Consider the following 57671-nt stretch of genomic DNA (forward strand, 5'->3'; position numbering starts at 1 on the left):
TATTGAGTGATAAGGCGACTATTAATGCTAAACCACAATTAGAAATTTTTGCCGATGATGTAAAATGCTCTCACGGTTGCACCATTGGTCAACTTGATGAAACAGCAATGTTCTACATGCAACAACGCGGAATCCCTAAGAAAGAAGCAAAAGCGTTATTAATGTACGCGTTCTCCAATGCGGTTATCGAAAGCATCAAAATACCAGAATTAAAACAACGAATCACCAAAATTATCGCTACCAAACTGGGCGTGAAAATGGGATTTGATTTGTAGTTTAATTAAAACCTGATATACAGAACCCGACAGATTTTAGAAACCTGTCGAGTTTATTTTTAGGAACTAATCCTACTATACATTGCAAATGAAATGCAATGATCACCAAAATAAAATAGCAAGTTGGTGAAGTAATCTTTTTTCGGTAAAAACCTCAAAAAGGATTTTCATTTCTATCGGGGTTAAACATATATTCTTTTGAAATCCAATCAGCAAAAAATTGTCGTAAAGCCTTGTTATATATATTTATAGACTTTTAATGATTCAAATTTTTCCAAAAAAAATTCATTTGCCCGAAATAATAAAAATCCAAAAAACATATAATTTTCAATTGTCACTGTTTTATAGTCTATGAACTCAAATTAGACTACATTTGAGTACAATTAACATTTGTTTATTTAGACAAGTTTAGATTGATTTACTATTTCCCTAAAATAAATTATGGCGAAAATGAAATCAGCACTTCCAAAAAATACTCCTTTAATACTTTCAAAAAAGCAAAAGGTAGCGCCAAATCAAAATTCTGACAAAGATGATTCACAATCTGAATTAAACTCTAAGCAAGAACTAGGCAATGAATCTCATGAATTTCCTATAGTTGCAATTGGTGCATCAGCAGGCGGTCTTGAGGCGGTTACAGAATTGCTGCAGAATCTTTCGCCTACTACAGGCATGGCTTTTATATATGTGCAGCACTTAAGTCCAGATCACAAAAGTATTTTACCTTCTTTACTATCTAAAGTAACCCAAATGGTGGTACAAGATATTGATGATATGGAAAAAATGATTCCTAATAATGTTTATGTAATTCCATACAATAAAGAGATTAAAGTAGTAGATGGGCATATCAAATTAATTCCAAGACCCGAAAAAAGAAAATCAAATTTATCAATTGATTTACTCTTTTCATCATTGGCAGAAACGCATAAAGAAAATGTTATTGGAGTTGTGCTATCAGGAAATGCTCATGATGGAACCGCTGGTTTAAAAGAAATAAAACAAGTTGGAGGCATAACTTTTGCTCAAGATGATTCGGCTAAGTTTGCTAGTATGCCTCACTCGGCTATTGCTTCTGGAGTTGTTGATTTTATTTTATCACCAAAAGAAATTGGCTTGGAAATAAACCGAATTAGTAAACATCCTTTGGCTACTCTAAGACCCATAAAAAATATACCTGAATCAGAAATAGAAAATAATGATCCCGCTTTACAACATATACTACAAGTACTTCACAAGAGCAAAAATGTAGATTTTAGTCATTACAAGATGAATACGATCAAGAGAAGGATAACTCGCAGAATGCTGATTCACAATATAAAAACATTAAAAGAATATGCGGAATTGCTTCTCTATCAAACTTCTGAAATTGATTTACTTTACCACGATTTACTTATAAATGTAACTGCTTTTTTTAGAGATGCCGATGCTTTTTTACTTTTAAAAAATACAATTTTACCCAAAATAATAAAGAATAAAACTGCTGGTGATAGTGTAAGAATATGGATTGCAGCTTGTGCAACAGGCGAAGAAGTATATTCTATAGCTATGTTATTATTAGAAATTCAAGACCACACAAAAAATAACATTCCTCTTCAAATATTTGCATCAGACTTAAGTATAGAAGCCATTAATTTAGCGCGTATTGGTGAATATTCTGCCCATCAATTGGCAAATGTTTCTCCAGAAAGATTGCAACGATTTTTTACTAAAACTAAAGATAAATATCGCGTTTGTAAATCCTTGCGTGATGTTTGTGTTTTTGCACAACACAATATTTTGCTTGATCCACCATTTTCTAAAATGGACTTAATTAGTTGCCGCAATGTGCTTATTTATTTAGACACAATTGCGCAGAAAAAAGCCATTTCCACTTTTCATTATGCACTAAATGATGGGGGTTGTCTAATGCTAGGAAAGTCAGAAACGATTGGGTCTTCTGGACATTTGTTTGGAGTTACAAATAAAAAATATAAATTTTATTGTCGAAAAAATTATTCAAGATTAAATACCATTTCCAATTTAAACTCAAGAACAGCAAACAGTATTATGCCCAATAAAAATAGCAGTCTGGCTCGAATCCTTAAAAAAACGAACAGCCCGGCAAATGGAACTATTGGTTTAGCTTTCGATACTGTATTGCTCGAAAATTATGTTCCTGCAAGTGTAATAGTTAATTACGACTTAGACATCCTTCAATTTAGAGGAAGTACATCGCTTTATTTGCAACACTCTTCAGGCAAAGCCAGTTTTAATATTTTGAAAATGGCACATCCAGAAATAACATTTGAGTTGCGAAATGCCATTCATAATGCCATTAAAACCGAACAAACGGTTGTAAAAATAGGTATTGAAATGAATCGTGATAAAAATGAAAATGCATATAGAATCGTTAATTTAGAAGTTACACCCATTACCATTGAAGGCGAAGAACCTTTATTGGTTGTGGTGTTTACGGGTCAACAAGTTTCAGAAGTTGAAGAAGATCCCATAAAATCCTCCCAAAATATTTCTGTTGCCAAAGACCGACGCATTAAAAAACTAGAAGAAGAATTAGTCGCCGCAAGAGCCGATATGGGATCCATAATTCTTGACCAAGAATCTAGTAACGAAGAATTGCAAAGCTTAAATGAAGAAATTGTTTCTAGCAACGAAGAGCTACAAAGTTTAAATGAGGAACTAGAAACATCTAAAGAAGAGATAGAATCTACAAACGAAGAACTTACAACAAGTAATCAAGAATTGCACGCTCGTAACCAACAAATAGAAGAATTATATTCTTATTCTGAGGCGATTATATCAACCATTCACGAACCCATGCTTATTCTTGATAAAGATATGAAGATTCGTTCTGCTAATGAATCTTTTTGCAAAACCTTTCGTGTTTCTGAGCAAGAAAGTATTGGAAAATCACTTTATAAATTAAATGATAATCAATGGAGTTTTCCTGAATTACGAAAACTTCTTGAAGATATTGTTCCCAATAATGTTCGGTTTCATGATTTTGAGATTGATCATATTTTTTCAAATATAGGACATAAAATATTATTGTTAAATGCACATAGAGTGAGTCAACCAAGTCAAAATGAAGAATTGATTGTACTCACTATTATTGACATTACAGCGGTTAGAAAACTAGCTTTAGAGGTTCAAGAAAAAGAGATGAAAATTCTCGAAGTTCAAGCTGAATCCGAAAAAAAAGCCATGAAAATTGTGGAAGATAGCAATAAACGCTATGATATGATGCTTATGCAATCGCCATTTGCCTTTGCGATTCTCAAAGGAAAAGATATGAAAATTATACTTGCCAACGATAGTGTAAAAAAAGTTTGGGGTAAAGGAAATGACGTAGAAGGAAAATCATTTTTTGATGTTTTGCCAGAAATTGCATCTACCGAATTTCCTAGTTTATTAAATGAAGTATTTACCACAGGAAAACCATTTAATGGATATGAACATCGTGTATCGCTTTTACGAAAAGGAAAAATGGAAGATGGATATTTCAATTTTGTATATCAGCCTTATTTAGAAGCTGACAAAACCATTTCGGGCGTTACAATAATTGCTAATGAAGTTACTAAGCAGGTACATTTGAAAGACCAATTAATAGAAGCTATTGCCAATGCAGAGCATAAAACAAAACTTGCTGAGGACGCACTTAAAGCCAAACAACAATTTTTGTCTAACATGAGTCACGAGATTCGAACACCAATGAATGCTATTATTGGATTTACAAATGTGCTACTAAAATCAGAATTAAACAGCCAACAAAAAGAATGTGTTAACGCCGTTAAAACCTCTGGGAATTCTTTAATTGTAATTATTAACGACATTCTTGATCTTGCCAAAGTGAATGCGGGAAAAATGAATTTTGAAGAAAATCCACTCAATTTAAACCAAACAATCTGCGAAATTTTTCACTTATTTGTAGTGAAATGCGAGAAAAAAAATATAGAATTGGTGAAAAATATTGACAGCGCTATTCCAAAAATAGTTTTGGGTGACGACATTAGATTGCGACAAATATTTTTGAATTTAATAAGCAACGCCATTAAGTTTACAGAGAAAGGAACAATCACTTTAGACATAAAAATTCTTGACCAGAATGCTGAAAAAACCACTATAGAATTTGCGCTTACCGATACTGGGATTGGTATTCCAGAAAACAAACTCGACACTATTTTTGATAATTTTGAGCAAGCATTTGATGCAACATCAAGATTGTATGGAGGAACAGGATTAGGACTTGCCATTGTTAAACAACTAGTAGAACTTCAAGGCGGAAAACTGTTTGTAAAAAGTAAATTAGGAAAAGGCTCTACTTTTGGATTTTCTATGAGTTTTAAAAATACCACTCTCGAAATGCCAGTTGAATCGGCAATTAGATTAAATAAAAACAATAACCTTAACAATGTAAAAGTATTGGTTGCAGAGGATATGCCACTCAATCAACTTTTAATAAAAATCATATTAGAAGATTTTGGACTAGAATGTGATATTGCAGACAACGGGAAAATTGCTATAGATAAACTTCAGAATAACAGGTATGATATTGTATTAATGGACATTCAAATGCCAGAAATGAATGGCTTTGAAGCAACCGAATTTATTAGAAAAAAAATGAAGTCCAAAATTCCAATTATTGCTCTAACGGCAGATGTTACTACTATCGACATCAAAAAGTCATTGGAAATAGGTATGAATGATTACATCTCAAAACCAATAGACGAAAAATTATTATACAATAAAATTAATGAATTATTGATGCGATAAGTCGCTCAATAGTTGAAATGTCAATGCCATAAAAATCAGAAATTGGAGACTTTGTGAATCTGTATTCTTCTTTGAAAAACATACCACTTACACCAATGTATTCTTGAATACCTTCTAAAGTGACTTTATTATTTAGAATGTTTTGCCGATTAATAGCCGACAATGTTAAATATTTTTTCAAGAACAAAAATTAATACTAACTAGTATTGTTTCCCTTACTTATGAGGGAAACAATTTTTGAACGCTTGATTTTATTGGGGTTTACGCAACTTAAAAATAGGATCAAAAAGTAATTCATTGCAGTTAGTAAAAAAATAATTAGTACATTACTCTAGGTAAAAGTTTTTTTATTTGATTTTTCCCAAACTCCCCACAATCCCTTTCAACATTCCATTGAAATCAAATTCAGGTTCTTCTTTTAATCCCATTCGCACAATAACTAAATCAAGTGACGGAATAATCGCCACCATTTGCCCTTGAAAACCGCTACAGTGATACATGTCTCTTGGTACATCTGGGAAATGTCCACCGGCATTAAGCCAAAAATGACCGCCATATCTTCCCTCAGATCTATTGGTAGGAGTTGTGGTGTATTTTACCCAACTTTCGTTGAAAATTTGTTCTCCGTTCCAGTTTCCTTTATGTAAATACAGTAACCCAAACTTAGCCCAATCCCTGGTAGTTGCCCAACCGTAGGACGAGCCCACATAATTACCTGCCATATCGGTTTCGATAACCATAGAATTCATTCCTATTTTATCGATCAAATCCGTGTACCAAAAATCTAAGTACTCCTGATGTGTTTTGAACTGCTTGCGGAGAATACCGGAAAGCAAATTTGTTGTTCCAGAAGAATAATTCCACCGCATATTGGGTTTATATTCTGCCGGTTTTTCTAATTGCGCGCGGGTCATATCTTCGGCTTGAAAAAGCATTTCGGTAGCATCACAAATAGTGTTGTAATCTTCAACCCATTGTAAACCAGAATTCATGTGCAGCAAATCACTTGTGGTTATCAATTTTCGCTTGTCATTCGCCCATTCAGGAATAGGAGCTGGAGCATCAATATCAAATTTTCTTTGCTTTTCTAAAACTCCAAATACCGCACTCGTGATACTTTTGGTCATCGACCAGCCTAAAATTCTACTGTTTTTATCAAAACCCGTTTCATATTTCTCTGCAATGATTTTGTCTTTATAAATTACTAAAAGCGAACGTGTTCTTTTTTTGATTTGCCCTTTTACATCAAAAGCATTGGCTACAGCCGCATTCAATTTGGTATAATCAACGTTAGCAAAAATGGTATCTTTAGGTTCTTTGTTCCCGTACGGAAAAGGTAAATTGTTGTTCAATTTTGTTCTTTTGGGAACCAAATACGGTTTTGAAACATCAAAATCATCATTGATTAATGTAGCGCCCAACCCTTTGCGGTAAATGGCTTTTCGTTCTTTTAAACCATAAACCGAAGCCGATGCATACTTTTCTGCAGCATTGATGGTGTTTTTGGCTAAATCAATCATATCGATGTCATTGTCCCCTTTTTCAATTATTTCCTGTGAACGATTGTCTAAAAAATGACCAGACGCCATACTTTTGGCTGAAAAGCCCGAAATTAAATCCAGTTTTGGATACGTTGTGAATCCAACATACAGTATTCCAATCAAAATTACGAGGGCAACAAACTTGAATAATTTTTTCATAGCGATTTAATTTGAAGCAATTTAATAAAAAGGAATCACATTTTTAAACTAATTATGGGATGAGAAAATGAGGTTTAATTAACAACTGTTTGCTGAAAATTAATTCGATTTTCACTACTTTTGTATTTAGAAAAATTCTAAATAATAGAGTCCAACTCATATATTCGTTTTCTAGAAAATAAAAAAACAACTACATGTTAGACATTAATAAAATTAGAGACGACTTTCCTATTCTTTCCCAGAAAGTAAATGGAAAACCGCTAGTTTATTTTGACAACGGAGCGACCACACAAAAACCACAGGTGGTGATTGATGCCATTTCAAAATACTATCAAGAAATCAATGCAAATATTCATCGTGGCGTGCATACGTTGAGCCAATTAGCAACAGATGCCTATGAGGAATCTCGCAAGAAAATTCAAAACCACATCAATGCTAAATTTGCTCATGAAGTATTATTTACATCGGGCACCACACACGGAATAAATGCTATAACCAATGGTTTTGCCTCTATTTTGAAACCTGGCGATGAAATTTTAGTATCGGCATTAGAGCACCACAGCAACATTGTACCTTGGCAAATGCTAGCCGAGAGAACTGGCGCTGTTCTAAGAGTGATTCCAATGAATGACGATGGTGAGTTGATCATGTCCGAATATGACAAATTACTTTCTGATAAAACTAAAATTGTAACGGTCAATCATATTTCAAACGCATTAGGAACTATCAATCCCGTAAAATACATGATTGATAAAGCGCATGCCTTTGGTGCGGCCGTTTTGATAGATGGTGCGCAAGCCGTTCCGCATTTAAAACCAGATATGCAGGCTTTAGATTGTGATTTCTACGTTTTTTCAGGACATAAATTATGTGGGCCAACGGGTACCGGAATTTTATACGGGAAAGAAGAATGGTTGAACAAATTACCTCCATATCAAGGTGGAGGAGAAATGATCAAGGACGTTAGTTTTGAGAAAACAACCTATGCAGAATTACCGCATAAATTTGAAGCAGGAACGCCCAATATTGCTGGCGGAATTGCACTAGGAACCGCCGTTGATTACATGAATGAAGTGGGTTTTGACAACATTCAGCAGCAAGAAAACGAATTGCTTGCCTATGGAACAGCACGTTTATTAGAAATTGAAGGTTTAAAGATTTATGGCACTGCCGCAGAAAAAACTTCCGTAATTTCGTTTAATATTGAAGGAATTCATCCGTATGATATTGGCACCATCATTGATAAACTTGGAATTGCGGTGCGCACGGGTCATCATTGTGCCCAACCCATCATGACTTTCTTTGATATTCCTGGGACTATCAGGGCGTCGTTTGCTTTCTATAACACCAAGGAAGAAATCGATCTAATGGTAGCCGCAGTCAAAAAAGCACAAATAATGTTATCTTAAAATTTTATTCTTATGAAAATACTATCTATTTTGTTCCTTACTATCTTTTTAGGCAACGGCTGCGATAGTGCCAAAGCGCAAGATATGGAAAACGCTATTATTGAATACACAGCCAATACCAGAGGATTTTATCAAAAAATAATAGTAAAAAACAAGACCGTCACTATATCCAAAGATCGAGATGGACAGGGTCAAGCGACGCCCATAAAAATCAATGAGGCTGACTGGAAAGAAATAGTAACTTATTTTGATAAGGTAGAAATAGAACAATTGTCAAAATTTAAAGCCCCAAGTGAAAAAAGGTTTCATGATGGCGCGGCAATTGCCAATTTGAAAGTTACATACAAAGGTAAAACCTATGAAACTACAGATTTTGATCATGGCTTTCCGCCAAAGGAAATACAGCAATTTGTTGCTAAAATAAATTCATTTGTTACAGAAGAATAATACCGAAATTAATGCAGCCTGCTATGAAAATTAAAGAAATACAAGACGAAATAGTTGATGAATTTTCCATGTTTGACGACTGGATGGAGCGATACGAATACATTATTGAATTAGGTAAAAAACTGCCAATTATAAAGGACGAATTCAAAACCGAAAACAATATCATCAAAGGATGCCAATCGAAAGTGTGGTTGCAAGGAGAACAAACAGATGACAAAATTGTTTTCACAGCGGATAGCGATGCGATTTTAACCAAAGGAATTATTGCGATTTTAATTCGGACTTTCTCCAATCAAAAAGCTTCGGACATACTAGAAGCAGAAATGGATTTTATTGACCAAATAGGATTAAAAGAACATCTATCGCCTACCCGTGCCAACGGACTGGTTTCGATGATCAAAAATATAAAAATGTACGCCTTGGCATTCGACGCGAAGAACTGATTTCTTAAATCGTTTTGAACCATATAAGGAATATAAGGTCATATAAGTTAATGTAATATAACCAAATAAATTATGACTAAAACATATCTTAAAGATTTAGTGTATCAAGTTAATGGTTGTGCGATTGAAGTACACAAGCATCTTGGACCAGGACTCCTAGAAAGTGTTTATCATAGTTGTTTAAAAAAAGAATTGTCAATTTGGCATATTGATTTTAAAACTGAACTAATAATACCAGTTCATTATAAAGGCTTGGAAGTTGAAACAGGATTACGATGTGATTTGTTAATCGAAAATTGCTTAGTTGTTGAACTGAAAGCGCTTGAAAAAATTTTACCCATACATGAAGCTCAAGTTTTAACCTATATGAAGCTATTGGAAATTCCTATTGGCTTAATACTAAATTTCAATGTAATACATATTTTTAAAGAAGGACAAAAAACCTATGTCAATGAAAGATATAGATATCTAGAAGATTAAACGAATAACTTAAATGACCTTATATTCCTTATATGGTTCAAAAAAATTAATAAAAAATAAATTGTTAATAAAATGACACAAGAAATAGACACCAATGAACTAGGAGAATCAATTGTAAAAATATTAAAAACCATTTACGATCCAGAAATTCCTGTAGATATTTACGAATTAGGATTGATTTACGATGTAATGGTTAATACCGATTATGAAGTAAAAATCCTGATGACCTTAACTTCACCCAACTGCCCGGTAGCTGAAAGTTTACCACGAGAAGTCGAAGACAAAGTAAAATCGATTGCGAGTGTAAAAGATGCTGAAGTAGAAATCACTTTTGATCCGCCTTGGAGTAAAGATTTGATGAGCGAAGAAGCAAAATTAGAATTGGGAATGTTGTAAAATTTGTTTCAGGTTTAAAGTTTAAGGTTGAGCAACTTTAAACTTTAAACCTTTTAAACGTATTCAAATGGAAGAAATCATAAATAAAGTTGCGAATAGTGTTTTGGAAGTTTTCGATCTCGAGGATTATTATCCCTCAGGACTACGAGCACAAATAGATATTTCGCAGTGGCTTTTAGAGGGTTTTTTATTACGCGAGAAAGACTTTCGAGAGGCGCTTAAAAATCACGATTGGTCGCAATACCAAGATCAATATGTAGCGATTCATTGCAGTACCGATGCGATTGTTCCAACCTGGGCATCTATTCTAGTTGCGATACAATTAGCGCCATTTGTAAAGAAAATCATCAATGGAACATTAGAAGATCTTGAAGCGTCTTTATACCAAGAACTTTTGCCCAAAATAGACTTCTCCATGTACCAAAACAAACCGGTAATTATAAAAGGCTGCTCTAGGAAAGCTGTTCCTATGAGAGCTTATGTTTTGGCTGCACAGTACTTACACCCATTTGCCAAAAGTATTATGTATGGCGAAGCGTGCTCTGCAGTGCCATTGTACAAATCGACTAAGAAAGACTAATTTATTGTAATTATTTTATACTTTAGTTGTGGATTTTAAAATGAAAATCATGAATAAAATAGCCTTTTCTTTCGTATTGCTTTTTACCATACTTTCTGCTGCTGCACAAGAAACAGCAACAGACACCGTAAAATATTGGACCAAAAAAGGTAACATTTCGTTACTTTTCAATCAATCAGCTTACAACAAACAATGGTTGGGTGGTGGAACATCAAATGTTGCAGGGAATTTTGGACTAAATTACGACTTCAATTATAAAAAAGATGACGTTGTTTGGGATAATAAACTGATTCTAGCCTACGGTTTAACCAAAATAAAAGGAGATGAAAAAATAGCTAAAACTGATGACCGGCTCGAGCTGAATTCGCTTTACGGAAAGAAAGCCAACGGACAATGGTATTATTCTATGTTTTTTAATTTCAAAACACAAATGGATACCGGTTTAGATAAAAATATGACCAAAATATCCCATTTTTTCTCACCCGCTTATTTTCAATTAGGACCCGGAATGCTTTGGAAAAAAAATGATAACCTAAGTGTGAATTTTTCACCAGCAACAGCAAAACTGATCGTTGTTCATCCTCATTTTACAGAATTAAGTCCCTCTTTTGGCGTAAAGCAAGGCGATGCAACACGATTTGAGTTTGGAGCTAGTATTTCGGCATACTATAAATTTAATATCATGACCAACGTATCTATAGAAAATCGGTTAAATTTATATTCTAATTATTTAGACAAACCACAAAATGTTGATATCGATTACCAGATGAATATTATTATGAAAATCAATAAATACATGTCAGCTAATGTAGCGGTGCAAGCCATTTATGATGACAATTCAATACAAGCCGTTCAAGTTCGAGAAGTTTTTGGATTAGGAGTTAACTACGGATTTTAATAATAGTTCTATTGTACAAGAAATCCCTTTTGCAATAGTTTTCAAAAGGGATTTCGTGTGATGTAGCATCTTTAAATTGACCCATTTTGGCCCTCAGCGTAACAAACATTACAAATTGTTTTTTAAATTAAGAAGACGAATGGCAAATAACTACAACACGACTTGCATAATATTTAATTATTTGTTTATTGTTTTGGTTACAGTTTGCAAAATTCACTAACGATTACCTCAAATCAGCGCGGTTGGGTACAAAATCCTCTTGACATTCTCTATCAAAAATTTACGATAACTGCACAGTGATCATTTACTTTTAATCGGTTCTCCCGTAAAAACGGGACAAGCTGTTCAGCATGAGTTTTATTGTTCGTGCTGCGCACGCAACGAAACTTTATCTGTTATGTGGTGTAGCTTTCATTGTGATTTTTTTCAAATACTAACTTTTTATATTTTAGAAAACGTATTCCAAAAATAGAAAAGACAGACTTCTCGATTATACTGAATTTAGAATTAGCAAAATTGTTTAAGTATTCTGAAATATCATTTTGCATATCTTCAATTTTTGTTTTTGAATTTCCTTTATAATAATCAAACCATTCATTATGGATTTCTATATTATGATCATTTCTGATGCTATAACCCCAGTCAATATTTATAGAATCTTCTGATTCTTCATTAATCGTATCATTCGGGAAAGAGATTTCTATATTTAATGAATTACTACTCTTAAAAGCTATTTTATAATATTCGTCTTTTACAGGAATTGCTTTAAAACCGAGTTTAACTGCGATTTCAAATAAATCTATAAATTTCATTTCATCGTGATTTTTTTTTGCTCTAGGACATAATGTTCTGGCACTAAAGCGGGTTTGGGTTTAAATTATGCCCTATTTTCGTATTTGCCAAATCATCCCAAATATAAAACCAATTTTAAGTTTAGCCTAATGCTGAAATTGCTTGTAGCTGGTATTAATAGCTGGCTTTATTTCTGTTTAAACAACCATTCGATTAATTCATTATTGTCCACAATGCTCCAAGAATGCGGATGCTTACTATTGTCTGGTTTTCTATATCCTTTATTTTGTGTAATTATCAGTTCTGCTTTAGTATTTCCTAATCTGTTCAACTCATTTATCATTGCCGAACATTCAGTAACATTCATCCCAGTAAAATCCTCTGCATTTTCTTTCAACCACCAATTAATATCAGGTTCAGCATAAATTCTCAAAGGAAGTTCTATTAGATTTTTAATATTAGTTTGAGTTGTGTCATTAAATGAATAAGGTGATATTCTATGATAATTTTTTAATGCGGTTTTTGGCGAACCTCCCATTTCTTTTTCCAATTTCTCAATCGTATAAACTCTTTCCTCATCTGGGCTTTTGTTTACGGATAATCTTATCTCTCTTTTACTTGAATTATAAAGGCGTTCAAAGTCAAGCGGTGGGTCAATCGCAAAAATTGCGGTTGGTTTTATCGTCGGATTTTCTGCATATTTAACTGCACAACTTCCGCCAATTGAAAATCCACCAACATAAAATTTTTGGTCAACAAGTTTATGTTTTGAAGTCACGTCTATTAAAATTCTATTAAATGATTGTTGGCTTAAACTATCCACGCCAAAAGAGAATACTCCATCTTGAAAAGTTGGTATAATCGTCAAAATTCCATTCAAAGCTAATTTTTTCGGCAGTTCAGTTTGCCGTAAAACATTTTCGGCTGTTTGTCCAAGTCCTGGTATTAAAAACATGTATCCCTTCCACGGTAAATTGGGTGGATAAATTATAGTATAATGGTTTTTTGTTGTGTCAGCTTTCTCAAGGTAAACCTTTTCAACTTTTAGATTATTTAATTTCTGTCCAATACAACCAAATGAAAGTAGAGAAAAAGTCATTACTATTAGTGTAAATTTCATAATCGTGTCAGTTCTTTGTTTACGCAAGTTTTGGGTTTGCTGCTAACGTTAGTCTATGAAAAAACTTCCGTTTTATTATGCTCAAATATAGCAAATAAGTCCCGATAACCAGCTACGATATATAGTGGCCTTTGTTGAATATATTGATCACACTAAGCTCGATTTTACATAAAAACGCTCAAGATTCCAGGTAGTTCGAGTTTTAATAGAAGGTGTTTCTAAAGCTTTATGTATACGGGTATCTCAACGGAGTTAGAAGCGGTTGAAATCTAGAAATGGAATCCGTGTTGCAATTGATTTAAAAATGATGTGAAAACAAAACTCAATTAAGGATTTCTAAAATAACTTCCATTATGTTTTGGCTTGAAATCGGCTTTACCATATAACCTGACAATGCGCTAATGCTTTTAGCTTTTAAAACATCTTTTTCATCCACAGATGAACTCACCATATAAATTACTACTTTTTTAGGCATCATGGGCTTGATAAGCAGGTATTCCTCCAAAAACTCCCACCCATCCATAACTGGCATGTTTATATCTAAAAATAGAACGTCAGGAATGTTTTCCTTGTTTCCCATCTCATCCTTTAGAAAATTAATTGCTTTCAACCCATTTGAAAACACGATAATCTTATTCACTAGGTCAGTCTTTTTCAGCAAAAGTGATGTAGTAAACTGATAGATATCATCATCATCTACGATGCAAAAAGTTTCAATCTTTTTCATAAATGTTTTTTAAGAAATATTCACAAGTCTGATTCAATTTATTTTACAAAATTAACACATTTTTTTAAATTAAAGAATTATTGACATTGAAGTAGATAATAAATTTTGTTCCTTGATCTACTTTACTTTCAGCATAAATAATACCTCCCATTGTTTCGACTTGATTTTTAGTGATGAACAAGCCTGTACCTTTCGCATCAGGATGGTCATGGAATGTTTTATTTAGCCCAAAAAGTTTTGCTCCGTGCTTCTCTAGATTAATGCCTATTCCGTTGTCTTGGCATGTCAATGTAATCATTCCATCTTCATCGATGTACGATTTAAATATAATTTGCGGTGCTCTTTTAGGCGATCTATAATTAATCGCATTAGTCAATAAGTTTAAAAAAATGCTTTCAAGGTAAACTTTTGGATAATTAATTTTCTCACAAGCATCGAAATCGTAAGCAATAGTGGAATCCGTTTCCTTAATCTGCATTTCCAGATTGATGATATGCTTTGATACAATATCTTGAAAGAAAAGTTCTTCTTTCGGTATTTCAGTGTTTTGGCGTATTCGCACAACATTCGTCAAATCCGTTACTGTACTAGAAAGATTTTCGAAAGCGATATCGATTTTTTCAATAAACATGTTTCGCGTAGCATCATCGGTCTCGTCTTTTAGCAGATTTAACAAAGCGGCTAAATTAGCAACTGGTGATCTTAAATTATGTGAGACGATATACGTAAAATCTTCTAATATCTTCCTCTTTTTCTCTATCCGATCTGCCAAAAGCTCAAGATTATCAATATTACTTTTAAGTTCCAACTCATACAGTTTCTGTTGCGTAATGTTTCTGGTTATTGTTAAGACATCCTCAGGCATTTCACCCGCTAGATTATCAAGTGGTATTATTGACAGTTGAAAATAGTTATTTTGATTGCTATTAGTATGCGTTTCAAATTCAAACGTTTCGGTTTTATTTGTTTTGAAAACAGATTCTACGTGGCGAATGAATGATTCATTTATCTGGTTATCACCTTCCCCTTGAACGTCCCGCATATTCTTACCAATAATATTTTCAGATCCCAAATCCCGAACTTTACTAATCGATTCATTGATAAATTGATAGGTTAAATTTTTATCAATACGTGTAATGATATCCGGATTACTATTTACCAGCGTCTTAAATTGGTTCTCACTAATCGATAACTTTTGGTAGGCAATGGCTAAGTCTTTCGTTTGTTCTTCGATGATTAGCTGCAAATCTGCGGGCGATCGATATTGCAATGCTTTTGGAAGAAAACGGTAAAGCACAAAAACAGTAATCCAAGATATCAATGCGGTCATGCTTAAGACTACTGCATTTAGCCGGTATACCGGAAACCAAAATATAATAGCGTCTACAAAATGCGTAGTGCCGCAAAAAAAGATAAAGAGCATAAAGCATATGAACACCCTATTAAATATTCTTTCTTTCCTATTTTTAACAAATTTATACAAGAGTATCGGGATAGAAAGGTAGGCTAATCCAGTGGCGATATTTGCCATAATGTAAAGCCAACCAAGCGTCTCTGACCATTGCCCGCATATCCATCGAGGCATAAAGCCATCAGAACTGAAAATATTTTCTACGATTTCAAAAATTTCATCCATATTACTTATATATTTTTTTGTGCTATCAGCACTCTATTCTCGACGCATTTATTGCATAACTTACCATTTCCTAAATAATAGTTTTGTGGCTTGCCAATACCGTTAGTTTTTCTAAAAACCTCTAAACAAACACTATTGGGTTACTATAGAAAGTAAATATATATGATTTAAACTACAATAAAAATTCTTTTTTGGGAAAGTCACTTTATGAAATTAAAAAAAGCAGAGCGTAAAAACGTTATAAATAAATGACATTGACGCATCAGGAATTCATCAGGCGTTTTGCGCTGCATATTTTGCCCAAGAATTTTACTTCGTCAGTTTGCCCATTGGGCTCGTGTGTTAAAATCCTTCAATATGGTTTTTCGAGCAGCATTACGTAAAATCGAGATGGGCTATGGAAACCCGAAAAAAACCTTACCCTTTTGCAGAAGAAACTCAATGTAAAAGTGATAGAAAAAGTAGAGAAGAACACCTTTCTACCTAAATGTCCGTGTTATATCCTCCGCGGCGGAAAGCCGGGTAATTTACATCGAATAGCGGTTATTGATCGGCGTGGTCTACCTCCCGAAGCCTCGGAATGGTATTTTGGCGGTAGCCAAAGTATAATCTACTGTGAAATTTAATTTTATGGATAAAGTCACGTGTGCCTAATCCCGAAACTTCGGCAAAGGAAAACACGTAAAAGCCATCTTGATTTTACCGCACAAAAAAAGAGGACACTAAATCCTCTTAATATTCTCTCTCTAAACTTTACGATAACTCCATAGTTCCTGCCAGTGAACGGTTCAGTTCAACACGGGCTTTATTGTTCGTGCTGCGCATGCAACAAAGCCTAGATTTGGGAGAAGGTTTTATTGAATACCCATTTTACCTTGTGTGCAATCAAAGTACAGACTGTTTTTTAAAAATATTTTGTTTCCTAACATTCCTGTCATTCCAGAAAATTTCATCATTGCATATTGTGCTTGCGAATATCCTTCTACATAGGTAACATTTTTTAAGGGAATTACTGCAGAACTGAATTTTATAGTTTGTTTACAATTTGCAGTGTAAGTAGTTAAGACCCTTTCCCAGGATTGCGACTTTTCAATTGTCGTTTTACCATTTACTAATTTCAAATCTTGCCAAACTTCTTTATTGGTTAATAGTTCAAAAGCGCTTGTACCAGAGTCCAATAGAAAATCTTCATGCTTGTCTTTTAAAATTCCACTAACTATAATTTTTCTTTTTTTGAATTCAAAATCGATCAAATTGTCTTGAAATTCAGCTGGCGCTTTCGAAAGGTTTAATGAAATAAAACTTTCTTTGAAATTAATAAGTGTTTTTCTATTTTCCAATACATCTGCGCCGATGGTTCCAACTATTTTAATCGAATCATTTGTTACGTCATTTCCCATTTCAAAAATTTTGAAATGATCCGAACCTATTTTTGTATTTCCAAGTGTAAAAGCGGTTTTTGCAACATTCGAATTTGTTGCGATAGAAGAAATATTCTTGATTGCTTTAGAATAAAAAACGGTGTAAGGAGAACCAGTGTCAAACTGCAAATAGTATGTTATGTCATTACCCTCAAAATGTATTGGAAGCAACACTACATTTTTTTCGCTCCCATACCACTTCAATGGAACAACACCGCTTTCGTTTTCGATGGTTAAATAATTTTCTTCCGGAGTGAATTTTTGATCAAAATAAATGTATCCACCTATTGAAGATAAAACAAATAGTACTAAAAAAGCCAAAACAATTTTCTTTGCAATTTTCATAAGTTATTTTTTTTGGCAAATGTCTACTTATGAAACCGATTTCCTGTCGAAAACAATATGACAATTATACGTCAATCCACTGACGGCTATTATAAAAAATTAATTTTTAGTTTTTTAGGTAAATCTTGCTTTTGGTTTAAACTTACGCCGTTTGCAATTACGAGTGCTAATTGAAGGCCAATAGTTACCAATAATGGGAGTAAAAAAATTGGAAAGCTAAGACTTAAACCTTTTTGTATAAACGGACTTGCTATTAAAGCTACACTTAAAGCTACCGCAATTAGTATTTGAACACTCACAATACTCTTTCCTAATTCTTTATTTATACTGTCCTTTGTTTTGAAGGTCAAAAATAAAGGCACTAAAACTCCACCATATGGAATTAGAATCCCACACAAACTGCTAAAATTAATCAGTTTTACTCTATCAACATTGGTGCTTTCGTCGGTCGGCTGTAGTTTATCTGGGGCAATTTCAAATATATTGGCAAGGGCTAGCAGCGTACAACCTTTTGGTATATTTCCAGCTTCAATACGTTGAATGGTTCTTAAGGACAGACCGGTTTGTTCTGCAAGTTCACTTTGTGTTAAGTTGTTTTGTTCTCGTAATTGTTGAATTTTAGATTTCACTAAATTTTATTTGGGGTTTCTGTTAAACTTTCTGCTAGCGTTCCCGCTACTACAGCGGGTTTGGGAATAAATTAATCCCAGTTTTTCGGATTTGCCAATCGAGCGATAACGAACAGGCGAAGTAAATCATTTCAAATACAAAACCAATTTCAAATTAAGCCTAATACCCAAATTGCTTGTTGCTGGTGTTGGCGGATCGGTTACTTTATTTTTTTCAATTTCACTAAATATCTAAATCCAGTTGAAAAACCCATAGATTGAGTCCTATATGACCCAGAATTTTGATTAATTTTTGAAATTCCAGCATCACCATTAAATTCTAAAAAAATCACAAAATTATCGTTTAGGATAAGTTTGTCGATTCCAATCGCATATAAAAAAGTTACTTCATTATTTTTTATTATAAGAGGTTCATTTATTTTTTCAAATGCAATTAATTCATTTACAGTTCCCTTATAAATATTCTCATTATCTAGTTTGTTGTAACCAAATCCTAAATCTGCATAAATCCCAAAATCATTACCAAGACTTCCAGCTCTTCTGTAATTCAGATTAAAAGATTTTGAATTAAAATTATATTCAGCATCAGAAAATTTATCACTTTTCGAACCTCTTTGACTATTTAAAAATTCAAAATGAATACCATTTGTTGTGTTTGTATGAGGGTTATTAAAATAATAAATAATTGAAATCCCTTCATTAATATTCCATAATGCATTTCCAATAACAGCCCTTCCTTCGGTAATTCTAGAATTTACCATGTTAGTAAATCCATAACCAACATTCGCCCCAAATTCTATTTGTTGAGAAAATCCAATTTGAGTAATTATTAAACAAATTGGTATTAATTTTATTTTCATTTCTAATCTTTTTATTTTTTAAATATTTATAAATCTTTATTAGTATATTTTTATTTAATTATTGAAACAATTCTTTTCGTAGTCAATAATAAATTCAACTAATTTTTCTATATTTTTAATTTTGATTTCATCTTTAGTGAGTTTATCGAATTAAATTTTACAGTCAGTAAATTTTGCCAACATTTCTTTTTGGGTTATTAGTCTACTAAATCCATTTGCGTTTAATTCAATCAATTTTTCTTGATTTGGATTTTTCACTAATAGTACGCTAAAAATTTGAAAATAGGGACTTTGTCTAGTTTCTACTTTTATTAATCTTCGATACAATTTGACTTTGTTTGAATAATATCTTTCTGCAAAAAAGTTATTATTAACATTGTCATATGTTATGATTTTATTATTCTCCATTTTAATTTTGAAAGATTTTAAATCCTTTGGATAATAATCTTTTGATATACCATTATTTAAAACTGTTATTTTTTCTTGAATTGATAATATTTTATTGCCTTTGAAAATCATATTTCCTTTGATTAAAATTTGCACACTTAAACTGTCATTTTGATTAGTGGTTATTTGTCCATAATAAGTTTGAGAAAAGCATAAAGAAAATTGTAAAAAGAATATAGTAGAGAATAGTAATTTCATGATTTTTTGGTGTTTCTATTTTTTGTGTCTTTTATTTGTTTCATATTTTTTGACGATTTTGAGCTTTACTGTCCGCTAATGTCAGTCTGTGAACAAACTTCCGTATTATTATCCTCAAATATATCAATAAGTCCCGATAACTAGGTATGATTTAAGATGCCTTTGTTGAGTATATTGCTCTCTCTAAACTTGATTTTGCTGCAAAACGCTCAAGACTGAAAGCCCTCTTGACATTCTCTCTCAAAACTATACGAAAACTCCATAGTTCCTGCCAGTGACCAGTTCTCCCGTAAAAACGGAACGGGCTGTTTATCCGGAGTTTCATTGTTCGTGATGCGTACGCAACGAAAACCTTATCTGTTAGGCAACTTTTATTTTTTGAATGTTTCGATTATCTTTTTTACATCGCTTCGCAAAATTTCTAATGTTGTTTGTTTATCAACTAAAATTTTTTCTTTTTGTGGTTTATCTGTAAATTGATACCAATATGGATCTTCTTTCAAAAGATAAAAATTAGTTGGCAACTCTTTGATTTTAATAAATTCAGAATCTCCATCTAATGTTACAATTTTCTCTGCATAATCATTCCCTGTATTCGCCTTAAAAATACTTTTTAAAGCTTTTCTGTTGGGATTTGGTAAACTATGGATTTCCTCATATAAAAAACCAACTTTTGATTTTTCAGAAAAGCAAATTGCAGTTACATATTCTTTATTACTAATCCTAACTATTATGAATGTTGATAACCACTCAAATCCTGCATTTTTCATTTCTTCTTCTAAGACTTCTGCAACTTCATATTTATTAACCCAAGCGGTCGTTAATTTATGATTCGGTATATATTTAACGAAAGAATCATAATAATTTTCAGATGTGATTTTTTGAGAATAGAGAGGTAGAGCAATTAAGGAAAATAATAAGAAAATTTTTTTTTTTCATTTCGTTTTTAAATTATTGTTGATTTAAATGATGTACAATGTTTGGTCGCTTGGCGATGTGGCTGACTATGAAATCCTAATCTTTCGGTTAATGACTAATCTTCAAAATACAAAACCAATTTCAAATTAAGCCTAATACCCAAATTGCTTGTAGCGTGTTATGAAATGTTTTTTTATTTAGATAATAGTTCAGCTTTAAAATTTAGTAAATCTTTCTTAATTAAAAAATATCCTCTTGAAATTAGATAACTATAATCATTAAGGGATTTAAAAAGAATTTGTAATTCATAATCGATGTATTCATCGTTTGCAAAATACACCCAATTCTCTTTTAAGTATTTATCAAAATTTTCTTTAATCAATTCCGTTAGCTCTGATTTGTAAAGTTCATTTTCTAAAATAATTGAAATCTCTTTTTTTAGTTCCGTTTCCAATTTTTTGAGACTATTGAAATTGGATTTTATTTGCTCGAATGGTGTAACATTACTAACAAATTCTGTTGCATTTAGCAAATTAAGATATAATTCCGATTTTTGGTCGTGTTCTTTATCATTTTTAAAAAATGCAATGTATTGTGATTTTAGCTCTGTTTCTAATCCTTTTTCTTTCGCTAAATAATAAAAATGAGAATAAATACTGATATCATTATTAGTTATTTCAACTTTCAAATTTTCTTTTTCTTTTTCGATTTTTGGAATTAATAAGCTAGTTTCTTTTGCTTTAAATTTTTGACCGTCGTAATCAAATGTTTTTATAAAAAAAACTTTACTCTCAATATTTAACAAAGTGTTTTTGTCATTTTCTAGCGCAATAAAATCATAAATCATATCTATCTTTTCTTTATTAAAAAACATTTCTACATTTTGATTTGTATTTGAAGATTCTACACCTTTTATTTCGAAATAATTTGGGTTTTTATTGTCATAGTAACCATTGTAAACTTTGTTAAAAGTATTTTTTTCATAGTTTTGAATATATTCAGTTTTAAAATCCTCAATTTGTAGGGACAATAATTTATCTGAATTTTCAACGAATGAAAACAATTTATTTGTTAAGTTTTGTTGAAGTGTTTCTATGGAAAGAAACAATGAGTTTGCCGATTCTTGATTTGAATTTTCTTTAGTAATATTTAATCTTTCAAGATTTGAAATTCTCTCATCTGTACTCGGATGAGAAGCCCATTGGTCTTTTATAATTAGTTTAGATTTATTAAATTTACTTAAATCCAAAGAAGAAACTAATGGTAAATCATTCTTAAATATCAATTCGCTTTCGTTTGCTAAAAAGATTAAAACAAAATTTTGTTCTTTGTAAATATTTTGACTTTTAATGTTTTCCGATAATTTGTTTTCATAAAAGTTAATCACTGAATTATAAGAGTGGTCTGCTAAATCCATTCTTAACAATGATTCTTTTAGAGGTAAAAAACCTGCAACATTTGCAGCAACTTCATCAGCGTGAAATTCCATTTCTCTTGAAAGTGCTAGATAGTTGATATTTATGTAATCATACATTTTTTTTAAAATCCATTGTATTGCTTCAATAATTCTTAATGCAATCACAACAAAAATTGAAAAATAACCACTTACATTTGCCCATTTTTGAATCATTTTATCAAATGACTCATTATCAAAAAGCATATTAAAGATTATTTGATTTACATTATAAACGTAACTTCCACCTTTCATACTTTTTTGTGAAAAATGACCAAATTCGTGAGCCATAATTGCTTTAAATTCTTGTTCAGTAATTGTGTTTACAAGCCCTAAACCAATCTGTAAGTTTTTCTTAATTAGAAAAAACATACTCCAAAAACTTGAATCATAAAATACACTTGCGTTTACATCTGTGGATAAATATATTTTTTTGGGAAAATCTGTTTCAACTTCCTTAACGATATCACTTATAAATCTAAACAACTTAGGTTCAGTTTGTTCTGTAATTTCGGTCAAGTGACTTCTGTCAATTTTGTGTTTTTTGAAAATAAATTTGAACAGAAACGCAAGTATAAAAAACCCTAAACTTGCTAAACCAATACCTAAACCAAGAGTAATTGCCATTGGTTTTGCTGCAATAATATAAAATCCTCCTACAACACTTAATATTGTTAAACCTATTGCTAAAAATAAAAGCACAATGTAAACTATTAAAAATAAAGCAATTGAAATAATTGCTTTTGTTGTCATTTTTTTAAAATTATTCGAAACTTCAATATTCATTTTTTTATTTTTTCTTATTTTCTATTTTTTTGGTAAAAATTGCATATCTTATTTCTGCTTTGAGATGGCTGGAAGTTCGTAACCGCACAAATTTAGGCTTAACGAAAACTTGATGCGAAACGATAATTCCACTAAATTCCAGCTAACTCAAAACGGCTGTTGTGCGATCGCTTTTTTATTTATAATCTATTTTCCAGTTTAAATTCTCCAATTCTTCTTTCGAATATTTCTTCAAGATTAAATTCTGTGTAGTTTTTAATCTTTCAAAATTTTCATTCGGGTTTATATATTCTATCGAGTCAAAATACATAACAGTTATAATTTTTTCGGCAGGATGTTTGTCTACTATTTCAGAATCTTGTTTACCAAGCCCGATTCCTATGTCTGAGGAATGATTTTTCTTTAAGTAATAATTAAAACTTTCGTTTTTAGAGTTTATAAATGTTCTACAATATAAACCTTTTTCAGAAGTATTATAAATAGTAATATGATGTTCACCCTGATGGCAACACCCGATAAATAAAAAAAACAAATTAAAGTCAAATATTTCATCTCAGTTTTTAAACTTTTTGTACTTCTAAATCAAGTTCTGTTTCGCTCAAATGGAAAATTATTTTACCATTGACTTCTACTATAATTATTTTCAAAATATTGTATCCATCAGATTGGTTACCAACATTAATTACATAATCATTTTTGTTTAATTTCCATTTAGAATTATTTGTCATATTTGTTAGCATAGAAAACAACTTTGAATTGTCAGTTGTTGTTAGTTTGAAGTCTGAATTCTCTTTAAATTCAAACAATGCAGTATTAAAACTTTTTACGATATCTTTTAGGTTCGGATTGTCAATTTTTTTCAAAACGTTAATCACTTTCCATTTTCCAATTATACTTTTTTGAGTGATTTCTTGAGAAACTATGTTATTAGAAAACATTAAAATTGATAAGATAAAAAAATAATTTTTCATTATTCTATATTTTGGTTTTGTTTAATTAGTTTTGGTTTGTACGTTTTATAGTAAAGTGCCGCACAACGTCAGTCTGTGAAAAAACTTCCGTTTTACTATGCTCAAATATAACAAAAAACTTATATTAAAAGAAGATTTTTCGTATTTTTAAGGATACAGCACATCACAAGTATTTCTCGTAAACAAGTGCGTTTTTCCTGTTTAGAAGATACTATCAGTCCGGATAACCAGGTACGATTTAAGATGCCTTTGTTGCGTATGTTAATCTCTCTAAGCTCGATTTTGCTTTAAAAACGCTCAAGACTGAAAGCACTCTTGTGATTCTCTCTCAAAACTTTACAATAAATGCGTAGTTCCTGCCAGTGACCAGTTCTGCCATAAAAACGGGACAGGCTGTTCAACTGGTGTTTCATTGTTCGTGCTGCGTAAGTAACAAATCTCTAGCTGTTGTGTGACGTAGATTACTGTTATTTTAATAAGTACTTTTACTCTTTCAAAAACAAATTCGGCTTTTTTGTCTATTACAATCATATCAAAATCATTTATAGGAACATCCGAAAATGCAGTTATGATTCAAGTTTGGATGGCTTTAATTACCATTCTCATTCTAAAAACATTAAAAGCACAATCAAAATTTGATTGGTATTTGTCCAATTTAGTCTCTTTTATATGATTGAATCTTTTCGTTAAAATTGCCTTGCAAAAATGGTTAGATAAACCATTTGAAGAACACATATAACCTCCTCCAGAAAACATGCAATAGGTTCTATTTTAAAAAATTGCCATTTCAATGTATAAACTCAATAAATGGTCGAATTTTATATGTCTTAATTTTATTTAGCACAGTATTGAGAATTAATAACAAAATAATGCTATATTCACAAGTTATTAACCAAAAATAAACCAATATGACATTTAAACTTTTTAGATTCGTACTCGTAACCGCTATTGTATTCACCTCGTGTAGCAGAGATGAAAATGAAAATCAAACCGTAAAGGTAAATGCTTTGCAAAAAGAACCGTTGACCCCAACACAAATTAACGCCACAATTAATCAAGTTTTGTCTTCAAACAAACAGTTTCATTGGAGTGAAATGTCTAGTCAAATGATTTGGAGTGCCGCTTTACAAGGACAAAACTTAATCACAGTTGGTTTTGGAAATTCTGAAACTGATTACGATAGAAGTAAATCATCTAACAATCAAAAAATGCAAGACGATTTACTGCAACTTATTTCTAAATATGAAGGTAAAGAAATTAAGGACATTTTAGTTTCTTCGGATGCATTTTTAAATCTGATGGATGTTGTGATCACCAAACAAGAAACCGTTCTTGCCTTAAGACAAACTAAATTTGTTAGATACGTTGAGCCTGCTGATTACCGCTTTCTAGGTGAAACTCCAAAAAATCAAAACGAGAAATCAAGCTCCAGCACAAGCTCCGGTTGCGGGTTTGAAGCTTCTACTTTAAACACCACCGATTTTACTACTGTCACTCCTAATGCAAGAGTGCCTTGGGCATTTTACCAACATAATATTCCATCGGCTTGGAATGTCAGCACCGGAAGAGGAATTACAATAGGCGTTATAGATACTGGTACTTCACCAAACCAAACTTTACTAGGCTCTAGTTTTAACAACGGTTTATCAACTGGTCGTACTATTCAAAAATTTGGAACATTTGTAGATTCTATTTGGCCATGGAGCACAGCAACAGATGGTTCTAGTGATTTATGTGGGCACGGAACCAGCATGTCATCAGTAGCTACTGCGCCAAGAAATGACAAAGGATTACCTGTTGGGGTTGCTTATAATGCTAACTTAGTAACCTATAGAGCGGCAGAAAACGTATTACTAGAAGGCTACCACGAGCAAAATGGTGTTAAAGATGCCTTTACTGGTTTAGGAAACAATCCAAATGTAAAAATTATTTCTATGTCTATGGGATACATATTTTCGGTAGGGAAAATTTCTGATGCTGTAAAATACGCTCACAGCCGAGGCAAATTGATATTTTGCGCCGGAGGAACTTCTACAACATTCACCACTTTTGTTGGAGTTATTTTCCCTGCTTGGATGCCCGAAGCAGTGGCTGTAACTGGAGTTAAAGAAGGTACTACTTATCAAAAATGTGATGTTTGCCACACTGGAGATAAAATTGATTTCACCATTGCCATGCAAAGAGCCACAGGAGGAAACACAGTTCCTGTTACAAGTTACTACGACAATCAATCTGATTATGTGGGTGGTTCATCAGTAGCTACTGCCACTACTGCAGGAATTGCAGCATTAGTTTGGGCCAAAAATCCAACTTGGACAAGAGATCAAGTACTCACAAAAATGAAACAATCCTCAAGATATTACCCAACTAAAAATCCTGATTTTGGTCACGGAAACATTGATGCTTTAAAAGCCGTTCAATAAACTGTAAAAAAGCAAAACCACTTAATGCTAAAAAGATTAAGTGGTTTTTTTATGTTCAATAATTTTGAATTTATAACAAAGTCGTAAGAGTAGTTTGTATGTCTTTCATACGTACTGGAATTATTTCGGCGGTTACAATTTTAATAACTCCATTTTTATCCAAAATTAAGCTTGTTGGATATGCATCAATTTTAAGTTTTTCTATCTGTTTACCTGAATTAGTAATATGTTTATAATCAAACTTGTGCTTTTTTAAAAATACCTCAACCGCTGCCAAGTCATCAAAGGTAATGATGATAAAGTTGACCTTATCTGTTAGCCGTTGTTTTTATTTTATTTCATCAATTGAAACTTTCAATATATCTCCATTATAATGAACTTTTTCATTTTCATAATCTTCTTTTAAGAAAGCATTTAATTTTTTTTCAGGTTTTAAATATTCTCCAAAAAATTAATGTTTAAGAAATCATCTTGTGTTAATAATGTTTTTGAAATTTCAAAATCTGTATTTGGAAATTTTTTAACGTAATGTAATTCGTCATAAATTTGACCTTGAAGGTATATAGTTTCATTTTCGCTGATTTTTAGGTAAAATCCTGAACCGAAATCATATGTTTCTTGTCTTTTTATTACTTTACTTGTTTTAATTCTAAGAATTTGTGCTTTTCCATTTTCTATTTCATTTTCAATCTTTTTGTTCCAATTTGTTTCACCGTTTCTTTTCATTAAGAAAAATGAAACCAAAATGGAAATAATTAATACAGGAATTAAAATTATTAGTTGCGTTTCTGAAGAAACTTTTGCGATAAACTTATCAAATCCTAATAACGGTAAGATTAATATTAAAATCACAATAAGCCATTTTTTTGCAAAATTTTCAAAATGTTGCCAAATAGAATTTTTTCTTTTTTTCAGTAATTCAATTTCCTCAATATTATAAGGCCTTTCACTTTTTAGTATCATAATATTTGTGATTTTGTTTAAAATAACGGCTAACTCGTATATACATCTAACAAAATCAAACCTATCACCCAAATATTGGGTTGCTTTGTCTGACAAGTGTCAGTTTTATTTGTTTCAAATATATTAATTTTTTCTTACAAATAGTCTATGAACTAATACTAGCCAGTACACCACCAAGCCCCGCATGAAGGATGGCAGTGGAAATCCTTTTATGTAGCGAAGCGAAATATAAAGATTGAAACGAACAGCCTGACGCAGCTGTAACGCCGAGGAAGCTGGGACATGCCCAAAAAAAATCCCTCTTGAAATGTCAAAAGGGATGCTGTATTTTATGTGTAAAAGAACATTATTCGTTTTCTTCTTCGTCTTTTTCTTCTTTCTCTACCGCGTCTTTGTAATCCGGATACAAGAATTTGTTGTAGGGGAAACGTGTGATGTGAATTTGCCTTACGGCTTCGTACACGCGTTCTCTAAACTCTTCGAAATTTTCTTTGTGCGTAGCCGAAATAAACAATGCATTTTCTTCGCCCACTCGGCTCATCCAAGTCGCTTTCCACTCTTCTAGCGTGTAATGTCTTGGCGTTTTTTCGGTCATTAAATCGTCTTCATCAATCGTCAAATGCTGGTACGCATCGATTTTATTAAACACCATGATTACCGGTTTGTCATTGGCCTTGATGTCTAATAAAGTTTGGTTTACCGAGGCGATATGATCTTCAAACTCTGGGTGCGAAATATCTACTACGTGCAAAAGCAAATCGGCTTCACGAACCTCATCGAGCGTACTTTTGAATGAATCAACTAGTTGCGTTGGCAGTTTCCTGATAAATCCTACGGTATCCGAAAGCAAGAAGGGCAAGTTTTTGATGACTACTTTTCGAACTGTTGTGTCTAGTGTTGCAAAAAGTTTGTTCTCTACAAAAACATCACTTTTACCCACGGCATTCATCAATGTCGATTTCCCCACATTAGTATATCCTACCAGAGCCACACGAACCATTGCGCCACGATTGCCACGTTGCGTTCCCATTTGTTTGTCGATTGCTTTGATTTTATCTTTCAATAAAGCGATTCGGTCACGTACAATACGTCGGTCTGTTTCGATCTCAGTTTCCCCAGGTCCGCGCATCCCGATTCCTCCTTTTTGACGTTCTAAGTGCGTCCACAATCCGGACAAGCGAGGCAGCATATAAATGCATTGCGCTAGTTCGACCTGCGTTCTCGCATAGGAAGTTTCGGCACGTTGCGCAAAAATATCAAGGATCAAGTGCGTCCTGTCCAGAATTTTGCATTCGGTTATGATTTTAGATATATTTTTTTGCTGGGATGGCGACAATTCATCATCAAATACCAAGGTTGATATTTCGTTTTCTTTGACAAAAAGGTGAATCTCTTCAATTTTTCCAGTTCCTACAAAAGTTTTAGGATTAGGTCGTTCCATTTTTTGCGAAAAGCGTTTCACTACTTGGCCACCTGCGGTAAAGGTCAAAAACTCTAATTCATCAAGATATTCGTTCAGTTTTTGTTCACTTTGATTTTGGGTTACGATACCTACAATAGCTGTTTTTTCGAAATTTAATACTTGTTTTTCTAACATGTCTTTGAATAAGCTACAAATTTAATGATTTGTCAGATACTTATCTAATTGTACGTTTATAAAAAAATAAGAAGCCGTGAATAATGATAGTATTCTGTTCAGACAAAATATTCGACCAAAAAACCCCGAAGGAAATTAACAAATAAATGCTTGTTTTAAAAACTCTTGCAATGGCAACCCATACTTTTAAGGTTCTTCTAGATTTTTAATTATTTTTACACCTACTTAATCCCAATTTGAATGAATCGCTTTTTGATACTACTTATTGCATTCTTGTTTCCTGTTGTTCTTTTTGCACAAAATAATTTTGAGGAATTGCTGGAAGAATTGGATCAATCGGTGGCTAATTATGCTTTGTATTCCGGTACAAAAGAGGGTGAAATAAACAAGCTCAAAGAACTACTCTCCTACTCTTCTTCTGCGTCACAACGCTATAATATTTACGAAAAATTGTATGCGGGGTATAAATCTTACCAGTCCGATTCAGCGATGGTTTACGCCCGAAAGAGTTTTCAAATTGCTGAAAAACTTAATGATATTCATAAAATCAATCACTCCCGGTTAAATTTGGCTTCCATAATGGGAACATTAGGAATGTACAAGGAAGCGACTGATATTCTTACTAAAATTAACATCGCTACCTCACCAAAACTAATAGGCTATTATTTTACGGTAGAAAGCTACGTTTATGGCTATATGTCTGATTATGCAGCTTCGCCTCAAGAAAAAAAGAAGTATGTTGACTTGACTCAGAAGTACCGAGATTCGTCCTTAAGGTACTACAAACCACAATCAAGTGCGTACATTATGGCAAAGTCCAGTACCCTTCTACAAGCAGGAAAACACAATGAAACAGTAGCTTTATTACTGAACTATTTCCCCACTATTGCGCATAACAGTGAGGACCGAGCGGTAATTGCATACATGATTTCTCAGGGCTATCGCCAAAAAAAAGATGCTGAGCAGGAGAAAAAATGGCTGATTATTTCGGCTATTTCCGATTTACAGTTGGCCAAAAAGGAATATATTTCGCTGCGTTCTTTGGCTTTTCTAATGTATGAAAACGGAGATATTGATCGCGCTTACAAATACATAAAACGCTCGCTTGAAGATGCTCTTTTTTGTAATGCGCGCTTACGAACCTACGAAATATCGAAGATGTTGCCCATTATCAATGAGGCGTATCAAAAACAAAATGAAACCAATCGCTTTCAATTGGTTCTCTTTTTAATAAGTGCCAGTATATTATCTGTGTTCCTGTTGGTGGTGCTTTTTTTACTTTTTAAGCAAATAAAAAAAGTATCCAAAGCAAAGCAAGACTTAAGTTTGGCTAATAGCAAGCTTTCGGAGTTAAATACCGAATTAAACATTTTCAATGAAAAGCTAAATGAAACCAATTATACGCTGACTGAAGCCAATCTTTTGAAAGAAATATACATTGGTCGCTACATGGATCAGTGTTCAGATTATATTGGTAAATTAGATGAATACCGCCGAAAATTAAATGTCATGGCAACAACAGGAAAAATGAATGACCTGATTAGTGCTGTAAAATCAAAACAATTTGTCGAAAATGAACTCGCAGCATTTCTCACAAATTTCGACAAGACGTTCCTCCAACTCTTTCCTAATTTCATAACAGAGTTCAGCGCTTTATTAATTGATGATGAAGCAATACAATTGAAGGAAGTTGAACTGCTGAATACGGAACTACGAATTTTTGCACTCATTCGCTTGGGCATCAAAGACAGTGCAAAAATTTCGACTTTTCTGCGGTATTCGGTATCTACAATTTACAATTACCGTTCGCAACTCAAGAATAAAGCTGCAGGTCCAAGAGAAGATTTTGAAGCTTCAGTAATGCGTATTGGAACCCATTTAAAATAGAAAAAACCTGTTGTACAACGAGCACTTGATGGTTAAAACACCTTACAAGCACTCTTTTTTATTATATATCTACCACTTTTTTTGAACGATAAATATACATAATGTCTTATTATTCAACATATTGCATAACCTAAATCAAAAAACAATCTACTTTTTTAAAATGGCAAAAATAGGTAACGTATAAAGCGTTTACTTTTACTTTATCGAAATCTGGAATACTTTTGAGTTTTTAAATAAATCGATTTCGTAAAAAACATTTTTATTACAATACGATTAAACTACCATAAGACTAATTATTAATTTATACCTAAAAAAAATGAAGCAATTTCTTTTCGCTGCGCTCTTGTGGCTTACGATTTTCAACTCCACCAACGCTCAAAGGTTACAATCACCAAACGGAAATTTTGTAATGGAATTTGCATTACAAAATGATGGCACGCCCACGTACAGCTTGAATTATAAAAGTAAAGCAGTGGTAAAACCTAGTAAATTAGGTCTAGAGTTAAAAAATGACAAAAAATCACTGCTAAATGATTTTACTGTTTTAGATACAAAAACAACAACTTTTGATGAAAACTGGACACCTGTTTGGGGAGAAGTAGCTTCGATTCGCAATCATTATAACGAACTTGCAGTGACTTTAAATCAAAAAGGAACCGATAGACAACTAGTGATTCGGTTTCGTTTATTTGACGATGGATTGGGTTTCCGTTATGAGTTTCCTTCGCAAAAAAACCTAGTATATTTTATAATTAAAGAGGAAAAAACCCAGTTTGCGATGACGGGCGATCACAAAGCATATTGGATTTCGGGAGATTATGATACACAAGAATACGATTATACCACTTCTAAATTATCTGAAATTAGAGGTTTATCTTCTAAAGCAAGAACCGAAAATGCCTCCCAAACTTGGTTTTCAGATACTGGCGTACAAACTTCTTTGATGATGAAATCGAATGATGGCATCTACATCAACCTACACGAAGCGGCTTTAATCAACTATTCGCTTATGAACTTGGATTTAGATGATAAAAACATGATTTTCGAATCGCATTTAACTCCAGATGCAGTAGGCGATAAAGGCTACATGCAAACGCCTTCTCAATCGCCTTGGAGAACGATTATTGTGAGTGATGATGCTAGAGAAATTTTAAGTTCTAAAATGACTTTAAACCTCAACGAGCCTTGTAAAATTGAAGATACCTCCTGGATAAAACCCGTAAAATACGTTGGTGTTTGGTGGGAAATGATCACAGGAAAAAGCTCTTGGTCTTATACCAACGATTTTCCAGCAGTACAACTTGGAATTACTGATTATTCTACAGCAAAACCAAACGGCACACATGCTGCCAATACCGCTCATGTAAAAGAATATATCGATTTTGCAGCACAACATGGCTTTGACGGCGTATTAGTAGAAGGCTGGAATCAAGGTTGGGAAGATTGGTTTGGTCATGCCAAAGATTATGTTTTTGATTTTGTAACACCTTATCCTGATTTTGATGTGAAAGGAATTCATGATTATGCTAAATCTAAAAATGTAAAAATGATCATGCACCATGAAACTTCTGGTTCTACTAGAAACTACGAACGTCACTTAGACAAAGCATTTCAATTCATGAACGACAATGGTTATGAAGCGGTAAAAAGTGGTTACGTGGGACCCATTTTACCTATTGGTGAACACCATTACAGTCAATCCATCATCAATCATTACCAATATGTAGTCGAAAAAGCAGCCGATTATAAAATTATGATTAATGCACATGAAGCCGTTCGTCCTACTGGGATTTGTAGAACGTACCCAAATATGATTGGTAACGAATCTGCAAGAGGAACTGAATTTCAAGCTTTTGGTGGTTCAAAACCAAACCACGTTACTCTTTTGCCATTTACACGATTGATTGGCGGACCTATGGATTACACTCCAGGAATTTTTGAAATGGATATCAAAAAATTCAGTCCTAACAATAGCTCTCATGTCAACAGCACGTTGGCAAATCAATTGGCGCTATACGTAACCATGTATTCTCCGTTGCAAATGGCAGCCGATTTAATCGAGCATTACGATCAATTTCCAGATGCTTTTCAATTCATAAAAGACGTAGCTGTAGATTGGTCTGATAGTAAATATCTAGAAGCAGAACCCGGAGATTATATTACGGTTGCCCGAAAAGCAAAAGGAACGAACAACTGGTTCGTAGGTAACGTGAATGGTGAAACTCCACGTAACGCTACCATCTCATTTGATTTCTTAGACAAAGGAAAAAAATACATGGCTACGATTTATGCTGATGCAAAAGAAGCGCATTACAAAACCAACCCACAAGCCTATTCAATTCGAAAAATAGCGGTGACTAACAAATCGAAAATTAGTCAACTTTCGGCAGCTGGAGGCGGCTATGCCATTAGTATAGTTGAAATAAAAAAGTAATAAATCAAAAAGGCAGTCTAATCTAGACTGCCTTTTTACAATTATAAAAATAAATTTTGCTATTATTTACTCATACACATAACTGAATTCTGTTTTTACGATTCCGTTTTCTTCAACAAGCGAGCAGGAAACAGGATAGTTTGCAGCATTGTACTTGTATTTTCGAGTTTTACCAATAGCGTTTATAGCAGTCGAGGAGAAAACCAGTTCATTGTTTACGCCGATTGATCCTAAATCAAATTCTTCTTCATGAAAAGAAACTAAGGGGACAATCACTTTATAATTGGCTCCAAAAATATTTTGCACCATTAATGCGTTGACCGAATTTTTGTCGTCAAACGTATAATTCTTCATAGATTTGTCTCCAATAAGTCCTTTGTGGCGGACAATATTTTCTTTGAAATACACATATTCTATTTTATTCACAATCTGCTGGTTCCGATCTCGGGTCAAACGTCTGTTGATCAATCCATTTTCAATCACATATTCAATATCTTCCATTTGAGATTGCGGACTGTTGCTTTTTTTGGTAATCACTTTTACTCGAGGTCCTTCATACGTAATCGTGACCGTTTTTGTCACTTGCTCGCCATTCTCCTCGTATTCTTTGATCAACTTGGTCAATTGTTCGTCTTTATTGTACCCATAATTAATCACTTCTTTCCAGTTGCTGCCAACTCTTTCTTTGACGGTCATGTCTAAAAGTTCTTTGGTATTGTAAAAAAAACTCTGAATAACGTCTGAGGTTTTAATGGATTGTAGTTTTCCGTCCTTAAAGAAGATGGTTTTGTTAACAATTTCTCCGCTTTTGAGATTGCGAAAATTAGTTTTTACAATATTAATTTGCTTGAGCTTAACGATGTTTTCTGAAGCTTGGCTCTGCATTAAACAAGGACAAGCTAACATAAATAAAATAATAAGGTAGGTTTTCATTTGGGTTTGGTATGAATTTGGGATTGGCAAAGTACGAAACTAAATTTTTAATTCAAATTATACGCTGTAACTTTCGAACGATGCCTTACTGCAGCAAAATAGGCTACTAAAAAAAGCAGGAGTTGTCTTTACGATTGACAACTCCTGCTTTATATATTTCCGTTTAGACTTAGTAGTGCCTTTAGAATGAAGTTAATTTACTTTGATCAATTTTACTTCAAAAATAAGTACAGAACCACCAGGAATACCACTGTAATCACTACTCCCATAACCCAAATGAGCAGGAACTAAAAGAATACCGCTTCCGCCTTCTTTAAAATAAGGAATTCCTTCGGTCCAACCGCGAATCACTTGCTGCAAACCAAATGAAATTCCGTCGGCATTGCTTTGATCAAAAACGCTTCCGTTTGTGAAATATCCTTTGTATGCTACAGTTACATTTGATGTTGCAGTAGGTTGTTTTCCCGTACCCGCTTCATTGATGATATAGTACAAACCCGAATCACTACGTTGAGCATTCAATTTATTTTTGGCTACATAAGCAGCAATTTCTTCTTCATTTTGGGCAACATAATCTACTTCTTTCTCTTTTGAACAAGAGATAAAAAGAGTAAAAATAATGGAAAGTAAGGCGTATTTCATGATTTCAATTTTAAAATAATGGCAAATATAGTGATTTCGATTATTGCCATAATAAAAATTATTTGACTCCAAAAACTTGCACATCATCTACTAGAAATGATCCATCAAGTGCTAGGTTTCGACCTGAACCAACATATTTAAAAGCAACGTTAATTTTTCCAGTATACGCTGATAAATCAACCGCTCCGCTGCCTACAAACTGATACCATGGTGTCGCTTGATTGGGTAATTTCACACCCAACCGCGTCCAAGTTGCCCCAGTAACATTGACACCATCAAAATTGGTAGAAACATAAACCTCTAGGGCATTCAATGGTGAATCGACATCTAAATGATGCTGAGCCGTTCTAAAAGTCAACATTTCCTTGGTGTGTACATCCATATCAATTTTTGGAGAAATCAACCAAGCCGCATTAGAAAGTACTCGGGTTCCCGAAAAATAAAATTCAGCATATCCATTCCCAGCCGAAAATCCGCCACGCCAAGCAATGGAACCGTTTTGAATAATATTTGCCCAACCTGGCAAACTTACATTCGATCGGTCTACAATAGTTTTAAAATCTTGTGCAAAAAAAGGAACTGCCCTTTCTCCAGTAAGCATCACATCTTTTTCTGAACGTGGTAAGAGTTGGTAATCCGTTCCAAATTTGGTTAAAATACCCCGTACTTTTCCGCTACCCTTAGGAACAATCTTTGTGGCAAAATCTGCAAAACTACTCGTTCTCAAGTAAACCTGATTCCCTGATTTATCAACTAAATTCCAGTTTGTAGCACCGCCTACATTATTGGCTTCCTCAAAATAATGGCGCCCTATTGCTTCTTCTACAAACTGCACCTCTGATAATTCTACTAAGGTATTTAAATTCGAATCATTCAATAATTCTGACAGGGTCAAAGACCGAACCAACTCTTCTTCTTTTACTTGGGTACACGAGGCGTTCAATATTTTTTTGTAATCGTTTTGCGAGAGTCGACCCACCGCGCCTTGATTTCCTGCGGTTACAAATAGACCGCCAATACGCATACCCCCAAAATAAAGATCCGTAAACTGATCTTTCAATTTGACATAGACTTTATTGCCCACTCTAAATTCGATATAAAGATTGCTTGCATCTACGGGAACACTAAATCCCGTAGCGGGTGTTGTGGCTGTCGCCAAAGTTTGAAAGGAAATCGATTTGAAAAAATTTCCGGCTTCATCGCTAGAAACTACATAGGCCTCAATGACATCATCATACTTATATTGGGACACAAGGGCATTTGTAACTGCATACACATCGCTAACCTTTTTATTTGGTGTTAAATCGGGTTGCGTACAAATGAGTTTTGGCGCAGCAACCTCATCCGTCACGCAACTTTCGAAACAAAATACAAGCAACAAAAACAATAAGGCTTTGTGAAAAACTGATTTCATAGATTTTATTTTTAAAGATTGATGTTGAGATTCACGAAATACGTTCGGCCATATCCGTAAAAATATTTTGGTCCAAAAGAAGGAGTTCCGCTGGAAACGTCTTGATCAATTTGCCTAAAATTAGCATTTCGCGCTTGTTCAAATCCGCCCGTTTTATAGGTACGGTTCAGCACATTATTGATACTGGCAAAAATCCCAACGTTCTTTCCGTAGATTTTCCATGATTTTCCACCTACGAGATTGACTAGCGTTATTGGATCAAATTTTTCTTGTTTTAGCAATTGCGCAGCCCGTTCTTCAGTCGCTTCTGGAAAATTGAAACCGCTGGCTGGATTTTTATAAAAAATTTCCGTTCTGGAAATTGGAGCAATATCAATGTAACTATTCGTGAGGTAATTCACATTGGCACTAATCCACCAATACTTGGGGTCTCGATACTCTAATCCTAATGAATATGCGCGTTGTGGCATTCCCGCTTGCTTGTAATTTTTGAGTGAAGCTTTACCAAAATCAAAAACCGGATTGGTATTGTCAACTGAAGCTTGAGCATCATTAGTCAAAGTAACATTTGGATTACTGTCATACGTATATTCTCCAAAAGCTGCCGAAAAAGTAGTTTTAAAAGTTTGACTTAATTGATATTCTAAACTTAATTCTCCTCCGATATTCTTTTTGTTCAATTGTGTCAACGTTTGACTTACAAAAGCATCGGTGCTTAAATAACCTGCGCCATCATCAAAAATCCCTTCGGCATAAAAAAAGGAAATTTGGGTTGCATTTTTTAACAATGCATAATAGGCTGTAATTCGGGCTTTCAGTTTTGGGGATCGAAAAATGTAGCTGGCATCTACACTGTTTAGGCTTTCGTTTTCTAGGTCGTTGACAATAGAATTGTTTAATCGTGAATTAGCAAAAGTGTTCCGAAGGGATGGCGCTTTAGTCAAATGTGCCGCATTGAAAGTCACTAACTGTTTACCCGAAATCTTTAACTGCAATCCGGCTTTGAAGCCAAAGTTTTCAAAGATTACTTGCTCACTTTTCCCAAAAGAATTGGTGGGATAAAGTCCGTTTTTGTACAAGCCTTCTCTTTGATACATACTGCTCGAAAAATTTTGAGCCAAATAAAAATCTACTTTATTGTACGTGAATTTGAACTGCGTAAATGCCTCTAAAGTAGTGGCAAACAAATTATAATTGTATCCATACGTATCACCCACCACTACTTGCCGATCTGGATTATTCAAATCTGACTTCGATTGATTTCCTCTGTAAAACGCATCAATATCATCAAAATAAGAACCGCCAAGTAAATCTACAAGCTTTTGAAAATTATGTGATTGTAACTTTTTAAAAGATGCTCCTGCATTGAGAACGATATGTTCCGAGAGTACAGCATTCAAATTAGTTGTCGCAACTGCTGTTTGATCTTCAATTTGGTCTTCGTACAACACATACTTACTTCTTGCAGGATCATAACCCGTAATTGTTCCATTCGAATCAAAAATTGGATTCTGGTTGGCTTGGTAAATCGCGCTCCAATCTATTTGCGGATTGGCTAAAAAGGCTTCTTTACTTTTGGCTGCATTTTCAAAATCTGGAGTAAATGCTCCCGAAAATTCTCCATTATCTGGCGCATAAAGTGAGCTGTAAAAACTAGGCATTTTTCTGTAATATGTTGGATCTGGACTATTTGCATTTTGATAATCAATATTGCTATTCGCAACTTTACCAAATTGATACATCACGCTTGAATTCAAATTGACTTTATCATTGATTTTAAAATAATGATTGAGCATGATGGTAGGTTCTTCAATGGTTTTTACACGAGAATTTCTCTTTTTACCGTCTTGAAAACCCCAATAAGAGTTGTATCTAATAGTAGTCAATTGTGTCACTTCCGCGGTATTTGGAGAATTTTTAGCTCTAGAATTGGGGGTATAAAGTGCAGTTAGATTTAATGAGTGCCGCTCACTCAATCTTTTTTCGACGCTCATAAAAAAAGAATTAGCATCATAATTTGTACCTTCAAAATAGCCTTCTTGTGCCCAGCGTTTTCCTGCCGAAACTACATATGCCCAACCTCTTGAATTCATTCCTGATGCATGTGTGGCCATAGTGCGCCAACTGTAATTAGTATTGGTTCCTGAAAAAGAAATTCGGGTGCCAGGTCTGTAAATAGAAGCTCGTGTGTTGATTTCCTGCGTTCCTAAAATACCTCCAAATGTATAATCCGAAGGCGCAGTTCCTAGTGTGAATTCCTGATTGCGCAGCGCATCATTCAATCCGCCCCACTCGCCCCATTGCGGACGCCCATCATAGATTTTATTCATCACCACTCCATTAATCATCATGGTAGCATGCTCGCTATCTAAACCCCGAACTCTAAAACGAACCTGTCCCCAATTGAAAGCTGCAGCTTGCAAAAAAGCATCACGAGAAGATTGCAACAGTCCCGAAGTGTTTTCAGAACTGTTATTTTCATCACTAAAATCGCTTTCCATAAGCGTTATAATGCTACTTTGTTGTTCTATAGATTGGTCTTCCTCTAGCGTTATCGTGCCTAAATCCAGCATGTTGTCAGCGGTGATTGCTACGGGATACAAGCCGTCTTGGAATCCTTGGCTGTGTATGAGTACTAAAATATTTCCTGCTGGAACGTTTTCAAAACTAAAAGTACCATCTTCGTTTGTAAGTTGCATGAGTGCCGAATTCTGGACACTAACCACCACAAAACTTAATGGGTTTTGAGTTTTAGAATCGACAACCTTACCAAAAAAACCAGTCTTATTTTGCGCGACAACAGAACCTACTTGAACTAAAAAGAAAAAAACCACCCATAATTTATTCATAGATTCACATTATAATGATACTGGGATTGCTCTAATATTACAATCAATACCCATTTGATTTTTAGAATTTCTAACCAGTCATTCAACCGTTTAAATTAATTTAACGGTTGAACAAAAAGCATAGAACTAGTCCTCCCACTTGGGACAACAACTTAAAAATAACTAAATGTAAATTTTGGAAAAGTGGTATAAGTCTTAAATACAATCGTGCTGAAAAATGTGGTATTTCTATTTCAGCGTCTAATTATTATTTTACTAGAAAGAATTATAAGAATAAATGTATTAAAAATAAGTACATAAAATATTTTTCGACTACTTTTTTTCATGTAATCGATTTTATTACAAATTCTTAACCCATAAAGTATCTGAAAAATACGTGCGATTTGAATAAACAAGCTTTTCCTAAAATTTAAAAGGAGTGATATAAAGTAGAACTACTGAAAGTATAATTTAAAAAAAGCAATGCTAACAAATAGCATCCTTTATATGAGGTATATCGAAACAAAACTATTTTGTAAACCACCTAATCGTCAAATAATTTTACATGAATTCTTATCAACTCCACACAAAATAAAAGGAATGTTTAAAGCAAAAGTACTTTTTGTTGCGCATTACTTTCTATAGCTGCTTCAATGATTTTCATAACGTGTATACCATCAGTTGCGGTAACTGGCTCTTTAATGTCATTTGTAATCGAATTAAAAACACCATCAAAATAATCATAATAATTTCCTTCAAGAGTTGGGATGTGTTTTTTTACAATTTCACCATTTATTTCCGTGTGCAACAGTCCTTGTTTGGTAATGGATTCGGTTCCCCAAGTATCTAAATTTGGTCTTTTTCCTAATTTCAATTCGTCCTCCTGAACATCGCCACGAGCTTTTAAAAACGAACCTTTTTTTCCGTGAATGACATAGGCTGGATTGGCTTCGCGCACAAAGAAACCTGCTTTTATTCGCACTCGAAAACTTGCATAATACAATAGAATATCAATACAATCATCGACTAAAGATTGTGCTCTTGTGATTCGGATATCAGCAAAAACCGATTGTGGTAGCCCAAATAAACACAAGGCCTGATCGATTAAATGAGGTCCTAAATCCTTTAGAATTCCGGCACCTGAATTGCGCGTTTCCTTATGTTGCTTTGGACTCAAAAGCGGATTGTAGCGATCAAAATGGAATTCGGCTTCCACAATATCGCCCAAAACATCTTCTGAAATAATTTTTTGTATGGTTTTGAAATCACTGTCCCAACGACGGTTTTGAAAAACAGACAGTTTCACATTTTGTTGTTTGGCAATAGCTGCCAATTCCTGAGCTTGTTCCACCGTTGTCGTAAATGCTTTTTCTACAACGGCATGTTTTCCAGACAATAAAACTTTTTTAGCGTATTCGTAATGCGTCTCGACTGGTGTATTTACAATGACTAAATCTACTTCATCAGTTAATAATTCATCAATAGAAGCATAACTTTTCATCTCCGGGAAATCAATTTGGATTAGCTTTTTACTGCGTTCCCACGAACCCAGCAGTTCAAAACCCGGGTGAAAATTTAAAAAAGGCGTGTGAAACACTTTGCCAGACATCCCGTAAGAGAGCAAGGCCGTTTTTATTTTTTGCATGCAAGGCGTTTTATAGTATATTTTATTTTATGAAACATATAAGTCACATAAGTTTTTAAAAAGAAAAAGCCTAATACAAGCGTAAAGCTAAACCTTAACTTTTCTTAATTCCTTAATGGTTTAAAAGCCGAAACAATTATTTTTCTAACATATAAGTCACATAAGTTTTTAAAAAGAAAAAGCTTAATACGACCACAAAGCTAAAGCTTAACTTTTCTTAATTCCTTACTGATTTAAAAGCCGAAACAATTATTTTTCTAACATATAAGTCACATAAGTTTTTAAAAGAAAAAGCTTGATATGGCCAAAAAACTAAACCTTAACTTTTCTTAATTCCTTACTGGTTTAAAAGCCGAAACAATTATTTTTCTAATATATAAGTCACATAAGTTTTTAAAAAGAAAAAGCATAATACGACCACAAAGCTAAAGCTTAACTTTTCTTAATTCCTTAATGGTTTAAAAGCCGAAACAATTATTTTTTTAACTTGTATGCCATATAAGTTTTTAAAAGAAAAGCTTAATACGACCACAAAGCTAAACCTTAACTTTTCTTAATCTCTTAATGGTTTAAAAGCCGAAACAATTATTTTTTTAACTTACGTAGCATATAATTTTTTAAAACCGAGACTAGAAGTTGATTTTTAAGCTAGAAGAACTGTAATACCGCTGAAAGATTGAAATGTTTTTATACACTAAATCTCTACTCCTATAAAGTGAAACTTACATGACTTATAGGTTTAAAAATATTATTTTTTAGCTCTTTCGTATTGTTTTGGCCAAGTGATTTCTGCTTCTAAATCATGTGCAAATGTCAATCCGAGGTTCGGATTACGCAATGATTCTCTAGCAAACAATACCAAATCTGCTTTTCCCGAGGCAATAATTTGCTCTGCCTGAGCAGCTTCAGTGATTAAACCTACAGCACCCGTTGGGATTCCCGCTTCGTTTTTTATGCTTTCGGCAAAAGCAACTTGGTAATTTGGACCTAACGGAATTTGTTGGTAAGAAACTGCTCCGCCTGATGAAACATCGATTAAGTCTACTCCCTTTTCTTTTAAAATTTTAGAAAGTTGAATGGATTCCTCCAAATTCCAACCACCTTCTGCCCAATCTGAAGCTGAAATTCGAACCAATAAAGGCAAATTTTCGGGCCATTCTGATTGCACTGCTTCAAGAACTTCTAGCGTCAAACGGATTCGGTTTTCGAAACTTCCACCGTATTCATCGGTTCTAAAATTAGACAAAGGAGATAAAAACTGGTGCATCAAATACCCGTGCGCCGCATGAATTTCCATAACCTGAAAGCCTGCTTCGACCGCTCTTTTAGTAGCCAACTTAAAATCGGTAATTACTTTTTGAATGCCTGTTTTATCTAGTACAAGAGGCGCTTCTTCGTTTTCGTGATACGCCACAGCACTTGGTGCAACCGTGTTCCAACCGCCTTGCTCTATGGCTACTTTCCTGCCTCCGTTCCATGGTGATGCTGCGCTTGCTTTGCGACCTGCATGCGCCAACTGAATACCTGGAACCGAATTTTGACTGACAATAAAACGATTAATCTGTTGCAATTTTTCAATCTGTTCGTCTTTCCAAAGACCTAAATCTTCAGGAGAAATCCGACCTTCAGGAGAAACTGAAGTGGCTTCCTGAATAATTAATCCTGCACCACCAATAGCACGACTACCTAAATGCACTAAATGCCAATCATTGGCAAAACCATCTATAGCTGAATATTGACACATTGGAGAAATACCAATTCTATTTTTTAGCGTGATGCTTTTTAAAGAAAGAGGAGAAAATAATTTTGAAGACATACAATTGATTTTAAAGTGAAGGTAACGAGAAATAGTTGTTTCCAAATGTAAAGTTAAGGGAGAGGGGTCAAATGAAAAAAATGAATTTATAATAATTAACAAACATTTAAAATGGTCTGGAACAATTATTGCAAAATATACAAATAGAAAACCTTACTTTTGTGAGTTTTAGAAATTAAATTAATAAGAGGATTAGATTGCTTCACTCCTCGCAATGACAAATAAATGGACATAGTTATCAAGCTTTCTCAATTTTTATTGAGCTTATCATTACTGATTATACTTCACGAATTAGGACATTTTATTCCTGCTAAACTGTTTAAAACCAGAGTCGAAAAATTTTACTTATTTTTTGATGTTAAATATTCCCTTATCAAAAAGAAAATTGGCGAAACCGAATACGGAATTGGTTGGTTGCCTCTTGGTGGATACGTGAAGATATCAGGTATGATTGACGAGAGCATGGACAAAGAACAAATGGCTTTGCCACCGCAACCATGGGAATTTCGTTCTAAACCAGCTTGGCAACGATTGATTATTATGTTGGGAGGCGTAACGGTAAATTTTATTTTAGCGTTTATTATCTATATCGGAATGGCATTTGCTTATGGCGAAACATATGTGACTAATAATGACTTAAAAGATGGAATTTGGGTAACAAATCCAGCTATTGAAAAAGCAGGAATTCAAACAGGCGATAAAATTCTCTCTATAAATGGAAAGAAAATGGAACGTTATGACGATATCTCTAAAAATTTATTCTTAGCCAAAGAAGTTACAGTTGAAAGAAATAATGAAACAAAAACAATTGAGTTTCCTGTAAATATTATCAATCAAATAAGTAATTCCGGCGTTAAACGTACATTGGTAGAAATGAGGATTCCATTTATCGTTAGTGTGATTGAAAAGAGTTCTCCTAACTTTAAAAATATAAAATCTGCAGATATTATAACCCACTTTAATGGCAGCCCTATAAAATATGCTGATCAAGCAATATCACAATTTAAAAACTTTATTGGAAAAACGGTTCCCGTAACTTTAAAACGAGATGGTACTATCATTCAGACAACAGTAATATTTAATAACAAATCAAAATTAGGAATAGCATACGCTTCAAGATTACCTTATTCTAATATTGAAAAATTGAATCTTTATAAAGTTAATCGTGAGAAATATAGTTTTGCAGAATCAATTCCAATTGGGATTAATATTGGTTTTAATGGGTTAGTTGATTATGGGAATCAGCTTATGACGATATTTAATCCTAAAACTGAAGCCTATAAAGAAGTTGGAGGGTTTGCAGCTATTTTTAACATCTTTCCCAATACTTGGAGCTGGGAAGCTTTCTGGACCATTACGGCTTTGTTATCGATAATGCTTGGTGTAATGAACTTATTGCCTATTCCTGCGCTTGATGGTGGTCACGTGATGTTTTTATTATACGAAATTGTTTCAGGCAAAAAACCTAGTGATAAATTTTTAGAGAACGCACAAATGGTTGGTTTTGTTTTACTTATCACACTATTACTATTTGCGAACGGAAACGACATTTACAAGGCAATTCTAGGGAAGTAAAAAAAAATAAAAAAAGTTTGCTTTTTGTTTGCATAAACCAAATGATAGCCTATCTTTGCACCGCTTTACAAGTGGAACAAACAGCACTAATAAGCAATTAAAAACGTTCATTCAATACTAGAATAAAGACATATAGTTTCCTTCTTAGCTCAGTTGGTTAGAGCATCTGACTGTTAATCAGAGGGTCCTTGGTTCGAGCCCAAGAGAGGGAGCTAAAGTGGAAAAGCCATTCTTCGGAGTGGCTTTTTTCATTTCTATACTTTGCGAACTACTTAAATTCTAGTAGTAAGCTCTACAATTACATTCTCCGAATTGGTTCGAAAACACTCTTTTTCTAGTATTATGTTTTCTGGGTATATAACCCTTAAAAAAGAACCTTTTTCCTTATTTTGCAACTGGTTGAACACATTTCCCAACTGCGACAATAAATTAACTGAATCACTAACATACTTCTTTAAATCTTTATCTCTATCGCTTAGTATTTCAATACGGTTTTGTATTTCGGTAATCTTCTCATTGTATCGATTTTTAATCTTATTATAATCTTCTGAGGTTAACCCATTATCCATATACTTATCCTCTACTCGTTCAAGCATTATTTTGATTGATTCCTGTTCTTTTTTAAGCTCTTTTACACGTGTTTCTGCGTCAATATTGTTCGATTGTATATGGTCGCTTAAAACGCCTTTAAACAATTCTTTTACATTGTTGTTTAATGTAATATTATTTAATAATGTTTGTACCCTTTCATGCACCACTTCCTTTTTCAATCTAATTCTACAAGTAGATTTACAATGGTAATATTCGTAGTGACCACCATTCCCTTTAGATTTACTGGCGGTTATTTGTTTCCCGCAGTTAGGGCAAACGAAATTCCCTCTTAAGGGGAATAAATCGTTTATACTAGTAGGGAATTTGGCATCATGGTTCTTTCTGCCATTTATGACATTTTGAACCTCTTTAAATAACTCAATATCGACTATGGGTTCATGTAGTGCTTTTATGATTTCCTCTTTCTCCTTCTTATACTCTGGAATTATTATCAAACCACAATAGGTTACATTTCTAAGCATATTATAAAATTGTTGCTTTTCAAGTTTTAACCCATACTCCACCTTAAATTTTTTCCTTATTACCTCAACTGACTCTAGACCTTTCGCTACTTCTTTAAATGCTTTCAGCACTATCGCAGAATCTGAATTTTGCTCTATAGAGGTTTTCTCCAAAATCTTAGCGTTAGAGTAACCAAACGGTCCTTTACCCATGTAGCAACCCTCTTTTTTTGCTCGACGCATTCCGTCTTTTGTCCTTTCAGCAATTTTATCGTTTTCTATTTCGGGCATGAGAAGATACATTGATAATATTAACTTGTTTTCTGGGACTGTCATATCCAATGGCTGTTCAATTGCATTTACTATTATTCCCATTTTTATTAACTCTTTTATTACAGCCGTTGCCGCGTCTGCATTCCTAGAGAACCTATCCCATTTTGTAAACAAAATCATGTCAATAGAATTTCTATTTTTTTTAACATAATCCATTAACATTTTCCATTCTGGGCGGTTAAAAGTTTTTGCCGAATAATCCTCAACATAGTGTTTAAGAATATTATATCCTTTAATATCGCAATATCTTTTCAGCATTTCTTCTTGGTGATTTAGACTAAACCCATTTTCTTTTTGCTCTTCCGTACTTACTCTTCCGTAAGTGATTACATTAATTTTTGTCATTTTGTTTTGTTTTTTAATTTTTAATTATTTTTTTGGCTGTACATAATCTCTGCGATTTTGTATAATGCCTCTCTTATTATTTTTATTTCTTCATCGTTATAAGAAACCCCTTTTTTGTTTAAAATATTTTTACATTCCGTTATGCTTAACATTATATTAATCTATTAACCCCTTCTTCCTTCTTTTTTTACTGGAAGATTATTTTTATGGCCATATTGACCACGACAAATTATTCAACAAGAATAATTTGTACCATTAAGTATTAACTATAGTTTCGACCCTTTTAAATGAATGGAAATAGCAATACAGTTTTGAGCTTTAATAAAGCTCTTTAATAAAATTTGTGATGTAATTTGTCAATACCACTTTTTTACAAAAAAGTGAAAAACTTATCCGAATAACAGTTTAACTGCCCTCAAGGTGTTTGAGTAAGTTGTATTTAAGAGCTGATTTGTGAATCAGTTTTTACCTTTAGGTCAACCTTATACAAAACAACTTATAAATTTGTAAAGTTTCAACTTTATTTTATACTACACTTTTTTTAAGAGTGTTTTAGTATACAACTGATGTACGGTTGGTGCCATAAACTGGTTACCATATCGAGTCTTGAAATTTAAGTAATTGAGGTGTTCTGCAATTTGTCGATAACTCATTCCCTTTTCTTTGCAATTAAGAATAACATACTGTGCTTGTCTGTTCTTGTCATTATTAGCCGCATTTTCCTTAATCTTTTTAAGTCCTTTGGCTCTAGCATCATCATTAAGATTCTTAGGGGTGCCAAGTACTACACCTTTTTTCTTTAGTTCGGCCAGAGCCTGTTTAGTTCGGGTGCTGATTAACTTTGCCTCTTGTTCAGCCATGGCACTAAAAATATGAACTGTAAAGTTATTGGCTGAAGGCATATCCACAGCTAAAAATTCAATGCCAGCATCCATTAGAGAGCTAACAAAATTTACGTTTCTCGCCAATCTGTCCAGCTTTGCGATTACCAAAATAGCACCTTCATTTTTTGCCATTTTAATCGCTTTATGGATTTCGATACGCCCTCTTTTGTTTGTCCCAGTCTCAACTTCAGTAAACTGCTCAATGATTATTCCTTCTTGTAAATCAACATATTTTAATACTGAACTTCGTTGAGCGGACAATCCTAAACCGCTAATTCCTTGTTCTTTTTTGCTCACCCTGTAATATGCTACAAACTTTTTCATATCTCTGATTTTAGGTGTAATAAATCTTAATCGTCCGTTAGTGATTTATTACACCACAAAGATTCCAGGCTTTTTTGGAATATCCTAGAAAAACCTTGGCTTTCCTGGTGTACAAGTATTTATAATTTTTTAAGCATAAAAAAACGAGGGTTTTTAGACCTCGTATTCTTTAAAAAAAACTATTTTGATTCTTTAGGATATTTTATTTTCCAATGACCCCTTTATATGTAATGACAACCCTTTTTCTCTTAAAACATTAAAATTACTTAGTAATAATTGGAATTGTCGCTTAGTTACTTTTATCTTCACCCTAAACAAGTATTAGCCTTTAAATTATTTCCTAAAATATCCCAATCCTCTGTCATGGTCCCTTCTTTAGTCATGTAAAATACACCCGCTTTGTATGGGTCGTAAATATCTATGTCTACACGGTCATAACTAAAATAGTTTTGTACTTCGGAAATAATTTCTTGATGGAGTTTTTTATTTGCTATATCTAGAACCAAATGATTGTGGTAACCTATTCTATTGGTAAATGGCTCACTGGTGAAAAATAATCGTAAAGCGGTAGCGTTGCCATATTTTTTCTCTAGGTGTTCGTATAAGCCGTGCATTTGCTTAAAACAACTCTTTTTGTTTCTCTCCGCTTTATAAGCTACCGTGATAAAAAATGACCAATCCAATTGCCATATTCTGAACTGCAAACTCCCTTTATCGATTAGACAACAGTCAATCAAATTTTTCATGGATTGATTCTCTTGTCTCAATATCTTATTTTCGTCAAACATGATTTCAGAATCAAAATATCTAGCATGGTTAACTGGAAAAAATCTCTTCCCACTTTTCAACTTTGTTTCATCAAAGAGCTCTATATTTTTTTTGTAAAACCTGTAAATTGTACTTTTACTACTTTTTGTACTAGTTATAAATTCCTTTAAATTTTCATATTTCATTTTTTATTAATTGTTAGTATATCGTTATTTATTGATACAAGAACCCCATACAAGGAGATTATTAGTCAAGCATCTATCATATAAATACTAAGGAATTCTCAAAAGTGTAGCTTATTGGCACATTTTCTATGATTTTTTTTAAATGGTTGTTTTTATTTGTGTTCCAAAGTGACACAGCTAAAAATATTTAAAAGAAATACTCTGAAAATTCGCTTAAAGTATCATACCCTTTACTATGGTTGAGGTGATATTTATATCTGGGTAGGTAACTAAACTAAAAAAACATTAACAAATCAAAGGGAAAAAAGGTAATAGGGTACTGATTAGCCAGTTATCGTATTGTTAATACATAACTACGAGGTGAGCTTATGAAGTAATAAAGAACAAAAAGGATGTCCACAGGGCTAGTAATAGTACCTAAAACACAAAAACTTCTTTTTTATGCCACATGAGATTTTCTGGCGAAGGGTAATTTTTACTGTCATCTGGTAAAAAAATTCTAATCCCAGCAAATTGCGAAATCGAAAATGGCGAATCATTTTCCTTTATTGTTGGCGAAATCCTAACAATATAGTCCTCATTGATTGTGATTAATCCTCTATCATAAGCTCTATGTAAATTTGGAGATAATGAGATACCGTTTGGTAAAGTATCATCATTCGAGATACAAAATGGAATCACATGACAAGCATCAATCATTTGGGCATTTTTAGATGATTCGATTCGCATTCCAGATATACAACATTGATACTTATAAATTTTAGGAACCTCTCTTTTAAAAATGCTTCCCCTAATAAATCTATCTTCTTCAATCTCATCTTCGGATAATTTCTTTAGATTTTCATTCATTAAGCTCTGATATTCTTCCTTTGTATCGTTAACAATTTGCTCTTCTATTATTCTCTCAATGTCATACTTACCCAAAATCTCTACTACTTGATAATTCTCTTTTGATGAAGGAAAATAATTATTTAATAAAAAATTCTCAATCATGGTACTTGATACTGGATTTAACAATAGATTAAATAAATCTTTGTCTATTTCAGCGAAAGCGATATTATTCTTAAGGCTCTTAAAACTGCTTATACTTTTTATTTCACCATGACCATTACTAATCCCATTTATAAAAACTAACCGCCAGAATGGTTCACTATTCAAATGAAAAAAAGGTAATGAGAAATTTGATAAATGGTTTGTTTCGACTAATCGGTTCCAGTTACTCTTAAAAGCGATAACCAACTCGCCTGTAATATATATTCTATTCGTCTGTATATCTACCTTTTTAATTAATTGCAATATCGACAATAATAGAATTGGTTTATGTGGAGCTTTCCCCATTATTTTATGCGATGCTCGATTAAGACTCTTTAACTGCTTTATGTATTTTTCCAATAATTCTTCATTAACCATACTTGAATAAGTTTTAGTAAAACTATGAATATTTCATTACTAAAACACAAAGTCATAATTATTTTGAATCTCTTTGCTTAAAACATATAATCTCATTAAATCATGCTTGAATTGGTTCGATAACACAATATCTAGGGGAGCTTTTTATAACCTGATACGCAAGTATCGGGTTTTTTTGTGGCCTATTTTGACGTGAAGTTTACCCCGAATTTATTTCGGGAAGCCAAAGAGAGTAAGATTTTCAAAAGACTTTACAACGATATACGATCTTTTTAAACACTTTCAATCCATACCTATATCCTAATCAAAAAGACACAAATTTATTTAATTTGAAAAAAAATTGTCACTTTACGGTTTCCCGTAAAATAGTTTTCACAACCCTCCTTATGTTTGTCACCTATTTAAGTAATTGGACTTGCTTGAACTATTTTGAACAACAACTTTTGAGGTGTTTACAACAAAATTGGATTCGAAATAAAGTATTACTTTATGATTTTCCATTGTTATAAATGGGGTTTTGGTTAACTATTTCGTAAAGTAAAAAAGAGACTATCGGGAACGGTAGTCTTTCTTGTTTGTACTGTATTCCTAACTCTAAATATAACAAGGAGCTATTTGTGTATTTCGTTACGCCCTTATTCCTATCCTTGTTTCTTCTTCTGGCGTAAAGGAGCTCCACTGCTAACTGGGCTAAACTCTAGTACTAAAAACACTTTTACGTGCAGCAATACTAGCCTTTTACTTTTTCAAAATCTTTCTTTAGCCAAAACTATTTGCTTTATTGTGATGATTTAACCAATCGATACAACACCAACCTTGTGAAAAAAAGGTTCAATATCCTCATTGTTTTGGGATTCTAAAAACTACAAATTAATTCTTATATTTGATAGCCAGTTAAGTACCGTTTTTCTAATATACGGTGTTTAAAACTGGAAATGACGAACCCCTTTATAAGCTAAAATTTAATAACCAATAACCAATCTAATAAAAACTATGAACCAAACTTATTTTAAAAAAATTCACTTGAGTATCGTTCTTGCATTTTTCATAACGCTTTCTACCGGATTAAGTTATGGGCAAAAAAAGAATGTAAAGAGTAAAACCACTTCAAATTTTGTCTCAGATAGTCTCTTCAACGCTCTTAAATGGAGAAATATCGGACCCTTTCGATCCGGAAGATCACTTGCGGTAGCAGGACATGCCAACCATCCTTTGACGTATTATTTTGGTGCAACAGGAGGTGGCGTTTGGAAAACAATTGATGGAGGAAATGAATGGTTTCCTATTTCTGATAGTATTTTTAAATCATCGGCTGTAGGTGCAATTACAGTAGCTCCCTCTGATGCGAACGTGGTATACGTAGGAATGGGTGAAGCGGATATGCGATCCAATATCTCTTTTGGTGATGGTATGTATAAATCTGTAAACGGCGGAAAAACGTGGTCTAAATCTGGCCTCGATAAAGCGGATGCAATCGCTAATATTGAAGTACACCCTTCTGATGCTAACATCGTTTTTGTTGCTGCTATGGGAAATCCTTTTAAATCTAATCCGGAACGCGGTGTTTACCGCTCCAAAGACGGTGGCAATACATGGCAATTAGTTCTTTCTAAAGATGAAAAAACGGGCGCCATGTGTGTTCGTATCGATCCTACCAATCCTAGAATTGTTTATGCAACGTTGTGGGAAGGGTATCGTAACGGTCATTCTATGTCATCAGGAGGAAAAGGATCTGGAATGTATAAATCGATCGATGGCGGAGATACTTGGAAATCGCTTAACGAGAAACCAGGAATGCCAGTTGGAATCCTCGGGAAAATGGGAATCGCTGTGTCTCCAGTAAATTCGAATCGCTTGTATGCTTTGATCGAAAATACAAAAGGCGGACTGTATCGATCTGATGATGCAGGCGAGCATTGGGAATTGATTAATGAAGATAAAAATCTTTGGCAAAGACCATGGTATTACATGAATTTACAAACCGATCCTAAAAACGAAAATGGATTAATCGTATTAAATGTAGATGCTTGGAAAACCAATGATGGCGGTAAAAGCTTTAAAAAAATAAATGTTGGACACGGAGATACACATGATGTATGGATCAATCCTTTAAACCCAGAAAATTTTATCATAGGCGATGATGGCGGTGGCGAAGTGACCTTTAATGGTGGGGAAACCTTCACAGAACTAGACACGCCTACGAGTCAGTTTTATCATGTATCAGTAGACAATGAATTCCCGTATAATATTTATGGTGCTCAGCAGGATAATTCTTCCATTCGTATCGCTTCTCGATCTAGTGGCAATAGCATAGGTCCTGAGTCTTGGTATGCCGTTGCAGGTGGCGAAGCTGGGTATATCGAAGCCGACCCAACGAATGCTGACATTACATACGGTGGCGAATACGATGGTCAATTGAGCTCTTTCAACAAAAAAACAGGCCAAGGAAAAGATATCTCTCCGTATCCAGAATCCAATATTGGGGCTCCTTCCAGTGCCAAAAAATACCGTTTTCAATGGACGTACCCAATTGTTTTTTCGCCTCACAACCCAAAAAAAATGTATGTTACTTCTCAAGTAGTACACGTGACAGAAGATCAAGGTCATTCATTTGAAATTATAAGTCCTGATTTATCCCGAAATGATCCTAAAACTACAGGAGAAACGGGCGGACCAATTACTAAGGATCAAACAGGAGCAGAAGTATACGCTACGATATTCACCCTCTCAGAATCACCGCTAGAAAAAGGGGTAATCTGGACAGGATCGGATGACGGTTTAGTACATATCACTAAAAACGACGGGGCAAAATGGGAGAATATCTCGTTACCAACAACACTACTGCCTGACTTTTCTTTGATTAGTATGATTCACACTTCAGAACACGAAAAAGGAAAAGCATATTTAACAGCCAACAAATACATGTACGGCGATCGTACACCGTATATGTTCAAAACGGTTGATTATGGAAAAAGTTGGACTAAAATAACCAATGGAATTCCATCTGATGAGTATTGCAGAGTATTGCGTGAAGATCCTAACAAACCTGGATTATTGTTTGCTGGAACTGAGCGAGGCGTTTATGTTTCCTTTAACGATGGAGATTCTTGGCAAAAACTAAACTTAAATCTGCCGCTAACTCCTATTAGAGATTTAAGAATTCAAAAAAGAGAAAAGGATTTAATTGTTGCTACGCATGGACGTGCTTTTTGGGTATTAGATGATATTACCCCGCTTTATGAGATAAAAGACAAAATAGCAAAAGCGGATAAACACCTTTTCAAACCTCGTCCTGCTTATAGAATGCAAGGCGGACAAAGCGATGATAAGAGTTCAGGAACTAATGCGCCAAATGGAGTAATTGTTCGTTACTTTTTCAAGAAGAAACCTTCATCTGAGATAAAATTACAGTTTTTAACACCAAAAGGAGATACGATTATTACCTATTCCTCGTCAAAAAATCTAAAGGGCGAACCCATGAAAATTTCGAAAGAATTTTATCAAGATCCTAAAAAAGAGCAAGCCGGTTTCATCACCGCAAAAGCAGGTATGAATTCATTTGTATGGAATATGCGCTATCCAAATGCAACTGCAGTTGACGGAACTAATGTAATGTGGGCGGGGTCTGGTGTTGGTGCAAAAGTAGTACCGGGATCTTATATTGTTCGGTTAATTGAAGACAAAACTATTATTGCAGAAGCAGCTGTTGAGATCAAACTTGATCCGCGAGTGACTGTGAGTGATGCTGATTTAAAAGAACAATTTGACTTGCATCAAAAAGTAAATAAAAAGGTCAATGAGGCTCATATTGCGATTAACCAATTGAGAAAAATCCGCACACAAATTAATGGATATATAGCTACTGTAAAAGATACTGTAGCGGTCAATCAAATGAAAAAAATGACGAAATCGACTCTAGAAAACTTGGATAAAATTGAGTCATCATTAATGCAGCCAAAAGCTAAAGCACCACAAGATGTGTTAGCGTACCCAATTCAATTGAACGATAAAATGGCTGGATTAGGATCCAATATTTCATCATCGGAATCAAAACCAACCCGAAATGCTTATGTTGTTTATGACGATTTAGCTATGAAAATAGATGCCGAAATCAAGAAAATAAAAGATATCGTGGATAACGATGTTAAGGAATTTAATGCTTTTGTAATGAAACAACAAATTCCTGCCATTATTTTAGACAAGGAAATAAAATAATTTCATCGTATTAATCTTGTCAGATGGAGCGCAGTCGAGATTTAGTTGTTAAACTGGATTGCATAAAAAAAGACAAGAATTACTTTATACACCAACGCTGTAAAGTGGATTTTCAGAATAAAAAAAGGGTAGAAAATTTAGATTTTCTACCCTTTTTTTTAACCTATTTATTATGTTTTCTGCGTTTTGGATTATTACATTGGTTGTTTTTAATACAGATGTGAATCATTCGCATTGAGAAGTGTCCATTTTTTTTCGCTATTGAGTTTAAAAGTCCCAATATGCTCCTTGTTCCATTCATTCGGCCCAATCAAAGAAAGAAAATTGATTCCTTCGGCGTCTCTGTACAAATGATAAATTTCGCCAATTACTGGTTCAAATGAAAATTTAGCACTATAAACTAATTCGTTCCATTCAAACTCCTCCATCAACTTTTGGTATTGCAGTTTCAGTTCATTGAATTTAATTCCTAATTCTTTATTTACATTATCTATCCCTCTACTTTTCCACGATACCACATCATCAACCCGAATTACAGGCGCTCCTGCACTTGTAGCATAAGGCAAAACATTAGCATTATATCCCGCTTCAACTGAATAAACAACATTATCTGGTTTTTTATTTTCCATTTTATTCTATTTTAATTTCAGGCAAAAATTTACTTGTTTTAAAATTGCGCCTTACCATTCGATTTTTAATAGTAGTCCTGAATGTATCTATTTTGGCTTGCGCCAAAACAAATACGAACATCCAATATTCGCACTACACGTATTTTTGTTTATAATTTTTACTGCAAAGTTAAACAAAAATATAAAATTATCTACAACTGTTTAATAGAAAAAGTGGTGTCGCACAGAAAACAAAACGAGTTAAATAATAAACGATATAAATTAAGTTTTTGCATTTCACGAAAGGGATAATGACAGAAGAAACAACAAGTTGCAACAGCGATTTAAAATAGTTACTTTCTCTAAACAATTTTTAAATAAGTAATTAAAAAAGCATTTCATTGAAAGTAAAAAAAGTACTCCTTCAAAAATGGACAAATGTAATCTTATAATATTTTAAGTTCCGTATTTAATGACTTAGAATGAACTACTTACATTACAAATCAAGTCTCATCTTTCTCCTGAAGAGTAATAAAAGCGTTGCTAAAATGTAAAATTTTGCTAAAGACTTGTTTTTGTTTACTATTTATGTATATTTGTTAAACAAATTAAAAAATACAACCATGAAAAAATTAATTAGTTTATTTACAGCATTATTTCTTTTGGTAAGTTTATCATCTTGTAACAAAGATGATGAATCAACTCCAGGACAAAGTATTACTACCTTTTCGGCTGAAATGTTAATGGGATCAAACGAGGTTCCGGCAAACAACTCTACTGCCATGGGTACCGCAATACTTAAATTTAACAATACTACAAAAGTATTTACAATCACAGTAACGCACAACGTTGCATCTATTACATCAGGACACATCCATAAAGGAGCTGCCGGAGCAAATGGAAGCGTAGTTTTTCCATTTACTGCACTTGCATCGCCAATTAGTTATACGAGTACTGCTCTAACTCCAGAACAAGAGGCAGACCTTATGGCTAATCTTTATTATGTAAATCTGCACTCTTCTACATTTACTGCGGGTGAAATAAGAGGTCAATTGGTTAAGGGAACTACAACCACTACCAATACTGGGGGAGGTTACTAAGTACATATTAGTTAAATGAAATTTATAAGTCTTACTTCTTTCCAAAGAACGTAAGACTTATTTTTGTTTGTGGCATAATGCTAAAACGTACAATCTAAGTGCACAACTTCTTAACCATCTGACAAACAATTGTAATTTCTAATCGTTTACTTCTTATTATTAAATCAAATGTTCTAATGGAATCATTCCAAGTCATTTCAGGCTTCAAATTGGTATTTCTTTGACCTTCTGGTGTAAGCGATTCGGCAACTGTAGGAACAGAAAACCCCTTACTAACCGAAGCATAAAGATTTTTATCGTTATCTAATTTATAAGACAAGCCGAGTCTCGGAGACCACACTGATCCAAAAGTATAGGGCTCTTTATTGGCTTGAGTAGCTGCAAAAACATTTACCAAAGTATAGGAAGTGGTATTTAATGCCAATCCCGTTTCTACATGTAATTTTTGATTGAGCCAAAACTCCATTTGAATAAAAAAGTTACTGTAGTTTCTGTTTTGTTTAAAGGCACTAAACGGATTACCTTGAATACTGCCTTGACCGGGTTGCGACTGATATAAATTCCGATACAGCGTATACTCGTATTTTTCGGTTACTACCTCCATCCCCATACTCAATTCAAAGGGCAAAGCATACATTGTATCCTTGTAATTCACATTCGAACGAAATCCCAGCGACCTTGTATTATCTTCTAAAATATCAAAAGGCCTAGGTTCGTATGCGTCTTTAAAATTTGAAAAAAGGTTGGTTTGCACCGACCACTTTTTTGAAAATCGATGCTCGTAACCCAATCCCAAAAGAAATTTATCATAGGATTCAAAACCCTCGGCTGCAGCCCAAGTACTAGCTGCTTTTTCTGGATTGTTTTTTAAATCAGTTTCATTGATAGAACTTGGAATAAAAGCCTTTAATCGCGTAAAAGTTCCTAAAAAAGATAAATTCTCTTTGCTGCTTAATTTTTGTCTACCATGCAAATTGACTGTTTTCCTTTTGTACGAACTATTGGCTCTAAATCCCTCTGTTTCTAAATCCGTGTAACTGCTGAACAAATAGGTTTTAGCATCTCTATAACCTGCTGAAAGTCGTTGTTGTATTAATCCAAAACTACCACAAGTGAGTGTCGATTTACCAAAAGATTCTTTCACAAGTGTTTCCTTAGAAAATAACTGAATCACACCGCCTAATCCCGATCCGAAACTAGTAGAATTTGGACCTTTTATTATTTCGATTTTTTCAATAGAAGCCAAATCAAGATCATCAAGTGTGGTTTCTCCATCACCAGTAGTAAGCGGAATCCCATCAAAATAAGCTTTTATTTTGGTGGTGCCAAATTGTGCTCTAGAACCAATACCTCGAATCGTTATCCTGTTCGTGTTCAGCGCGCCTTGTTGCATAGTCACTCCAGGAATCCTATTCAGAACTGGCGTGAGTATAATGCCATCACTATTGTTGCTATCTGCAATACTAATTACGGAAACAGCTGCTGCAGTGTTCTGAACTGTATTTTTAATCGTCAAGCTGTTTAATGTAATCGCTGAAAGTGCAATAGTATCCTTTTTGGTTTGTCCAAAAACAATCGCTATACTAAAAAATAAATAGGATATGAAAAATGATTTTTTAAGCAATTGCCTTGTATTTAATGCATTAAATTGGATTATAAAGTTACTGTTTTGTTGGTATAAAGCCCAATACAAAATCAAAATAAGATAGAGCAGAAGCCATACCTCAAACATAAAACTACACAATTATCTGCACCAAAATTCGTTTTAATATTAGTTTTCAACTTAAAATCGATCTTTAGACACACAAAACCAGATTAGGTTAACTGTAAATTATATAAAAAATTAGGATGTCAAATCACAATAAAAATAGATACCTTGCTTGCAAATAGGTTCCCATTTTAAAGAAAAAAAAACGCATAAATATGAAAAAATCATTCCTTTCGCTAGTAGCACTTTCGCTTTTACTTTTAATAATATCTTGCAATAAAGGAAAAGCTGGAGACAGTAAAACGGGCGCTGAAAAATCAGATACCGCTACAACTACTACGACCGAAAAATTAAAACCCCTAACAATTGATACTGTTGATTTTAATAAAAGAATGGTGGCGCTTAGCAATAATGACACCACGGGTAGATGGCCTGTAAAAGCACCTTATCCTTTGGCTGGAGCGTTGCTGCCTTACAACAGAATCATTGCTTATTACGGGAATTTATATTCTACAAGAATGGGTGTTTTAGGAGAACTTCCTCGAAAAGAAATGCTAGCAAAATTACAAGGCGAAGTAGCTAGTTGGCAAGCAGCTGACTCAACAACTAAAGCAATTCCTGCGCTGCATTACATTGCAGTTACTGCACAAGGAGCTCCAGGAAAAAACAACATGCACCGCATGCGTATGCCACACAAACAAATTGACACCATTATCAGTTGGGCAAAACCGATCAATGCATTGGTTTTTTTAGACATCCAAGTGGGACACAGCAGTGTTAAAACAGAAGTAGCTGAACTCGAAAAATACCTAGCCATGCCAAACGTACATTTAGGAATTGACCCTGAATTTTCGATGAAAAATGGAGAGCGACCAGGATCT

General features: G+C 33.6%; 45 protein-coding genes, 1 tRNA gene and 1 pseudogene (2 of these 47 cut by a window edge). 18 read left to right on the top strand and 29 right to left on the bottom strand.

The features are described from left to right. A protein-coding gene (sufD, locus tag ACNQGO_RS03710; RefSeq protein WP_417975948.1) for a Fe-S cluster assembly protein SufD crosses the window boundary here: on the top strand, nt 1–275 show its 3' portion. It extends 1042 nt beyond the left edge of the window; only the last 275 of its 1317 coding nucleotides appear in the window; the start codon falls outside the window, past its left edge; it ends in the stop codon at nt 273–275. Between the two features lie 450 nt (nt 276–725). After that, nucleotides 726–5045 (top strand): CheR family methyltransferase, encoded by a 4320-nt coding sequence (locus tag ACNQGO_RS03715; protein WP_417984241.1) that lies wholly within the window; start codon nt 726–728, stop codon nt 5043–5045. Here ACNQGO_RS03715 and ACNQGO_RS03720 read toward each other — a convergent pair. Both ACNQGO_RS03720 and ACNQGO_RS03725 read right to left on the bottom strand, forming a co-directional pair. After that, a complete protein-coding gene (locus ACNQGO_RS03720) occupies nt 5023–5208 on the bottom strand; it encodes a hypothetical protein (protein WP_417967631.1) in 186 nt (61 codons plus the stop codon). The two genes, ACNQGO_RS03715 and ACNQGO_RS03720, sit on opposite strands and share 23 nt — an antisense overlap. Before the next feature lie 184 nt (nt 5209–5392). Further along, nucleotides 5393–6745, bottom strand: coding sequence for a serine hydrolase domain-containing protein (locus ACNQGO_RS03725; RefSeq protein ID WP_417984243.1), 1353 nt, complete (start codon nt 6743–6745; stop codon nt 5393–5395). Nucleotides 6746–6939: 194 nt separating this feature from the next. Here ACNQGO_RS03725 and ACNQGO_RS03730 point away from each other — a divergent pair, with 194 nt between their 5' ends. The 7 genes from ACNQGO_RS03730 (at nt 6940) to ACNQGO_RS03760 (ending at nt 11398) form a co-directional block, all read left to right on the top strand. Next, nucleotides 6940–8154 carry an aminotransferase class V-fold PLP-dependent enzyme gene (locus tag ACNQGO_RS03730; protein WP_417984245.1) on the top strand — a complete coding sequence of 405 codons (1215 nt, stop codon included), beginning with the start codon at nt 6940–6942 and terminating at the stop codon, nt 8152–8154. Nucleotides 8155–8166: 12 nt separating this feature from the next. Next, nucleotides 8167–8601, top strand: a complete 435-nt coding sequence (locus ACNQGO_RS03735) for a hypothetical protein (protein WP_417967636.1) — start codon at nt 8167–8169, stop codon at nt 8599–8601. Nucleotides 8602–8624: 23 nt separating this feature from the next. After that, nucleotides 8625–9044, top strand: a complete 420-nt coding sequence (locus ACNQGO_RS03740) for a SufE family protein (RefSeq protein WP_417967638.1) — start codon at nt 8625–8627, stop codon at nt 9042–9044. Nucleotides 9045–9116: 72 nt separating this feature from the next. After that, entirely contained in the window at nt 9117–9524 is a 408-nt protein-coding gene (locus ACNQGO_RS03745; RefSeq protein WP_417984246.1) for a GxxExxY protein, read from the top strand. Between the two features lie 72 nt (nt 9525–9596). Beyond that, a complete protein-coding gene (locus ACNQGO_RS03750) occupies nt 9597–9920 on the top strand; it encodes an SUF system Fe-S cluster assembly protein (RefSeq protein WP_417967642.1) in 324 nt (107 codons plus the stop codon). Nucleotides 9921–9987: 67 nt separating this feature from the next. After that, complete coding sequence (locus ACNQGO_RS03755; RefSeq protein ID WP_417984248.1) at nt 9988–10500, top strand: DUF2480 family protein; 513 nt, start codon at nt 9988–9990, stop codon at nt 10498–10500. Nucleotides 10501–10549: 49 nt separating this feature from the next. Then, on the top strand, nt 10550–11398 hold the full coding sequence (locus ACNQGO_RS03760) for a DUF3078 domain-containing protein (RefSeq protein WP_417984250.1): 849 nt from the start codon (nt 10550–10552) through the stop codon (nt 11396–11398). Nucleotides 11399–11793: 395 nt separating this feature from the next. Here ACNQGO_RS03760 and ACNQGO_RS03765 read toward each other — a convergent pair whose 3' ends face one another. The 4 genes from ACNQGO_RS03765 to ACNQGO_RS03780 all read right to left on the bottom strand — a co-directional run bounded on the left by ACNQGO_RS03765 (nt 11794) and on the right by ACNQGO_RS03780 (nt 15673). Then, nucleotides 11794–12210 (bottom strand): hypothetical protein, encoded by a 417-nt coding sequence (locus ACNQGO_RS03765; protein WP_417984252.1) that lies wholly within the window; start codon nt 12208–12210, stop codon nt 11794–11796. 167 nt (nt 12211–12377) lie between these two features. After that, on the bottom strand, nt 12378–13310 hold the full coding sequence (locus tag ACNQGO_RS03770; RefSeq protein ID WP_417947095.1) for an alpha/beta hydrolase family protein: 933 nt from the start codon (nt 13308–13310) through the stop codon (nt 12378–12380). A 322-nt stretch (nt 13311–13632) separates the two neighbouring features. Continuing rightward, nucleotides 13633–14037 (bottom strand): response regulator, encoded by a 405-nt coding sequence (locus tag ACNQGO_RS03775; protein WP_417947097.1) that lies wholly within the window; start codon nt 14035–14037, stop codon nt 13633–13635. 64 nt (nt 14038–14101) lie between these two features. Next, nucleotides 14102–15673: a sensor histidine kinase gene (locus tag ACNQGO_RS03780; RefSeq protein ID WP_417947099.1), complete on the bottom strand. Its 1572-nt coding sequence runs from the start codon at nt 15671–15673 to the stop codon at nt 14102–14104. Between the two features lie 248 nt (nt 15674–15921). Here ACNQGO_RS03780 and ACNQGO_RS15400 point away from each other — a divergent pair. After that, nucleotides 15922–16299 (top strand): annotated as a pseudogene (locus ACNQGO_RS15400) (hypothetical protein); the annotation flags it as partial. Nucleotides 16300–16527: 228 nt separating this feature from the next. Here the strand turns inward: ACNQGO_RS15400 and ACNQGO_RS03790 are convergent. The 9 genes from ACNQGO_RS03790 to ACNQGO_RS03830 all read right to left on the bottom strand — a co-directional run bounded on the left by ACNQGO_RS03790 (nt 16528) and on the right by ACNQGO_RS03830 (nt 24232). Further along, nucleotides 16528–17439, bottom strand: a complete 912-nt coding sequence (locus tag ACNQGO_RS03790; RefSeq protein ID WP_417947103.1) for a hypothetical protein — start codon at nt 17437–17439, stop codon at nt 16528–16530. An 89-nt stretch (nt 17440–17528) separates the two neighbouring features. Further along, the gene (locus ACNQGO_RS03795) at nt 17529–18068 is read right to left on the bottom strand and encodes a helix-turn-helix domain-containing protein (RefSeq protein ID WP_417947105.1); all 540 of its coding nucleotides are present in this window, start codon (nt 18066–18068) and stop codon (nt 17529–17531) included. Nucleotides 18069–18268: 200 nt separating this feature from the next. Then, nucleotides 18269–18928, bottom strand: a complete 660-nt coding sequence (locus ACNQGO_RS03800; RefSeq protein WP_417947107.1) for a hypothetical protein — start codon at nt 18926–18928, stop codon at nt 18269–18271. 150 nt (nt 18929–19078) lie between these two features. Continuing rightward, on the bottom strand, nt 19079–19573 hold the full coding sequence (locus ACNQGO_RS03805; protein ID WP_417947109.1) for a hypothetical protein: 495 nt from the start codon (nt 19571–19573) through the stop codon (nt 19079–19081). A gap of 371 nt (nt 19574–19944) precedes the next feature. Next, on the bottom strand, nt 19945–20343 hold the full coding sequence (locus ACNQGO_RS03810) for a hypothetical protein (RefSeq protein WP_417947110.1): 399 nt from the start codon (nt 20341–20343) through the stop codon (nt 19945–19947). Between the two features lie 341 nt (nt 20344–20684). Continuing rightward, nucleotides 20685–22730 carry a M48 family metallopeptidase gene (locus ACNQGO_RS03815; RefSeq protein ID WP_417984254.1) on the bottom strand — a complete coding sequence of 682 codons (2046 nt, stop codon included), beginning with the start codon at nt 22728–22730 and terminating at the stop codon, nt 20685–20687. A gap of 175 nt (nt 22731–22905) precedes the next feature. Then, nucleotides 22906–23262 carry a hypothetical protein gene (locus ACNQGO_RS03820; RefSeq protein WP_417984256.1) on the bottom strand — a complete coding sequence of 119 codons (357 nt, stop codon included), beginning with the start codon at nt 23260–23262 and terminating at the stop codon, nt 22906–22908. A gap of 28 nt (nt 23263–23290) precedes the next feature. After that, nucleotides 23291–23701: a hypothetical protein gene (locus tag ACNQGO_RS03825; RefSeq protein ID WP_417984258.1), complete on the bottom strand. Its 411-nt coding sequence runs from the start codon at nt 23699–23701 to the stop codon at nt 23291–23293. 336 nt (nt 23702–24037) lie between these two features. Continuing rightward, on the bottom strand, nt 24038–24232 hold the full coding sequence (locus ACNQGO_RS03830) for a hypothetical protein (protein WP_417946955.1): 195 nt from the start codon (nt 24230–24232) through the stop codon (nt 24038–24040). Between the two features lie 377 nt (nt 24233–24609). Here ACNQGO_RS03830 and ACNQGO_RS03835 point away from each other — a divergent pair, with 377 nt between their 5' ends. Next, nucleotides 24610–26124 carry a S8 family peptidase gene (locus ACNQGO_RS03835; RefSeq protein WP_417946954.1) on the top strand — a complete coding sequence of 505 codons (1515 nt, stop codon included), beginning with the start codon at nt 24610–24612 and terminating at the stop codon, nt 26122–26124. Between the two features lie 432 nt (nt 26125–26556). Here ACNQGO_RS03835 and ACNQGO_RS03840 read toward each other — a convergent pair whose 3' ends face one another. Together ACNQGO_RS03840 and hflX are read right to left on the bottom strand one after the other, a co-directional pair. After that, nucleotides 26557–27183 (bottom strand): hypothetical protein, encoded by a 627-nt coding sequence (locus tag ACNQGO_RS03840; protein ID WP_417948095.1) that lies wholly within the window; start codon nt 27181–27183, stop codon nt 26557–26559. 250 nt (nt 27184–27433) lie between these two features. Then, a complete protein-coding gene (gene hflX, locus ACNQGO_RS03845; protein ID WP_417975980.1) occupies nt 27434–28684 on the bottom strand; it encodes a GTPase HflX in 1251 nt (416 codons plus the stop codon). 240 nt (nt 28685–28924) lie between these two features. Here hflX and ACNQGO_RS03850 point away from each other — a divergent pair, with 240 nt between their 5' ends. Continuing rightward, the gene (locus tag ACNQGO_RS03850; RefSeq protein ID WP_417984260.1) at nt 28925–30571 is read left to right on the top strand and encodes a DUF6377 domain-containing protein; all 1647 of its coding nucleotides are present in this window, start codon (nt 28925–28927) and stop codon (nt 30569–30571) included. Nucleotides 30572–30887: 316 nt separating this feature from the next. Beyond that, nucleotides 30888–33005 carry a glycoside hydrolase family 97 protein gene (locus ACNQGO_RS03855; RefSeq protein WP_417984262.1) on the top strand — a complete coding sequence of 706 codons (2118 nt, stop codon included), beginning with the start codon at nt 30888–30890 and terminating at the stop codon, nt 33003–33005. 66 nt (nt 33006–33071) lie between these two features. Here ACNQGO_RS03855 and ACNQGO_RS03860 read toward each other — a convergent pair whose 3' ends face one another. The 6 genes from ACNQGO_RS03860 to ACNQGO_RS03885 form a co-directional block, all read right to left on the bottom strand. Beyond that, nucleotides 33072–33938 carry a hypothetical protein gene (locus ACNQGO_RS03860; RefSeq protein WP_417984264.1) on the bottom strand — a complete coding sequence of 289 codons (867 nt, stop codon included), beginning with the start codon at nt 33936–33938 and terminating at the stop codon, nt 33072–33074. A gap of 192 nt (nt 33939–34130) precedes the next feature. Next, nucleotides 34131–34580 (bottom strand): FKBP-type peptidyl-prolyl cis-trans isomerase, encoded by a 450-nt coding sequence (locus ACNQGO_RS03865; protein WP_417984266.1) that lies wholly within the window; start codon nt 34578–34580, stop codon nt 34131–34133. A 58-nt stretch (nt 34581–34638) separates the two neighbouring features. Further along, the gene (locus tag ACNQGO_RS03870) at nt 34639–35994 is read right to left on the bottom strand and encodes a DUF5689 domain-containing protein (protein ID WP_417984268.1); all 1356 of its coding nucleotides are present in this window, start codon (nt 35992–35994) and stop codon (nt 34639–34641) included. Nucleotides 35995–36005: 11 nt separating this feature from the next. After that, entirely contained in the window at nt 36006–38843 is a 2838-nt protein-coding gene (locus ACNQGO_RS03875; protein ID WP_417984270.1) for a carboxypeptidase-like regulatory domain-containing protein, read from the bottom strand. 583 nt (nt 38844–39426) lie between these two features. Next, entirely contained in the window at nt 39427–40467 is a 1041-nt protein-coding gene (locus ACNQGO_RS03880; RefSeq protein WP_417984272.1) for a Gfo/Idh/MocA family oxidoreductase, read from the bottom strand. 748 nt (nt 40468–41215) lie between these two features. Further along, a complete protein-coding gene (locus tag ACNQGO_RS03885) occupies nt 41216–42283 on the bottom strand; it encodes an NADH:flavin oxidoreductase/NADH oxidase (protein WP_417984274.1) in 1068 nt (355 codons plus the stop codon). A 225-nt stretch (nt 42284–42508) separates the two neighbouring features. On the opposite strand from ACNQGO_RS03885, the gene rseP reads away from it, so the two are divergent. Next, the gene (rseP, locus tag ACNQGO_RS03890) at nt 42509–43858 is read left to right on the top strand and encodes an RIP metalloprotease RseP (RefSeq protein ID WP_417984276.1); all 1350 of its coding nucleotides are present in this window, start codon (nt 42509–42511) and stop codon (nt 43856–43858) included. Between the two features lie 138 nt (nt 43859–43996). Further along, nucleotides 43997–44070: transfer RNA gene (locus tag ACNQGO_RS03895), tRNA-Asn, on the top strand. A gap of 60 nt (nt 44071–44130) precedes the next feature. Here ACNQGO_RS03895 and ACNQGO_RS03900 read toward each other — a convergent pair. The 4 genes from ACNQGO_RS03900 to ACNQGO_RS03915 all read right to left on the bottom strand — a co-directional run bounded on the left by ACNQGO_RS03900 (nt 44131) and on the right by ACNQGO_RS03915 (nt 49159). Beyond that, nucleotides 44131–45588: a recombinase family protein gene (locus tag ACNQGO_RS03900; RefSeq protein ID WP_417947267.1), complete on the bottom strand. Its 1458-nt coding sequence runs from the start codon at nt 45586–45588 to the stop codon at nt 44131–44133. A 530-nt stretch (nt 45589–46118) separates the two neighbouring features. Further along, entirely contained in the window at nt 46119–46796 is a 678-nt protein-coding gene (locus ACNQGO_RS03905; protein ID WP_417947269.1) for a recombinase family protein, read from the bottom strand. 305 nt (nt 46797–47101) lie between these two features. Beyond that, entirely contained in the window at nt 47102–47749 is a 648-nt protein-coding gene (locus tag ACNQGO_RS03910) for a hypothetical protein (protein WP_417947271.1), read from the bottom strand. A 417-nt stretch (nt 47750–48166) separates the two neighbouring features. Continuing rightward, nucleotides 48167–49159, bottom strand: coding sequence for an HNH endonuclease (locus ACNQGO_RS03915; protein ID WP_417947273.1), 993 nt, complete (start codon nt 49157–49159; stop codon nt 48167–48169). Nucleotides 49160–50152: 993 nt separating this feature from the next. Between ACNQGO_RS03915 and ACNQGO_RS03920 the strand changes: the two genes are divergently transcribed. Next, nucleotides 50153–53374, top strand: coding sequence for a WD40/YVTN/BNR-like repeat-containing protein (locus tag ACNQGO_RS03920; protein ID WP_417984278.1), 3222 nt, complete (start codon nt 50153–50155; stop codon nt 53372–53374). A gap of 209 nt (nt 53375–53583) precedes the next feature. On the opposite strand, the gene ACNQGO_RS03925 is transcribed toward ACNQGO_RS03920, so the two are convergent. Next, nucleotides 53584–54003 carry a DUF2452 domain-containing protein gene (locus ACNQGO_RS03925; protein WP_417945613.1) on the bottom strand — a complete coding sequence of 140 codons (420 nt, stop codon included), beginning with the start codon at nt 54001–54003 and terminating at the stop codon, nt 53584–53586. Nucleotides 54004–54605: 602 nt separating this feature from the next. Here ACNQGO_RS03925 and ACNQGO_RS03930 point away from each other — a divergent pair. Next, nucleotides 54606–55082 (top strand): CHRD domain-containing protein, encoded by a 477-nt coding sequence (locus tag ACNQGO_RS03930; RefSeq protein WP_417984280.1) that lies wholly within the window; start codon nt 54606–54608, stop codon nt 55080–55082. A gap of 94 nt (nt 55083–55176) precedes the next feature. Here ACNQGO_RS03930 and ACNQGO_RS03935 read toward each other — a convergent pair whose 3' ends face one another. Then, nucleotides 55177–56706 (bottom strand): TonB-dependent receptor domain-containing protein, encoded by a 1530-nt coding sequence (locus ACNQGO_RS03935; protein WP_417984281.1) that lies wholly within the window; start codon nt 56704–56706, stop codon nt 55177–55179. A 299-nt stretch (nt 56707–57005) separates the two neighbouring features. Between ACNQGO_RS03935 and ACNQGO_RS03940 the strand changes: the two genes are divergently transcribed. Continuing rightward, nucleotides 57006–57671: the 5' portion of a hypothetical protein gene (locus ACNQGO_RS03940; RefSeq protein ID WP_417984283.1), read on the top strand. It continues 360 nt past the right edge of the window; the window shows 666 of its 1026 coding nt (coding positions 1–666); it begins with the start codon at nt 57006–57008; its stop codon lies off the right edge, out of view.

Source organism: Flavobacterium frigidum, assembly GCF_048286735.1.
In the GTDB taxonomy this organism is placed as follows: Bacteria; Bacteroidota; Bacteroidia; order Flavobacteriales; family Flavobacteriaceae; genus Flavobacterium.

Coding starts and splice junctions, on each gene's coding strand:
- ACNQGO_RS03715 (WP_417984241.1), top strand. CDS start 726: ATGAAATCAGCACTTCCAAAAAATACTCCTTTAATACTTTCAAAAAAG.
- ACNQGO_RS03725 (WP_417984243.1), bottom strand. CDS start 6,745: ATGAAAAAATTATTCAAGTTTGTTGCCCTCGTAATTTTGATTGGAATA.
- ACNQGO_RS03730 (WP_417984245.1), top strand. CDS start 6,940: ATGTTAGACATTAATAAAATTAGAGACGACTTTCCTATTCTTTCCCAG.
- ACNQGO_RS03735 (WP_417967636.1), top strand. CDS start 8,167: ATGAAAATACTATCTATTTTGTTCCTTACTATCTTTTTAGGCAACGGC.
- ACNQGO_RS03740 (WP_417967638.1), top strand. CDS start 8,625: ATGAAAATTAAAGAAATACAAGACGAAATAGTTGATGAATTTTCCATG.
- ACNQGO_RS03745 (WP_417984246.1), top strand. CDS start 9,117: ATGACTAAAACATATCTTAAAGATTTAGTGTATCAAGTTAATGGTTGT.
- ACNQGO_RS03750 (WP_417967642.1), top strand. CDS start 9,597: ATGACACAAGAAATAGACACCAATGAACTAGGAGAATCAATTGTAAAA.
- ACNQGO_RS03755 (WP_417984248.1), top strand. CDS start 9,988: ATGGAAGAAATCATAAATAAAGTTGCGAATAGTGTTTTGGAAGTTTTC.
- ACNQGO_RS03760 (WP_417984250.1), top strand. CDS start 10,550: ATGAATAAAATAGCCTTTTCTTTCGTATTGCTTTTTACCATACTTTCT.
- ACNQGO_RS03765 (WP_417984252.1), bottom strand. CDS start 12,210: ATGAAATTTATAGATTTATTTGAAATCGCAGTTAAACTCGGTTTTAAA.
- ACNQGO_RS03770 (WP_417947095.1), bottom strand. CDS start 13,310: ATGAAATTTACACTAATAGTAATGACTTTTTCTCTACTTTCATTTGGT.
- ACNQGO_RS03775 (WP_417947097.1), bottom strand. CDS start 14,037: ATGAAAAAGATTGAAACTTTTTGCATCGTAGATGATGATGATATCTAT.
- ACNQGO_RS03780 (WP_417947099.1), bottom strand. CDS start 15,673: ATGGATGAAATTTTTGAAATCGTAGAAAATATTTTCAGTTCTGATGGC.
- ACNQGO_RS03790 (WP_417947103.1), bottom strand. CDS start 17,439: ATGAAAATTGCAAAGAAAATTGTTTTGGCTTTTTTAGTACTATTTGTT.
- ACNQGO_RS03800 (WP_417947107.1), bottom strand. CDS start 18,928: ATGAAAATAAAATTAATACCAATTTGTTTAATAATTACTCAAATTGGA.
- ACNQGO_RS03805 (WP_417947109.1), bottom strand. CDS start 19,573: ATGAAATTACTATTCTCTACTATATTCTTTTTACAATTTTCTTTATGC.
- ACNQGO_RS03810 (WP_417947110.1), bottom strand. CDS start 20,343: ATGAAAAATGCAGGATTTGAGTGGTTATCAACATTCATAATAGTTAGG.
- ACNQGO_RS03815 (WP_417984254.1), bottom strand. CDS start 22,730: ATGAATATTGAAGTTTCGAATAATTTTAAAAAAATGACAACAAAAGCA.
- ACNQGO_RS03825 (WP_417984258.1), bottom strand. CDS start 23,701: ATGAAAAATTATTTTTTTATCTTATCAATTTTAATGTTTTCTAATAAC.
- ACNQGO_RS03830 (WP_417946955.1), bottom strand. CDS start 24,232: ATGATTGTAATAGACAAAAAAGCCGAATTTGTTTTTGAAAGAGTAAAA.
- ACNQGO_RS03835 (WP_417946954.1), top strand. CDS start 24,610: ATGACATTTAAACTTTTTAGATTCGTACTCGTAACCGCTATTGTATTC.
- hflX (WP_417975980.1), bottom strand. CDS start 28,684: ATGTTAGAAAAACAAGTATTAAATTTCGAAAAAACAGCTATTGTAGGT.
- ACNQGO_RS03850 (WP_417984260.1), top strand. CDS start 28,925: ATGAATCGCTTTTTGATACTACTTATTGCATTCTTGTTTCCTGTTGTT.
- ACNQGO_RS03855 (WP_417984262.1), top strand. CDS start 30,888: ATGAAGCAATTTCTTTTCGCTGCGCTCTTGTGGCTTACGATTTTCAAC.
- ACNQGO_RS03860 (WP_417984264.1), bottom strand. CDS start 33,938: ATGAAAACCTACCTTATTATTTTATTTATGTTAGCTTGTCCTTGTTTA.
- ACNQGO_RS03865 (WP_417984266.1), bottom strand. CDS start 34,580: ATGAAATACGCCTTACTTTCCATTATTTTTACTCTTTTTATCTCTTGT.
- ACNQGO_RS03870 (WP_417984268.1), bottom strand. CDS start 35,994: ATGAAATCAGTTTTTCACAAAGCCTTATTGTTTTTGTTGCTTGTATTT.
- ACNQGO_RS03875 (WP_417984270.1), bottom strand. CDS start 38,843: ATGAATAAATTATGGGTGGTTTTTTTCTTTTTAGTTCAAGTAGGTTCT.
- ACNQGO_RS03880 (WP_417984272.1), bottom strand. CDS start 40,467: ATGCAAAAAATAAAAACGGCCTTGCTCTCTTACGGGATGTCTGGCAAA.
- ACNQGO_RS03885 (WP_417984274.1), bottom strand. CDS start 42,283: ATGTCTTCAAAATTATTTTCTCCTCTTTCTTTAAAAAGCATCACGCTA.
- rseP (WP_417984276.1), top strand. CDS start 42,509: ATGGACATAGTTATCAAGCTTTCTCAATTTTTATTGAGCTTATCATTA.
- ACNQGO_RS03900 (WP_417947267.1), bottom strand. CDS start 45,588: ATGACAAAAATTAATGTAATCACTTACGGAAGAGTAAGTACGGAAGAG.
- ACNQGO_RS03905 (WP_417947269.1), bottom strand. CDS start 46,796: ATGAAAAAGTTTGTAGCATATTACAGGGTGAGCAAAAAAGAACAAGGA.
- ACNQGO_RS03910 (WP_417947271.1), bottom strand. CDS start 47,749: ATGAAATATGAAAATTTAAAGGAATTTATAACTAGTACAAAAAGTAGT.
- ACNQGO_RS03915 (WP_417947273.1), bottom strand. CDS start 49,159: ATGGTTAATGAAGAATTATTGGAAAAATACATAAAGCAGTTAAAGAGT.
- ACNQGO_RS03920 (WP_417984278.1), top strand. CDS start 50,153: ATGAACCAAACTTATTTTAAAAAAATTCACTTGAGTATCGTTCTTGCA.
- ACNQGO_RS03925 (WP_417945613.1), bottom strand. CDS start 54,003: ATGGAAAATAAAAAACCAGATAATGTTGTTTATTCAGTTGAAGCGGGA.
- ACNQGO_RS03930 (WP_417984280.1), top strand. CDS start 54,606: ATGAAAAAATTAATTAGTTTATTTACAGCATTATTTCTTTTGGTAAGT.